The 57,671-nt window shown below is 39.1% G+C and carries 65 protein-coding genes and 1 pseudogene (2 of these 66 cut by a window edge); 61 read left to right on the top strand and 5 right to left on the bottom strand.

Annotated features, from left to right (window positions below; translation table 11 throughout):
* The 21 genes and pseudogenes from EV203_RS03600 to EV203_RS03500 form a co-directional block, all read left to right on the top strand.
* Positions 1-101, top strand: the 3' end of a protein-coding gene (locus EV203_RS03600) for a Chromate resistance protein ChrB (protein ID WP_022588946.1). Its footprint begins 439 nt before the window's first position; the window shows 101 of its 540 coding nt (coding positions 440-540); its start codon lies beyond the left edge, outside the window; it ends in the stop codon at positions 99-101.
* On the top strand, positions 101-1,231 hold the full coding sequence (locus EV203_RS03595) for an MFS transporter (RefSeq protein WP_011025771.1): 1,131 nt from the start codon (positions 101-103) through the stop codon (positions 1,229-1,231). The genes EV203_RS03600 and EV203_RS03595 overlap by 1 nt, the downstream gene beginning before the upstream one ends.
* Positions 1,232-1,321: 90 nt before the next feature.
* Positions 1,322-2,146 (top strand): diaminopimelate epimerase, encoded by an 825-nt coding sequence (gene dapF / locus EV203_RS03590; protein WP_022587627.1) that lies wholly within the window; start codon positions 1,322-1,324, stop codon positions 2,144-2,146.
* A 48-nt stretch (positions 2,147-2,194) separates the two neighbouring features.
* Positions 2,195-3,067, top strand: coding sequence for a YicC/YloC family endoribonuclease (locus EV203_RS03585; protein WP_011025769.1), 873 nt, complete (start codon positions 2,195-2,197; stop codon positions 3,065-3,067).
* Between the two features lie 12 nt (positions 3,068-3,079).
* On the top strand, positions 3,080-3,376 hold the full coding sequence (gene remA / locus EV203_RS03580; protein ID WP_022587628.1) for an extracellular matrix/biofilm regulator RemA: 297 nt from the start codon (positions 3,080-3,082) through the stop codon (positions 3,374-3,376).
* A gap of 12 nt (positions 3,377-3,388) precedes the next feature.
* Positions 3,389-4,009, top strand: coding sequence for a guanylate kinase (gene gmk / locus EV203_RS03575; RefSeq protein WP_011025768.1), 621 nt, complete (start codon positions 3,389-3,391; stop codon positions 4,007-4,009).
* Positions 4,006-4,218 (top strand): annotated as a pseudogene (gene rpoZ / locus EV203_RS03570) (DNA-directed RNA polymerase subunit omega). The gene gmk and the pseudogene rpoZ overlap by 4 nt, the downstream one beginning before the upstream one ends.
* A gap of 7 nt (positions 4,219-4,225) precedes the next feature.
* On the top strand, positions 4,226-5,425 hold the full coding sequence (coaBC, locus tag EV203_RS03565; protein ID WP_035175032.1) for a bifunctional phosphopantothenoylcysteine decarboxylase/phosphopantothenate--cysteine ligase CoaBC: 1,200 nt from the start codon (positions 4,226-4,228) through the stop codon (positions 5,423-5,425).
* A 52-nt stretch (positions 5,426-5,477) separates the two neighbouring features.
* Positions 5,478-7,676, top strand: a complete 2,199-nt coding sequence (gene priA / locus EV203_RS03560; protein WP_022587630.1) for a primosomal protein N' — start codon at positions 5,478-5,480, stop codon at positions 7,674-7,676.
* 24 nt (positions 7,677-7,700) lie between these two features.
* A complete protein-coding gene (gene def / locus EV203_RS03555; protein ID WP_011025764.1) occupies positions 7,701-8,180 on the top strand; it encodes a peptide deformylase in 480 nt (159 codons plus the stop codon).
* A 4-nt stretch (positions 8,181-8,184) separates the two neighbouring features.
* Positions 8,185-9,114 (top strand): methionyl-tRNA formyltransferase, encoded by a 930-nt coding sequence (fmt, locus tag EV203_RS03550; protein WP_011025763.1) that lies wholly within the window; start codon positions 8,185-8,187, stop codon positions 9,112-9,114.
* An 18-nt stretch (positions 9,115-9,132) separates the two neighbouring features.
* Positions 9,133-9,885, top strand: a complete 753-nt coding sequence (locus EV203_RS03545; RefSeq protein WP_009611134.1) for a DUF116 domain-containing protein — start codon at positions 9,133-9,135, stop codon at positions 9,883-9,885.
* 4 nt (positions 9,886-9,889) lie between these two features.
* Positions 9,890-10,573, top strand: coding sequence for a zinc metallopeptidase (locus tag EV203_RS03540; protein ID WP_009611136.1), 684 nt, complete (start codon positions 9,890-9,892; stop codon positions 10,571-10,573).
* An 18-nt stretch (positions 10,574-10,591) separates the two neighbouring features.
* Positions 10,592-11,923: a 16S rRNA (cytosine(967)-C(5))-methyltransferase RsmB gene (rsmB, locus tag EV203_RS03535; protein ID WP_009611137.1), complete on the top strand. Its 1,332-nt coding sequence runs from the start codon at positions 10,592-10,594 to the stop codon at positions 11,921-11,923.
* 17 nt (positions 11,924-11,940) lie between these two features.
* Positions 11,941-12,969 carry a dual-specificity RNA methyltransferase RlmN gene (rlmN, locus tag EV203_RS03530; protein ID WP_011025761.1) on the top strand — a complete coding sequence of 343 codons (1,029 nt, stop codon included), beginning with the start codon at positions 11,941-11,943 and terminating at the stop codon, positions 12,967-12,969.
* Between the two features lie 6 nt (positions 12,970-12,975).
* A complete protein-coding gene (locus EV203_RS03525) occupies positions 12,976-13,719 on the top strand; it encodes a Stp1/IreP family PP2C-type Ser/Thr phosphatase (protein ID WP_132039161.1) in 744 nt (247 codons plus the stop codon).
* Positions 13,716-15,593 carry a Stk1 family PASTA domain-containing Ser/Thr kinase gene (gene pknB, locus EV203_RS03520; RefSeq protein WP_009611132.1) on the top strand — a complete coding sequence of 626 codons (1,878 nt, stop codon included), beginning with the start codon at positions 13,716-13,718 and terminating at the stop codon, positions 15,591-15,593. Before EV203_RS03525 ends, pknB begins: the two co-directional genes overlap by 4 nt.
* Positions 15,594-16,481: a ribosome small subunit-dependent GTPase A gene (rsgA, locus tag EV203_RS03515; protein WP_046159905.1), complete on the top strand. Its 888-nt coding sequence runs from the start codon at positions 15,594-15,596 to the stop codon at positions 16,479-16,481. It begins immediately after the preceding gene.
* A complete protein-coding gene (gene rpe / locus EV203_RS03510) occupies positions 16,478-17,128 on the top strand; it encodes a ribulose-phosphate 3-epimerase (RefSeq protein ID WP_132039160.1) in 651 nt (216 codons plus the stop codon). The genes rsgA and rpe overlap by 4 nt, the downstream gene beginning before the upstream one ends.
* Entirely contained in the window at positions 17,125-17,760 is a 636-nt protein-coding gene (locus EV203_RS03505; protein ID WP_011025757.1) for a thiamine diphosphokinase, read from the top strand. Before rpe ends, EV203_RS03505 begins: the two co-directional genes overlap by 4 nt.
* Positions 17,761-17,820: 60 nt before the next feature.
* Positions 17,821-18,003: a hypothetical protein gene (locus EV203_RS03500; RefSeq protein ID WP_011025756.1), complete on the top strand. Its 183-nt coding sequence runs from the start codon at positions 17,821-17,823 to the stop codon at positions 18,001-18,003.
* 34 nt (positions 18,004-18,037) lie between these two features.
* On the opposite strand, the gene rpmB is transcribed toward EV203_RS03500, so the two are convergent.
* Positions 18,038-18,226: a 50S ribosomal protein L28 gene (rpmB, locus tag EV203_RS03495; RefSeq protein WP_011025755.1), complete on the bottom strand. Its 189-nt coding sequence runs from the start codon at positions 18,224-18,226 to the stop codon at positions 18,038-18,040.
* 151 nt (positions 18,227-18,377) lie between these two features.
* Between rpmB and EV203_RS03490 the strand changes: the two genes are divergently transcribed.
* From EV203_RS03490 to EV203_RS03450, 9 genes are all read left to right on the top strand, one after another.
* Positions 18,378-18,728: an Asp23/Gls24 family envelope stress response protein gene (locus tag EV203_RS03490; protein ID WP_011025754.1), complete on the top strand. Its 351-nt coding sequence runs from the start codon at positions 18,378-18,380 to the stop codon at positions 18,726-18,728.
* 46 nt (positions 18,729-18,774) lie between these two features.
* Complete coding sequence (locus EV203_RS03485) at positions 18,775-20,319, top strand: DAK2 domain-containing protein (protein WP_132039164.1); 1,545 nt, start codon at positions 18,775-18,777, stop codon at positions 20,317-20,319.
* 13 nt (positions 20,320-20,332) lie between these two features.
* Positions 20,333-22,381: an ATP-dependent DNA helicase RecG gene (gene recG / locus EV203_RS03480; protein ID WP_011025752.1), complete on the top strand. Its 2,049-nt coding sequence runs from the start codon at positions 20,333-20,335 to the stop codon at positions 22,379-22,381.
* Positions 22,382-22,401: 20 nt separating this feature from the next.
* Entirely contained in the window at positions 22,402-23,244 is an 843-nt protein-coding gene (locus EV203_RS03475; RefSeq protein ID WP_011025751.1) for a DegV family protein, read from the top strand.
* A 115-nt stretch (positions 23,245-23,359) separates the two neighbouring features.
* The gene (locus tag EV203_RS03470) at positions 23,360-23,587 is read left to right on the top strand and encodes an alpha/beta-type small acid-soluble spore protein (protein WP_011025750.1); all 228 of its coding nucleotides are present in this window, start codon (positions 23,360-23,362) and stop codon (positions 23,585-23,587) included.
* A gap of 136 nt (positions 23,588-23,723) precedes the next feature.
* On the top strand, positions 23,724-23,951 hold the full coding sequence (locus EV203_RS03465; RefSeq protein WP_011025749.1) for an alpha/beta-type small acid-soluble spore protein: 228 nt from the start codon (positions 23,724-23,726) through the stop codon (positions 23,949-23,951).
* A gap of 210 nt (positions 23,952-24,161) precedes the next feature.
* Positions 24,162-24,716 (top strand): 16S rRNA (guanine(966)-N(2))-methyltransferase RsmD, encoded by a 555-nt coding sequence (rsmD, locus tag EV203_RS03460; protein ID WP_041587323.1) that lies wholly within the window; start codon positions 24,162-24,164, stop codon positions 24,714-24,716.
* The gene (gene coaD, locus EV203_RS03455; protein WP_011025748.1) at positions 24,713-25,195 is read left to right on the top strand and encodes a pantetheine-phosphate adenylyltransferase; all 483 of its coding nucleotides are present in this window, start codon (positions 24,713-24,715) and stop codon (positions 25,193-25,195) included. Before rsmD ends, coaD begins: the two co-directional genes overlap by 4 nt.
* A gap of 14 nt (positions 25,196-25,209) precedes the next feature.
* Complete coding sequence (locus EV203_RS03450) at positions 25,210-25,674, top strand: hypothetical protein (RefSeq protein WP_011025747.1); 465 nt, start codon at positions 25,210-25,212, stop codon at positions 25,672-25,674.
* A gap of 1 nt (position 25,675) precedes the next feature.
* On the opposite strand, the gene ylbJ is transcribed toward EV203_RS03450, so the two are convergent.
* Both ylbJ and EV203_RS03440 read right to left on the bottom strand, forming a co-directional pair.
* Positions 25,676-26,836 carry a sporulation integral membrane protein YlbJ gene (gene ylbJ, locus EV203_RS03445; protein WP_011025746.1) on the bottom strand — a complete coding sequence of 387 codons (1,161 nt, stop codon included), beginning with the start codon at positions 26,834-26,836 and terminating at the stop codon, positions 25,676-25,678.
* Between the two features lie 47 nt (positions 26,837-26,883).
* On the bottom strand, positions 26,884-28,089 hold the full coding sequence (locus EV203_RS03440; protein ID WP_011025745.1) for a nucleotidyltransferase: 1,206 nt from the start codon (positions 28,087-28,089) through the stop codon (positions 26,884-26,886).
* 122 nt (positions 28,090-28,211) lie between these two features.
* On the opposite strand from EV203_RS03440, the gene pta reads away from it, so the two are divergent.
* The 29 genes from pta (at position 28,212) to trpS (ending at position 53,309) form a co-directional block, all read left to right on the top strand.
* On the top strand, positions 28,212-29,207 hold the full coding sequence (gene pta / locus EV203_RS03435; protein ID WP_009611063.1) for a phosphate acetyltransferase: 996 nt from the start codon (positions 28,212-28,214) through the stop codon (positions 29,205-29,207).
* Positions 29,208-29,225: 18 nt separating this feature from the next.
* Entirely contained in the window at positions 29,226-30,431 is a 1,206-nt protein-coding gene (locus EV203_RS03430) for an acetate kinase (RefSeq protein WP_022587643.1), read from the top strand.
* 68 nt (positions 30,432-30,499) lie between these two features.
* A complete protein-coding gene (locus EV203_RS03425) occupies positions 30,500-30,985 on the top strand; it encodes a YceD family protein (protein WP_022587644.1) in 486 nt (161 codons plus the stop codon).
* A gap of 18 nt (positions 30,986-31,003) precedes the next feature.
* Positions 31,004-31,189: a 50S ribosomal protein L32 gene (gene rpmF / locus EV203_RS03420; RefSeq protein ID WP_022587645.1), complete on the top strand. Its 186-nt coding sequence runs from the start codon at positions 31,004-31,006 to the stop codon at positions 31,187-31,189.
* Positions 31,190-31,352: 163 nt separating this feature from the next.
* On the top strand, positions 31,353-31,955 hold the full coding sequence (gene fapR / locus EV203_RS03415) for a transcription factor FapR (RefSeq protein ID WP_009611352.1): 603 nt from the start codon (positions 31,353-31,355) through the stop codon (positions 31,953-31,955).
* A complete protein-coding gene (gene plsX, locus EV203_RS03410) occupies positions 31,939-32,937 on the top strand; it encodes a phosphate acyltransferase PlsX (protein WP_132039159.1) in 999 nt (332 codons plus the stop codon). The genes fapR and plsX overlap by 17 nt, the downstream gene beginning before the upstream one ends.
* On the top strand, positions 32,930-33,925 hold the full coding sequence (locus EV203_RS03405) for a beta-ketoacyl-ACP synthase III (RefSeq protein ID WP_011025742.1): 996 nt from the start codon (positions 32,930-32,932) through the stop codon (positions 33,923-33,925). Before plsX ends, EV203_RS03405 begins: the two co-directional genes overlap by 8 nt.
* Before the next feature lie 13 nt (positions 33,926-33,938).
* The gene (gene fabK, locus EV203_RS03400; RefSeq protein ID WP_011025741.1) at positions 33,939-34,880 is read left to right on the top strand and encodes an enoyl-[acyl-carrier-protein] reductase FabK; all 942 of its coding nucleotides are present in this window, start codon (positions 33,939-33,941) and stop codon (positions 34,878-34,880) included.
* Between the two features lie 4 nt (positions 34,881-34,884).
* Entirely contained in the window at positions 34,885-35,814 is a 930-nt protein-coding gene (gene fabD, locus EV203_RS03395; protein WP_011025740.1) for an ACP S-malonyltransferase, read from the top strand.
* Positions 35,815-35,817: 3 nt separating this feature from the next.
* Positions 35,818-36,561, top strand: coding sequence for a 3-oxoacyl-[acyl-carrier-protein] reductase (gene fabG / locus EV203_RS03390; RefSeq protein ID WP_011025739.1), 744 nt, complete (start codon positions 35,818-35,820; stop codon positions 36,559-36,561).
* A gap of 43 nt (positions 36,562-36,604) precedes the next feature.
* Positions 36,605-36,835: an acyl carrier protein gene (acpP, locus tag EV203_RS03385; protein ID WP_022587649.1), complete on the top strand. Its 231-nt coding sequence runs from the start codon at positions 36,605-36,607 to the stop codon at positions 36,833-36,835.
* A 54-nt stretch (positions 36,836-36,889) separates the two neighbouring features.
* Complete coding sequence (fabF, locus tag EV203_RS03380; protein WP_011025737.1) at positions 36,890-38,119, top strand: beta-ketoacyl-ACP synthase II; 1,230 nt, start codon at positions 36,890-36,892, stop codon at positions 38,117-38,119.
* Positions 38,091-38,831, top strand: coding sequence for a ribonuclease III (gene rnc / locus EV203_RS03375; RefSeq protein WP_022587650.1), 741 nt, complete (start codon positions 38,091-38,093; stop codon positions 38,829-38,831). The genes fabF and rnc overlap by 29 nt, the downstream gene beginning before the upstream one ends.
* Complete coding sequence (locus tag EV203_RS03370) at positions 38,828-39,892, top strand: elongator complex protein 3 (protein WP_011025735.1); 1,065 nt, start codon at positions 38,828-38,830, stop codon at positions 39,890-39,892. The genes rnc and EV203_RS03370 overlap by 4 nt, the downstream gene beginning before the upstream one ends.
* A 106-nt stretch (positions 39,893-39,998) precedes the next feature.
* Positions 39,999-40,259 (top strand): stage V sporulation protein S, encoded by a 261-nt coding sequence (locus EV203_RS03365; protein ID WP_011025734.1) that lies wholly within the window; start codon positions 39,999-40,001, stop codon positions 40,257-40,259.
* Positions 40,260-40,310: 51 nt separating this feature from the next.
* Entirely contained in the window at positions 40,311-40,544 is a 234-nt protein-coding gene (locus tag EV203_RS03360) for a hypothetical protein (protein ID WP_011025733.1), read from the top strand.
* Positions 40,545-40,586: 42 nt separating this feature from the next.
* Positions 40,587-44,156 carry a chromosome segregation protein SMC gene (smc, locus tag EV203_RS03355; RefSeq protein ID WP_132039158.1) on the top strand — a complete coding sequence of 1,190 codons (3,570 nt, stop codon included), beginning with the start codon at positions 40,587-40,589 and terminating at the stop codon, positions 44,154-44,156.
* On the top strand, positions 44,149-45,036 hold the full coding sequence (ftsY, locus tag EV203_RS03350; RefSeq protein WP_132039157.1) for a signal recognition particle-docking protein FtsY: 888 nt from the start codon (positions 44,149-44,151) through the stop codon (positions 45,034-45,036). Before smc ends, ftsY begins: the two co-directional genes overlap by 8 nt.
* Positions 45,037-45,135: 99 nt before the next feature.
* A complete protein-coding gene (locus EV203_RS03345) occupies positions 45,136-45,489 on the top strand; it encodes a putative DNA-binding protein (RefSeq protein WP_011025730.1) in 354 nt (117 codons plus the stop codon).
* A 13-nt stretch (positions 45,490-45,502) separates the two neighbouring features.
* A complete protein-coding gene (ffh, locus tag EV203_RS03340) occupies positions 45,503-46,843 on the top strand; it encodes a signal recognition particle protein (RefSeq protein WP_031314007.1) in 1,341 nt (446 codons plus the stop codon).
* Between the two features lie 34 nt (positions 46,844-46,877).
* Positions 46,878-47,126, top strand: coding sequence for a 30S ribosomal protein S16 (gene rpsP / locus EV203_RS03335; protein WP_011025728.1), 249 nt, complete (start codon positions 46,878-46,880; stop codon positions 47,124-47,126).
* Positions 47,127-47,151: 25 nt separating this feature from the next.
* Complete coding sequence (locus EV203_RS03330) at positions 47,152-47,379, top strand: KH domain-containing protein (RefSeq protein WP_011025727.1); 228 nt, start codon at positions 47,152-47,154, stop codon at positions 47,377-47,379.
* A gap of 8 nt (positions 47,380-47,387) precedes the next feature.
* Positions 47,388-47,894: a ribosome maturation factor RimM gene (rimM, locus tag EV203_RS03325; RefSeq protein WP_022587651.1), complete on the top strand. Its 507-nt coding sequence runs from the start codon at positions 47,388-47,390 to the stop codon at positions 47,892-47,894.
* On the top strand, positions 47,895-48,620 hold the full coding sequence (gene trmD, locus EV203_RS03320) for a tRNA (guanosine(37)-N1)-methyltransferase TrmD (RefSeq protein WP_009611055.1): 726 nt from the start codon (positions 47,895-47,897) through the stop codon (positions 48,618-48,620). It begins immediately after the preceding gene.
* 22 nt (positions 48,621-48,642) lie between these two features.
* Positions 48,643-48,990 (top strand): 50S ribosomal protein L19, encoded by a 348-nt coding sequence (gene rplS, locus EV203_RS03315; RefSeq protein WP_011025724.1) that lies wholly within the window; start codon positions 48,643-48,645, stop codon positions 48,988-48,990.
* Between the two features lie 46 nt (positions 48,991-49,036).
* Entirely contained in the window at positions 49,037-49,870 is an 834-nt protein-coding gene (gene ylqF / locus EV203_RS03310; RefSeq protein WP_011025723.1) for a ribosome biogenesis GTPase YlqF, read from the top strand.
* Positions 49,871-49,885: 15 nt separating this feature from the next.
* Entirely contained in the window at positions 49,886-51,418 is a 1,533-nt protein-coding gene (locus EV203_RS03305; protein WP_009611053.1) for a YifB family Mg chelatase-like AAA ATPase, read from the top strand.
* Positions 51,415-52,299 carry a YitT family protein gene (locus tag EV203_RS03300; RefSeq protein WP_009611052.1) on the top strand — a complete coding sequence of 295 codons (885 nt, stop codon included), beginning with the start codon at positions 51,415-51,417 and terminating at the stop codon, positions 52,297-52,299. The genes EV203_RS03305 and EV203_RS03300 overlap by 4 nt, the downstream gene beginning before the upstream one ends.
* A gap of 26 nt (positions 52,300-52,325) precedes the next feature.
* Entirely contained in the window at positions 52,326-53,309 is a 984-nt protein-coding gene (gene trpS, locus EV203_RS03295) for a tryptophan--tRNA ligase (protein WP_011025722.1), read from the top strand.
* Here the strand turns inward: trpS and EV203_RS03290 are convergent.
* Positions 53,306-53,665: a YraN family protein gene (locus tag EV203_RS03290; protein WP_031314020.1), complete on the bottom strand. Its 360-nt coding sequence runs from the start codon at positions 53,663-53,665 to the stop codon at positions 53,306-53,308. The genes trpS and EV203_RS03290 overlap by 4 nt on opposite strands.
* Positions 53,666-53,670: 5 nt before the next feature.
* Positions 53,671-54,396: a ribonuclease HII gene (locus tag EV203_RS03285; RefSeq protein WP_011025720.1), complete on the bottom strand. Its 726-nt coding sequence runs from the start codon at positions 54,394-54,396 to the stop codon at positions 53,671-53,673.
* Positions 54,397-54,498: 102 nt separating this feature from the next.
* Here EV203_RS03285 and dprA point away from each other — a divergent pair, with 102 nt between their 5' ends.
* Complete coding sequence (gene dprA, locus EV203_RS03280) at positions 54,499-55,587, top strand: DNA-processing protein DprA (protein ID WP_009611056.1); 1,089 nt, start codon at positions 54,499-54,501, stop codon at positions 55,585-55,587.
* Positions 55,588-55,637: 50 nt separating this feature from the next.
* On the top strand, positions 55,638-57,671 hold the 5' portion of the coding sequence (gene topA, locus EV203_RS03275; protein WP_011025719.1) for a type I DNA topoisomerase. The gene runs 51 nt beyond the window's last position; only the first 2,034 of its 2,085 coding nucleotides appear in the window; it begins with the start codon at positions 55,638-55,640; its stop codon lies beyond the right edge, outside the window.

Here is a 57,671-nt window from a genome sequence, read left to right as displayed (position 1 = left end):
TGAGAGCAAAAGCAGAAGAGCTTTTAAAAAAGGCAAGTGAGGAGTTCGAAAAGTTTTCTGCAATGGTATATGAAAAGAACAAAGAAGAGGAGGAATTTTAATGTTTAATGTGATAATCCTTGGACTGACAAGCCTTTTAACGGATATTTCTACAGAGATGGTGTATCCGTTGATTCCTCTTTATTTGACCTCAAAACTTGGAGCAAGTCCTGCTATAGTGGGTTTTATAGAAGGGGTTGCAGAAAGCGTCGCCAGTCTTCTCAAAGTGTTTTCGGGGTACATATCTGACAGGGTAGGAAAAAGAAAGCCTCTTGCTATAATGGGCTACTCTTTTTCTACTGTTGGAAAAGCTTTTTTGTATTTTGCTTCTTCTTGGGGATGGGTGTTTTGGGGAAGGACTTTAGACAGGTTTGGTAAAGGAATAAGAACTGCCCCAAGGGATGCGTTGATCGCAGAGACTGTGGATAACAAAAATATAGGGAGAGCTTATGGCCTTCACAGGGCACTGGACACTCTAGGAGCTACCATAGGGATTATACTAGCGTACTATTTTATTACCACCTACAAAGGAGATTATAAATTGGTATTCTTATTGTCTATTATTCCTGCTCTTTTAGGAGTTATGGTTTTATTCTTTGCAAGAGAGAGTTCAAAAAGGAAAGAAACTTCAAAGAGGATATCCTTTTCGTGGGGAGTTTTAGATAAGAGGTTACAACTTTTTCTTATAGTGATATTTATCTTTGCTTTAGGGAATTCTTCAAATCAGTTTTTGCTCTTGAGGGCTAAAAATGTAGGGTTTAACGATGCTGATGTGATTCTTTTGTATCTTCTGTATAATGTAGTTTACATGGTTTTTTCCTACCCTGCGGGGAGGCTTTCGGATAGGATAGGCAGAAAAAAACTTCTTATACTCGGATATTTATTTTACGGTTTGGTATACCTAGGATTTGGATGGTTTGGGTTTAAATCTGCCATGTGGTGGTTGTTTTCTGTCTACGGGCTCTATATGGCCTTAACAGAAGGAGTTGAAAAAGCTCTGGTGGCAGAAATTTCTCCAGATCATTTGAGGGGAACTGTAATAGGGCTTCATGCCACTTTAACAGGTATTGGCCTTTTGCCTGCATCTTTTATCGCGGGATTACTGTGGGATACCTTTGGAGCCAGTGCACCTTTCTATTTCGGCGGAATTTTAGGAATTTTGGCTTCTATCGGTCTTTTAATTGTTTTATGACCGCTTTCCTCAATTTTTCTTAAAATATCTAACCAAATTGACCTTTTTTATGTTATAATATCTTTGAAGATTAGAAGGAGTGGTATTAAAGTGAGATTTACTAAAATGCACGGTTTGGGCAATGACTTCATAGTGATTGAAGCAGTAGAGGGGGTTGATTACAGCGAACTAGCTGTTAAACTCTGTGACAGGCACTTTGGCATAGGGGCAGATGGGCTTTTAGTGGTGGAGCCTTCACATATTGCTGATATCAAAATGAGGATTTTTAATGCGGATGGAAGCGAAGCTGAAATGTGCGGAAATGGTTCTAGATGTTTTGCGAAGTACGTCTACGAGAAAGGCATAGTCTCTAAACAGAAAATGACTGTAGAAACTCTGGCAGGCGTAATAATGCCAGAACTGTTTGTAGAAAATGGCAAAGTAAAGAGTGTGAAAGTCTACATGGGAAGTCCTATTTTTGAAAGCAGTAAAATACCCGTAAAGAGCGAAAAACAGAAATTCATAGATGAGCCAGTTAAGATAGATGGCAAAACCTATAGATTGTCATCTGTCAGAGTAGGAGTGCCTCACACAATTTTGTTTGTCAGCTCTTTTGAGGAAAGTTTTATGAAAGAGCTGGGACCCAAAATTGAAAAAAGCTCCCTTTTCCCCGAGGGGACGAATGTGGACTTTGTCAAGGTAGAGGATGAGGAAAATATATCTGTAAGGACTTGGGAGAGGGGAGTAGGGCTCACTCTGGCGTGTGGAAGCGGGGCTTCGGCTTCTGCTGTTGTCTCATCTTTATTAGGAAGGACAAGAAGAAGTGTAAATGTGCATTTTAAGGCAGGAGTGCTGCTTGTTGAATGGAAAGAGGACAACAGCATCTATTTAAGCGGAGAAGTAGAAGAAGTCTTCAGGGGAGAAATTGAAATTTGAGTTTTACGTTGTTTGAAATTTGACTATAATAAGAAAAAGGTGGTTTTGATGATAAAGAGCATGACGGGGTATGGACGAAGCGACATTCGAGATAGAGGATATGAAATTTCAGTCGAGATAAGGTCATTAAACCACAGGTTTTTAGACGTAAACATAAAGCTTAATAGACTGTTGAGCGGTTTGGAGGAAAGAGTGAGAGAGTTTGTATCAGAAAAGATAAAAAGGGGGAGGGTAGATTTAAGTATAAGTTTTGACGTATACGATAAGACTTTAAGCTTTATAAAAATTGACGAGCCATTATTAGAAGAATATTTAAAGACTTTTTCTGAAGTAAAAGCAAAATTTGATTTGGAAGGTTCTATAACTGTAAGCGATTTGATTGACCTTCCAGAGGTAATAAAATTAGAAAATGAAGAAGTTAATTTGGAGGAAGTCTGGGAAATTTTAAGGATTGCTTTAGATGATGCTATAGGTAAACTGATTGACATGAGGTTAAAAGAAGGTATAAAATTATACGATGATGTGACGAAGAGGATAGAAAAAGTCTCAGAAATTGTAGGTGAAATAGAAGGTTTAAGTCTGGTGATGGTGGAAGACTACAGAAAAAAGCTTGAACAGAGGATAAAGGAGTTGGGAGTGGAGGTGGACCCAGTAAGAATCTCTATGGAAGTGGCGTTAATTGCCGATAAGTCCTGTATTGCGGAAGAGATTACGAGGTTGAAAAGCCATATTAGTCAGTTTAGGTCATCCCTTAATGAGGAGGGACCTATCGGTAAAAAATTAGATTTTATACTGCAGGAGATGAACAGGGAAGCTAACACAATAGCTTCCAAGGCAATAGACTACAGGATTTCCAGCAAAGTTATCGATTTGAAAGATGAGATTGAAAAAATTAGAGAACAAGTTCAAAATATAGAGTAGGGAGGAAGGAGTATGTCGATTAAATTGATAAATATAGGATTTGGCAACATAATATCGGCTAACCGATTAGTAGCAATTGTAAGCCCAGAATCTGCTCCTATAAAGAGAATAATACAGGAGGCAAAAAATAGGGGAATGTTAATCGATGCTACATACGGAAGAAGGACCAGGGCAGTCATTATAACCGACAGCGACCACATTATCCTTTCAGCAGTTCAGCCAGAGACTGTTGCAAATAGGCTGACTTCTAAGGAAATTATAGAAGACGAGTTTGAAGAAGAAGAGGAAGAAGAAGAGGGAGAAGAGTAGGGGGAATTGAATTTGTCAATAAAAAAGCAAGGGCTTTTAATAGTAATATCTGGTCCTTCTGGGGCAGGAAAAGGCACCATCTGCAAAGCCTTAATAGAAAAAGAAAAAGATTTAAAATTGAGCATATCTGCTACTACGCGTCAGCCGCGGGCAGGAGAAGTTGATGGTAAAAACTACTTTTTCAAGTCAGAAGAAGAGTTCAAAAGGATGATTGAAGAGGACGCCTTTTTGGAATGGGCAAAAGTTTATGACCATTACTACGGCACTCCGAAAGAATTTGTTTTAAAGAATTTAGAAGAAGGAAATGATGTTGTTTTAGAAATTGACATTCAAGGGGCGCTTAAGGTAAAGGAAAAATTTCCTGAAGGAGTCTTTATCTTCATTCTCCCTCCTTCTATGGAAGAATTGAGGAACAGGATAAAGAAAAGAGGCACTGAAAGTGAAGAGGAAATAATAAAGAGATTTAAAAGTGCCTATGAAGAACTTAATTACGTGTCCAAGTACAATTATGTAGTGATAAATGACGATGTGGATAGAGCAGTAGAAAAAATTCGTGCTATAATTATAGCGGAGAAGTGCCGTGTGGACAGAAATAAAGACCTGTACCTAAAGATAAGGGAGGAATCCGTATGATTTTGTATCCGTCCATTGTGGATTTAATGGAAAAAGTGGATAGCAAGTACACTTTGTGCGCTCTGGTTGCAAAAAGGGCAAGGTAGCTGGTGGCCGGGGACAAGAAGCTGGTAGATATAGACTCTGATAAACCTGTCACAATTGCTACGGAGGAAGTGTACAGGGGACTCATCACTTATGAAAGACCTCAAAAGTATGGAATAAAATAGAGGTGTTATGATGAATAACAAGAAAAATGTGGTGCTAGGTGTTACAGGAGGTATAGCAGCATATAAAGCTGCGGACCTCACCTCGAGGCTTGTAAAAAAGGATATAAATGTAGATGTCATTATGACTAAAGAAGCTACAAATTTTATAAATCCTTTGACTTTTGAAGCCTTAACCCACAATAAAGTAACTGTAGATATGTTTACAGATAGGAAGTATTGGGAGATTGAGCATATCTCTCTTGCAGAAAAAGCGGACCTTTTCGCTATAGTTCCAGCAACTGCTAATATAATTGCAAAGATTGCTCATGGAATTGCAGATGACATGCTGACCACCACTTTACTTGCAACAAAAAGCCCAGTTCTAATTGCTCCGGCTATGAATACCAACATGTACACAAATCCTTTAACTCAAAGGAATATTAAGACTTTAAAAGAGATCGGGTTTATTTTTGTTGAACCAGCAGCAGGCAGACTTGCCTGTGGGACATACGGGGCAGGGAAACTGGCTGATGTGGAAGAAATTGAAAAAGCCATACTAGACCTTTTGTACAGAGAAAAAGAGAAAGACTTTGAAGGTAAGAAAGTTTTGATAACAGCGGGTCCTACGAGAGAGCCCCTCGATCCGGTTAGATACATTACAAACCGCTCCTCGGGGAAAATGGGGTATGAGATTGCCAAGGCTTTTGTGGAAAGAGGAGCTCGTGTAGTGCTCGTGTCTGGACCTACTCACATAGATATTCCTAAGGGAGTTACATTTATTCCTGTTGAAACAGCTGCTGATATGTACAACGCTGTGATGATGCACCTTGAGGAAGCTGACATAATAGTTGGAGCAGCTGCTGTTGCTGACTATAGGCCTAAAGAGGTAAAAAAGGAAAAAATAAAAAAAGATGAAGAAACTATGGTGATTGAGCTTGTAAAAAATCCAGACATAATGTATGAAGTAGGACAAAAGAAGGGAAATAAAATTTCAGTCGGCTTTGCAGCTGAAACTGAAAATCTGATAGACTATGCTAAGAAGAAGTTAAAAGAGAAAAATATGGATTTAATAGTGGCAAATAACGTTTCTCAAGAAGGAGCAGGCTTTGAAGTGGACACGAACATAATAAAAGTTATCAACAAAGACCTTGAAGTGAAGGAGTATCCGATGATGACGAAAAGGGAAGCAGCTCATGTCATTTTAGATGAGATAGCAAAGTTGTTGTGAGCCTTTTTCGGCTTTTTTTATTTATCTAAAATTTTATCGGGCGGAGGTTGCCATGTTCGCCGAAGTCATAGTGGAAATAAAAGCTTCGAATACTGACAGGCTTTATACTTACAAAGTGCCAGAAGGAATGGACCTTGAAGTAGGTATGAGGGTTTTAGTGCCTTTCAAAAATAGGCTTGTTGAGGGCTATGTGGTAAGCCTTACGGATAAGCCTTCTTATTCGCTAGAAAAGATAAAGAGCGTGTACAAAATTTTAGATAAATATCCTATTTTTAACGATAAAATGATAAAGTTGGCAAAATGGATGAGAGATTATTATAAATGCTATTTTTCTGAAGTTTTTCAGACGATAATGCCGGCAGGAATAGACAGAGGAGAAAAAAAGGTAAAGCTGGTCAGATTGAAGATAGAAGATGTTTTTGAGGAGGATTTTAAAAAGGCTCCAAGGCAGTATGAAGTCTTGCGGTATCTTAAAAAGAGAAGTCCTATAAAGCTTTCCGAACTTGTAAAGATATTAAATACGGATTATGGTACTATAAGGGCTCTTGAGAAAAAGGGTTATATAGAGGTTTATGAAGAGGAAATATCGAGATTTCAGGTGAGAGATGTAGAAAAGACCTTTCCACCAATTTTGACAGAAGAACAGAAAAGAGCAGTTGAGGAGGTAAAAAAATCTATTTTCTCAGGACAGCCTGATGCATACTTGCTTTTTGGAGTTACTGGCAGTGGAAAGACAGAGGTTTACTTAAAGCTCATAGAAGAAACTGTGAAGATAGGAAAGAGCGCAATAGTCCTTGTGCCAGAAATAGCTTTAACGCCTCAGACAATTGAGAGGTTTGTAAGCCGCTTTGGCAATAGAGTTGCTGTGATTCACAGCGGGCTTTCTCCGGGAGAAAGGTTTGATGAATGGCGAAAAGTAAAAAATAAAGAAGTGGACGTAGTAGTAGGGGTAAGGAGTGCAGTTTTTGCGCCTTTTGACAACCTTGGACTTATAATTATTGATGAGGAACATGAAGCTACTTACAAGCAGTCAGATACAAGGCCCCGGTACAACGCAAAAGAAGTAGCAGAAAAGAGATGTGAAATAGAAAAAGCTGTATTGGTCATGGCAAGCGCTACTCCTTCTTTGGAAACCTATTACAAAGCCATAAAGGGCGATTACAAGCTTTTGAAGCTTACCAGAAGAATAAAAGCCTCTATGCCTGAGATAGAAGTTGTCAATATGAGCGATGAGTTAGCAAAAGGCAACAATTCTATCTTTAGCAGAAAGTTGTTTTCCTATATCAAAGAAAATTTGAAAAAAGGTGAGCAGACAATTTTGTTTTTAAACAGAAGAGGGTATTCCTCTTTTGTGGCTTGCAGAGACTGCGGTTACGTTCCAAAATGCCCTAACTGCGACATATCTTTGACATATCACTTTGAGGATAAGAAACTGGTGTGTCATTACTGCGGCTATGAGGAGCCTATGAGGGAGACATGTCCTAAGTGCGGTAGCAAAAGGATACGGTATATGGGTATCGGCACGGAAAGGGTAGAGATGGATATAAAGAAATTCTTTCCAGAAGCTAGAGTTTTAAGGATGGATGTAGATACTACCAGGAGAAAGGGGTCCCATGAGAAGATATTTTACGAGTTTAAAAATGGGAAAGCAGATATTTTGATAGGGACACAGATGATATCAAAAGGATTTGACATACCTAATGTGACTTTAGTAGGAGTGATACTCGCTGATATAACATTGAACTTGCCAGATTTTAGGTCTAGTGAGAGGACTTTTCAACTGCTAACGCAGGTGGCAGGAAGAGCAGGAAGGGGAGAAAAGCCCGGAAGAGTGGTGATACAGACATATGAGGATAATCATTACAGCATCCTCACGGCAAAAGAACAGGACTATGTAAAATTTTTCAGGGAAGAGATAAAATATAGAGAAATTTTTAAGTACCCTCCTTTTGCACACCTTATGAATATTGTAGTATCAGGGGAAGACGAAGAAAAAGTGAAAAATGCCTCTGCAAACACATATTTAGCATGTCAGAAAGTTATTAACAAACTGCAAGTTAAGAGTTATAATAAAATACTAGGGCCTGCCCCTGCTCCTATAAGCAAGATTAACAACCGATACAGGTGGCAGGTGATTGTTAAAAGTGAGGAGAGAGAGGTGCTAGAAGAAATTGCAGAGTATGTCCAGAATATGAAATATCCAAAAGACATAAGGGTTGCTGTAGACATTGACCCACTTAATATAATGTAATTTAAATTTAAGGAGGTATTTGTTTTGGCAATAAGGTATATTAGAAAAATTGGGGACCCCGTGCTCAGGAAAAAAGCTAAACCCGTTACTGAAATAAATTCTCACATCATTACTATTTTAGAAGATATGGCTGAGACCATGTATTTAAACGATGGGGTGGGCTTGGCAGCCAACCAGGTGGGGATTTTGAGAAGACTAGTCGTGATAGATGTGGGAGAAGGGCTTTTGGAGCTTATAAATCCTGAAATTGTGTACGAAGAGGGAGAGCAGATCGGCCCTGAAGGATGTCTTAGCATTCCCGGAGTATTTGGGGAGGTAAAAAGGCCTCAAAAGGTTAAAGTAAGGTATTTAGATAGAGAAGGAAATGTAAAAGAGATAGTAGGAGAAGACCTTCTGGCAAGGGCTTTATGCCACGAAATAGACCACCTAGAAGGCGTGCTATTTGTTGACAAAGTGATAAGATTCCTAGACAAAGAAGAGTTAGAAGGGGTCAAGGAGGTATGAGGTATTGAGGATTGTGTTCATGGGGACGCCAGAATTTGCCGTCCCCTCTTTAAAAAGGCTTTTTGAAGAAGGTTATGATGTTCTGGCTGTGGTGACTCAGCCGGACAAACAAAGAGGAAGAGGCATGAAAGTGAGTTTTTCTCCTGTAAAGGAATTAGCACTTCAAAAAGGAGTGAAAGTGCTCCAACCTGAAAGCGTAAAAAATAATCCCGAGTTTTTGCAGGAATTAAAGGAATTAAATCCAGAGGTTATTGTAGTAGCGGCTTATGGAAAAATTTTGCCTGAGGAGATTTTGACACTTCCTGAATACGGATGTATAAACGTCCATGCATCGCTTTTGCCCAAGTACAGAGGAGCTGCTCCTATAAACTGGGCGATAATAAACGGAGAAAAAGAAACAGGAATTACCACTATGCTGATGGACAAAGGATTGGACACCGGAGACATGCTTTTAAAAAGGTCTATTGCCATTGAAGAGGATGATGATGCACAAACTTTACACGACAAGCTGGCCAATTTGGGGGCAGAAGTTTTGAGTGAGACCCTAAAGAAGCTAAAAGAAGGGAAGTTGATTCCTGAAAAGCAAAAGGACGAAGAGGCAACTTACGCTCCGATTATAACTAAAGAGATGGGACACATTGACTGGAAGAGCCCTGCTTGTAGGATTCGGAATTTGATAAGAGGGTTAAAACCTTGGCCTGGCTGCTATACTTTTTACGATGGCAAGATGCTAAAAATCTGGAAGGCAGAAGTAGTAGAACATTTTGGGAATGAGCCTCCGGGAAGTGTGTTGAAGTCAAAAGATGAGCTTATTGTAAAGTGCGGGGAAAATGCTCTTAGAATCTTGGAAATCCAGCAAGAAGGTTCGAGAAAAATGGGTATTAGAGAGTATTTAATAGGTCACAATATACCAGAAGGGACAATTTTAAAATAAAAAAGAGGAGAATTTTTCTTGAAGGGGAAGAAGAGGGTTTTTCTGGGGATTTTAAGCTTTAGCTTTGTTTTTTTCGCGGTGTTGCTAATAGCTTTTGTTTACTCTTTAAACAGCGGAAAAACAGAGTTTTACAGATATTTTATGATTGCCACAGCCTTTTTTCTTCTCACTGTTACAGTTTTGGTAGGAATAGCACTAGCCGTGTCCTTCTATGTAATATTAAGCCGTAGAAGTAGTAAATCGGCAATTTCTTTTATATCGAGCTTTGTGGACCTTTTTTATCCGATCGTACTGTTTGCCTCAAGAGTGTTGAGAATTAAGGAAGAAAAAATAGAGCAGTCCTACATAGCTATAAAGGACTTCTTCTTCAATAAGGATTTAAAAAGATACGAGCCAAAAGATATTCTCATATTAGCTCCTCACTGCATACAGTACAGCGGCTGTAAATTCAAAGTCACGTACGATATAGATAACTGCAGGAAGTGCGGAAAATGTCAGATAAATGACCTGGTAAATTTGAAAGAAAAATACGGGATTAATGTGGCTGTGGCTACAGGCGGGACTTTGGCGAGAAAGATAGTGAAGGATTTAAGGCCCAAAGTGATAATAGCTATTGCCTGTGAAAGGGACCTTACAAGCGGGATGCAGGATGTAAAACACATCCCTGTCTATGGTATAATAAATGATAGACCGAACGGTCCCTGTTTTAACACAAGAGTAGATGTTTCTGAGGTTGAGAATATGGTCAAAAAATTGTTGAATGGGGGTTGATATTATGTTCTGGGATAGCACTATAATTCTCCTAATACCTGCTCTGCTTTTTGCCATGTACGCTCAAGCACAAGTTCAGACTACTTTTGGCAGGTATTCTCATGTGAGAAACATGTACGGGTATACTGCTGAACAGGTGGCAAGGAGAATACTTGACAGTATGGGACTTTATGATGTAAGGATTGAAAGGATTCCAGGGAACTTAACGGACCACTATGATCCAAGGGTGAAAGTGTTGAGACTCTCAGATGCAGTGTATGGAAATGACTCCATAGCTGCAATAGGCGTAGCTGCTCATGAGGCAGGTCACGCAGTGCAACACGCTAAAGGCTATATACCGCTTTTACTGAGAAATAGCCTTGTGCCAGTAGCTAATTTAGGAGCAAATTTGGCGTGGCCAATGGTGATCTTGGGCCTTTTCATGGGGTCTGCTGGGATTCACTTTATAAACTTAGGGATAATACTTTTTAGCGCAGCTGTCCTTTTTCAAGTTATAACTTTACCTGTTGAGATAGATGCCAGCAGAAGGGCAATAGCATTACTGCAAGCAAACGGGCTTTTCACGAGAGAAGATTTAGAGCCGGCGAAGAAGGTATTACAGGCTGCGGCTTTAACTTATGTGGCTGCCGCGCTAGTTTCTATAATGCAGCTTTTGAGGCTTTTCATCATAAGGGATAGCAGAGAGTAAAGGAGATAAGAGGGTTAAATGAATGCTAGGGAATTGGCTTACAGAATACTCTACGACGTAGTAGTGAAAAAAGCTTATATAAACATCTCTTTTGCCAAACATTTAAGGAATGATGAGGTAAAAGAGGTTGATGCTGCTTTTGTCAAAGAACTGGTTTACGGGGTTATTGAGAGAAAGTACACCCTGGATTTTATACTTTCTTTTTTTATAAAGAAATCTGCTGACACAAAAGCCCTTTTGCTTTTGGAGATGGGCTTATACCAGCTTTTATACATGGACAAAGTACCGGATTATGCGGCCATAAATGAGACAGTAGAGATAGCAAAGAAATTCCTTAGCAAGAAGGGGGCCAGCTTTTTAAATGCAGTCTTGAGAAGCTACCTCAGGGAGAAGGAAAAGGTTAAGTTCCCTGATAAACAAAATTTTCCATATTATTTAAAGGTTACTTACTCTTATCCTGACTGGATAATTGAACGATTTTTGAAGAATTTTGACGCTGATAAAGCAGAAAAATTGCTTGCGAGCCTCAATGAAAAGCCGGAAATTTCTTATAGAGTTAATACTTTAAAAATTTCTGCAGAGGAACTTCAAGAAAAACTTAAAAGAGAGGACATCTCTTATAAAAAAGGTTATTATCTTGAGGAGGCTCTGTACATCGATTTGAAAAACCCTGAAAGCCATCCCATTTATAAAGATGGATTGATACACCCTCAGGATGAGGCTTCAATGCTGGTTTCAAGGATTTTATCACCTCAAAAAGGGGAAAGGATACTTGATGTGTGCGCTGCTCCGGGAGGAAAGACAACTCATATAAGCCAGATTATGGAAAATACTGGAGAGGTTGTTGCTTTTGATTTACATCCCCACAGGTTGAAGCTTATAGAAGAAAACTGCAGAAGACTAGGGGTTACAAATGTTAAGACAGAAGTGTTTGACGCGACCTTTGTAAATGAAAGCTATCTAGAAAAGGCTGACAGGGTTTTGGCAGATGTTCCCTGTACAGGTATAGGGATAATAAGAAAAAAACCTGACATAAAGCTAAAAAGTTATGATAAAGAAGAGTTGAGAGGTCTCATTGAGAGGCAGTACAGGATTTTAAAGTCAAGCTCTCTCTATGTAAAAAAAGGTGGAGTTTTAGTCTATAGCACCTGCACTATTGGCAGAGAAGAGAATCAGGAAGTCATAGAGAGATTTTTAAAGGAGCATAAGAATTTCGAGCCTGCGGATATTTCAGAAGACCTCCCTTTAAACCTTAAAGTAAAGACTTCTGATTTAGGATATATACAGACGACTCCCTTAGAACACAAGATTGATGGGTTTTTCATAGCTAAATTAAAAAGAATATATTAAACTGGAGGTAATAGAAGTTGTACAACCTGAAGGATATGACTTTGGAGGAGATGGAAGAGTTTTTTGTCAACTTAGGTGAGAGCAAATTTAGGGCAAAACAACTTTACAAGTGGATTTACGACAAAAGGGTCACAGATTTTGATTTGATGACAGACATTTCCAAGAATTTGAGGGCAAAACTTAAAGAAATTGCCTATATTTCAGAGTTAAAGATAATAGAAAGAAGAGTCTCGCAAATAGACGATACAGTAAAATACTTATTTTTGCTTGAAGATAAAAACATAATAGAAGGAGTTGCCATAAAATATAAGTTTGGAAATACAGCTTGTGTATCCACACAGGTTGGCTGTAATATGAAGTGCAAGTTTTGTGCCTCTGCAATAGGAGGAAAAGTCAGAGACCTTAAAGCTTCAGAAATGGTAGATCAGGTAATGGCAATAGATAGCGACTATGGCAAAATCTCTAATATAGTCCTTATGGGGAGTGGAGAGCCTTTTGACAATTACGACGAGGTTATGAAGTTCATAAAAATAGTGAACAATCCTTATGGATTAAAAATTGGGAAAAGGCATATCACTATTTCCACAGTAGGAATTGTCCCCAAAATTTATCAATTTGCTGATGAAGAGCTTCAAGTGAATCTCTCTATATCACTACATGCTCCCAACAACGAGTTGAGGAATGAGCTTATGCCAATAAACAGAGCATATCCCTTAGAAGAGCTAATGAAAGCCTGCAGATATTATATAGAAAAGACTAACAGAAGAATTACTTTTGAATATGCTTTAATTGACGGGGTAAATGACAAAAAGGAACATGCTTATCAGCTGGTGGACCTCTTAAAAGGTATGCTCTGTCATGTAAACTTAATACCAATAAATTACGTTAAGGAGATAGGTTTTAGAAAATCCAACAATGAAAAAGTGATGATGTTTAAGAAAATTATTGAAAACGCCGGCATAACCTGTACTGTGAGAAGAGAGCTGGGAAGCGATATTGAGGCTGCTTGCGGGCAGTTGAGAAGAAAGTATTTGAAAGAGGGGTAAAGTTTTATGATTGTAGCTGCCCTTACTGATATAGGCAATTTTAGGGAGAAAAATGAAGATTACTATTACGCTTCTTTTGACGAAAACTTTCCTCTGTTTATAGTGGCAGATGGAATGGGAGGACATAACGGGGGAGAAATTGCCAGCAAATTAGCTGTCGAATCAGTTGTAGCATATTTTAAAGACAATTATCCCAAGTTAAAAAATAAAGAAGTCAGCACTATAAGGGAATTTATAGAAAGTTCAGTAAAATTTGCTAACAAAGTCGTGTATCAACACGCCTGTGCTGAATGTGACCTGGTAGGCATGGGAACAACGCTTACACTCCTATTTTTTGAGAAAAATCACTTCTTTATAGGCCACATTGGAGACAGCCGGGCTTATCTCATAAGAGACAGCAAAATCGTGCAAATTACTGAGGACCACTCTTTTGTGGAAGAACTGGTAAAGATGGGTAAAATTACTCACGAAGAGGCGAGGATTCATCCACAGAAAAACATTATCACAAGGGCCTTGGGTGTAGACGAAGATGTGGAAGTAGACACTTTCTACGGGGATGTGCTGCCACAGGACATACTGTGCTTGTGCACAGATGGACTTACTAACTTAGTAGCGGATGAAGAAATATTAAAAGAGTTTAGCAAAAACCACGATATAAACAAAGCTTGTGAGAACCTTGTAAACATGGCAAAAGAAAATGGGGGGTATGACAACATAACTATAGTCGCTGTTAAGGAGGTGACATTATGATAGGGCGAATGCTGGGAAATAGATACGAGATACTCGAGAAAATAGGAGAAGGAGGAATGGCAAAAGTATATAAAGCTAAATGTCACCTCCTTAATAGGATTGTCGCTATAAAAATTTTAAGGCCAGAGTTTGCAGCAGATGAAAATTTCGTGAAAAAATTTAAAAGAGAGTCCCAGGCGGCAGCCAGTCTTTCCCACCCGAATATTGTGGGCATATACGATGTAGGGCAGGAAGGGGATATATATTATATAGTTATGGAATATGTGAAAGGTCGCACTTTGAAAGAGCTCATCAGAGAAAATGGGGGGCCTTTGGAAGTAAAAAGGGCTGTTGAAATAGCGAGCCAAGTTTGCAGAGCCTTAGATCATGCTCACAAGAACAAGATAATCCACAGAGATATAAAGCCACAAAACATCTTAGTTACAGATGAGGACGTGGTTAAAGTTACAGATTTTGGAATAGCCAGGGCAGCTAATGGGGCTACCATAACTTATACTGGAGATGTCATTGGAACTGCTTACTATTTTTCTCCTGAACAGGCAAAAGGTAGCATAGTAGATGAGAGGACCGACATATATTCTTTAGGGATTGTGCTCTTTGAGATGCTAACAGGGAAAGTTCCTTTTGAAGGAGATAGCCCTATTTCTGTTGCTTTAAAGCACATACAGGAGGATATACTTCCGCCTTCACGCTTAAATGAAAAGGTTCCGGAAGAACTCGATAAGATAGTGTTAAAAGCTACGCAAAAAGACCCTAACTTGAGATATCAGACGGCATCTGAGTTTTTGAAGGATTTAGATACTTTTCTGAAAAATCCTAAAGACCTCAAATTTGAAGAAAAAGATTTTGAAAAGACGAAAGTGATGCCTTCGAGAGAGGCGGAGGAGTTAAAGAGGGCTGCTTTAAAAAGAGAAAGGGAGAAAAAGAGAAAAGAGATAAGGAAGAAAGTTGGAATTGTTTTGCTTGTTTTGCTATTGTTAGCTTCTCTTTCTTACGGGACGGTGTACGTCCTCAACAACTTCTTTAAAGTCAATGATGTGGTAGTTCCAAATGTTGTAGGGCTTTCACTGAGCCAGGCAAGTAAAGTTTTGTCCGAACATAATTTAAAAATGGAAATAAGCGAAGAGAGGTACAGTGACAAACCAGAAAACACTATACTGGAACAAGACCCGCCTCAAGGGGCTTTGGTAAAACCGGGTACTACAGTTTATGTTGTGATAAGCAAAGGCAGGCAAATGGTCATAGTTCCCAATGTAATAGGGCGGGACTACCTTGAGGCCAAAAATGTTCTGGAAAATGCCGGACTTAAAGTTAACATAATTGAAAACTACAATGAGCAGTATCAAAAGGGCTATGTTTTTGACCAAAATCCTCGATACGGAGTTCAAGTAGAGTACGGGACTACAATTGACGTATATGTAAGCAAAGGGCCTAAACCTTCAATAGTGCCAAATGTCGTAAATATGAACCTCGATGAGGCAAAGGCTTCTCTTGAGAGTGCAGGTCTTACATTGGGAAAAGTGATTTACAAAGAGGCTGACAATGTGCCAGAAAATACTGTGCTGGAACAGAGTGTGCCGCCTGATACTGAAGTGCAAAAAGGAAGCCCGATAGATTTGATTGTCAGCAAATTGCCCCAGAATTCTTTACAACAGCAGACGAAAAATGTTATTATTAATTTGCCGAATAAAGATGGCCCCATGAAAGTGGAAGTTTATGTAATACAAGATGGGCAAAAGAACTTGGTCTATTCCGGCGAGCACACTTCTAGCGATAGCCCTTTGACTGTGCCTGTTACGGCTCATAAAGGGAAAGCTGTCATTGAAGTGGATATTGATGGACAAGTATACAGCAGAGTGGAGGCGAGATTTTAATTGGAGAGGATACAGGGAAGGATTGTAAGAGGGATTGCTGGATTTTATTATGTTGCTACCGAGCGCGGCATTATAGAATGCCGTGCTCGTGGAAAATTTAGAAAAGACAATATAATTCCATTAGTAGGAGATATTGCAGAGGTCCAGCTGGTGAATGAGAAGGAAGGCTATATACTGGAAATTTTACCCAGGAAAAATCAACTGGTAAGGCCGCCTGTTGCCAATGTAGACCAGGCCATAATAGTCTTTGCCATATCTAAGCCAGAGATAAACAGAGTTCTTTTGGACAAGATGATTGTGGTTGCTGAAATTAACAAGATAGAGCCTGTGGTCTGCATAAACAAAGTAGATATGGAAAAAAGAGAGGAAGTAGAAAATTTGATCAATGTTTACAGAAAAATAGGCTATAAAGCTGTCGGTACTTCTGCAGTAACTGGAGAAGGCATGGAAGAATTGAAGAGCTATTTAAAAGATAAAATTTCTTTTTTTGCTGGTCCTTCCGGGGTAGGTAAGTCTTCTCTCATAAATCTCATACAGTCCAACATAAGGTTGAAAACCGGGGAATTGAGTGAAAAGCTCGGGAGAGGAAGGCACACCACAAGAAGTGTAGAATTTTTACCCCTTGATTTTGGAGGATATGTTTTAGATACTCCTGGTTTTACGGCTTTGGAAATTGACATTCCCAAAAAAGAGTTGAGGAATTATTTTAGAGAATTTATAGAATTTCAAGAAAATTGCAGGTTTAATTCCTGTCTCCATGTGAATGAACCTGATTGTGCAGTTACTGAAGCAGTGGATGAGGGCATTATAGACAGGCAAAGGTATATAAGTTATTTGACTCTTTTAAGGGAGGTAAAAGAGAAGGAGAAGAGGAGGTATAAAAATTGAAGATCGCACCTTCTATACTTTCAGCCGATTTTGCAAACCTTTTACAGGATGTAAAGGAAATAGAAGAAGATGCTGACCTTTTGCACATAGATGTGATGGACGGACATTTTGTGCCAAATATAACTATTGGCCCTGTGGTAGTAAAAGCGCTGAGGCAGTACACCTCTTTGCCCTTTGATGTGCATCTGATGATTGAAAATCCAGACTTGTACATAGAGGATTTTGTAAAGGCCGGAGCAGACATAATCACGGTCCATCAAGAGGCTTGTGTGCATTTGCACAGGACAATACAGAGGATAAAAGGCCATGAAGTAAAAGCAGGTGTTGCACTAAATCCTGCCACACCTCTTGAGACTTTGAAGTACATTCTTGAATACGTGGACCTGGTGCTTGTGATGACTGTAAACCCTGGATTTGGGGGTCAAAAGTTTATAGATTCAATGCTTAAAAAGATTAAAGAGTTGGACGAGATGAGAAAAGAAATGAATTTAAGTTTTGAAATTGAGGTTGACGGAGGGATAAATATAAAAAACATAAAACAAGTCGTGGAAGCAGGTGCAGATATAATTGTTGCAGGGTCCGCCATTTTTGAGTCACCAGACCCTTCTTCTACTATAAAAGAGTTCAGAGAGGCTGTAGGAACATGAAAGTGCTGATCATTTCTAATGGAGAAATAAAAGATTATGGATTTTACAAAAACATTGTAGAAGAAGTAGATATGGTCATATGCGCTGACGGAGGAGCTAATCACGCTTATAAGATGAAGATAAGGCCTTTTCTTATAATCGGGGATTTTGATTCTGTAGACAGAGAAGTCCTTGAATTTTATCAAAAGGAAGGAGTTAAAGTAGAGAAGTTTCCTACAATGAAGGATGAGACAGATACACAGCTTGCCTTGAAAAAAGCTATAGAGTTAGGAGCCAAAGACATAACTTTTATAGGAGTTATTGGCGACAGATTTGACCACTCCTATGCTAATCTTTCTCTTCTCCTCTATTCTTTAAAAAGAGGGGTAAAGAGCAGAATTATAAATGAAAAAAATGAAATACACTTAATAGATGATTACATAGAGATTGAAGGGAAAAAAGGGGAATTGCTGTCTTTGCTTCCTTACTCGGGAGAAGTGAAAGGAATATACACAAAAGGGCTTTTTTATCCTCTTTCCGGGCAGAGCATGAGCATGGAAAACCCTTACGGCATAAGCAATGTTTTTACGGAGGAAAAAGCCAGCATAAAAATAGAAGAGGGGTTTTTGCTGGTCATAAAGCCTAAAGATTAGTGTCTTTATCCCCTTCCTGTGAATAGTATGTATTAACTTCGAAAAGGAAGGGGCGTTTTTATGGGAAAACTCTTTCAAAAATTGAAAAAGTTAAACCGACAGACAAATTATTTGTTAGGATATCTTTTGATGGGGCTTGGAATTTTTATTTTTGTCATGTACATTCCTCCGTGGCTGTGGATGGTTTTATTGGGGATTTTTCTTGTAATAGCAGGTTACTATGTGAACATATATTTTAAGTAAAAAAATAAAAGCGTGCAAAAATGCACGTCTTTCTTTATAAAGCCCTTTGAACTTTTCCTGCCTTCAGGCATTTTGCGCAAACATTTAATGTCACATGGGTGCCATCCACAATAGCTCTTACTTTTCTTATGTTGGGCTTCCACCTTCTTATAGTCCTTCTGTTGGAGTGACTGTATTGAAATCCCCTTATAGAGCCTTTGCCGCAGATATCGCATTTGGGCATTGTCGACTACCTCCTTTTAAGATGCGTATTTTTTCGCAACAATACCATTTTATCATCATCTTGCTCAAATGTAAATACCTTCTTTGATAATTTGGTTGATGACAGAGTGAGTTTCAGGTAAAATATAAATTAAGAATCGGAGGGATAGAGAATGGTTCAAATAAAAAACAATTATGGCAGCATCACTATTTCAAATGACGCCATTGCTGCAGTAACCAGCAGGGCTGTGTCGGAATGCTATGGCATAGTGGGATTGGGGAGAAAAGGAGCAAACGGGCTCGTGGAAATATTCAAAACAGAGAACTCTGGCAAAGGCGTCAAGGTTTCTTCTTCAGAAGAGGGGCTTATCTTGGAGGTTTATATAGTGGTACTTTACGGAGTGAATATAAGGACTGTTTCTTTGAATGCAATTGAGAGAGTGAAATACGCTGTTGAAAAATTTACAGGATTGAAAGTGTCAAATGTTACGATAAACGTTCAGGGAATCAAGGTTGACAATTAAGGAGGAAGGTACGTTGAAATATATAGATGGAAAGACGTTAAAAGATATGATAGTAGCGAGTGCCAATTACCTTTATAACAACAGAGGTGAAGTGGATAAATTAAACGTGTTCCCTGTGCCTGACGGGGATACTGGCACAAACATGGCATACACGCTTCTTTATGCAGCAAAAGAGCTGGAAAAAGTACAGGATACTGTAAAAGAGGTACTAGAAGCTACTTCCAAAGGCACTTTGATGGGAGCAAAGGGAAACTCGGGAGTAATTCTGTCGCAGATTTTTAAAGGGTTTGCAAAGCATCTTAAGAACTTGAAGAAAATATCTACCTGTGATTTTGCATTGGGATTAAAAGCCGGTGTAGAAGCTGCTTACAAAGCAGTTATGAGGCCGGTTGAAGGAACTATTCTCACTGTGTCAAGAGAAACAGCGGAAGAAGCTCTGAGGATATGCCGCGAAGTTCAGGAATTTGAAGATTTTCTTGAGAGGTTGATTGGCAAGGCGGAACAATCTTTAGAAAATACTCCTAATCTGCTTCCCATTTTAAAAGAAGCTGGCGTTGTGGATTCAGGTGGAATGGGTTTTGTGTATGTGCTTCGTGGAATGCTCCAGGGGCTTAAGGGGAATAAGATAGAAATCGTGGAAGACTTAGAAGAGAAAAAGGAGTTACAGCTACACAAAGAAGAGCTAAAGTACCTCTACTGCACGGAGATACTGGTAAAGACGAATAAGAAATACTCAGAAGCACTTTTTAAAGAGCGCTTTAAGAATTTTGGTGACAGCCTAGTGGTGGTTGCAGAAGACGACCTCTTGAAGGTACATGTTCACACAAACAATCCGGGGTTGGTGCTGGAAGAAGGAGTAAAAATAGGAGAGCTCATAAAGGTTAAGATTGACAATATGAAGCTTCAGCATGAGACTATAATAGGAGAAAATAAAAAGCCAAAGAAAAAATATGGAATTCTTGTGGTAGCAACGGGAGAAGGGGTAAAAGAGATTTTTGAGAATTTAGGCTGTGATGTCATAGTAGATGGCGGGCAAACGATGAATCCCAGCACCAATGAAATTTTGCAGGGAATAGAAAAAATTAATGCAGAATACATTTTTGTATTTCCAAATAATAAAAACATAGTAATGGCATGTGAGCAAGCGAAAAAACTCACTGATAAAAAAGTAAAAGTAATTTCCACCCGTAACTTTAACGAGGCGGTAACTGCAATTTTAGCTTTGGATTTAGAAAAAGAGTTCGATGAAAATGTAAGAATAATTGAAGAAGTTCTAAAAAATGTAAAAACCATTGAAGTGACCTTTGCTGTCAGGGAGTCTAAAGTCAACGGTTTTGATATCAAAGAAGGAGATGTTTTAGGTTTTATAGATGAAAAACTTGAATTAGTGGGAAAGGACTACAATGAGGTGGCAGAAAAGTTAATCGCCAAAGCTATAAGCCCCGATACCTCACTTATTACTATATACTACGGAAAAGATGTTACGAGAGAAAGAGCTGAAGGCCTTAGAAATTTGATTTCTAAAGATGTAGAAGTAGAAATCCATTACGGGGGTCAGCCTCTTTATTACTATGTCATATCGATTGAATAAAAGGTGAAAAGGCATGTCCTTGGATTTAGATATACAGTACGTCAAAGGTGTGGGACCTAAAAGGGCAAAACTTTTTAAGAAACTGGGCATAGATATGGTAAAGGACTTAATATTTTACTTTCCTAGGGACTATGAAGACAGAAGTGAGATAGTGAAAATTGAAGATTTGATAGTGGGGGAAAAGCAGACTTTTAAGGCCTATATTGCGGGAAGTGCAAGAGAAGTAAAAACTTCCCGCGTTGTCATTACAAAAATTCCCGTAAAAGATGGAACAGGGGCTGTAGAGCTTGTGTGGTACAATCAGCCCTATATGAAAAATAACTTCAAAATCGGGGAAGAGTATATCATAAGCGGAAAATTGCAGTTTAAATACGGCCAGCTTGTAGTGGAAAACCCTGTATTAGAAAAGTCAGAAGAGGATTTGAATTTAAATACTGGGAGAATTGTGCCTGTCTACGGGTTAACTGAGGGTCTTACACAGAACATTTTGAGAAAAGTTATATTTAACGCATTAAGCGAATACCTTGATGAGGTAGAAGAATTTTTTGAGGAAGAGTTTTTACGTGAAAAAGGGCTCATGAATTTGAAAGAGGCTTTATTGAACATTCACTTTCCGAAGGATGAGGAAAAGCTTGCAAGGGCAAAATACAGGTTGAAGTATCAGGAATTGTTCTTATTGCAGTTGGCACTATTTTTGGTGAAAAAGTCAGTTAAAGAAAAGAGAGGGATAAGGTTTAGAAAGGTAGACATAAAGCCTTTTGTTTCAAACCTCCCGTTTAAGCTTACTTCTGCTCAAATGAAGGTTTTGAAAGAGATAATACTGGACATGGCCTCTGACAAAGTGATGAATAGACTTATACAGGGAGATGTGGGGTCAGGTAAGACAATAGTGGCTGCTTTTGCCATGTACATTGCAGCAAAAAACGGGTATCAGGTAGCCATGATGGCTCCAACAGAAATACTAGCAAAGCAGCATTACAAGACTCTCGAAGAAATTTTTAAAGGAACAGATATCCGCATAGGCCTTTTGTCAGGCAGTCTTTCTCCTTCTGGGAGGAAAGAGGTGCTGGAGAAGATTGAAAAGGGAGAGTACGATGTAGTAGTAGGTACTCATGCCCTCATAGAAGAAGACGTTTCTTTTAAAAATTTAGGCCTTTGCATAACAGATGAACAGCACCGATTTGGAGTGAGGCAGAGGGCGCTTTTGGCTCAAAAGGGAGAAAATCCAGACGTTTTAGTTATGACGGCTACTCCTATTCCACGAACTTTAGCTTTAATCTTATACGGAGATTTAGATATATCAATAATTGACCAGTTGCCACCTGGCAGAAAAAGAGTAAAAACTTACGTAATACCTTCGTCCATGAGAAAGAAGGCCTATGAATTTGCGATTAAAGAAGTAAAAAAAGGGAGACAAGTTTACGTTGTATGCCCTTTGATTGAAGAATCGGATAAAATAAAAGCGGCTTCTGCCGAAATAGTATATAGAGAAATTTACAAAGACGCTTTTAAAGAAGCAAGAGTTGGACTTTTACACGGAAAAATGTCGGACAGCGACAAAGAGAGGATTATGGAGGCATTTGTCAGAGGAGAGATTGACATACTTGTTTCAACGACAGTCATAGAAGTAGGGGTGAATGTGCCTAATGCTACGGTGATGATTGTGGAAAATGCAGAGAGATTTGGACTTGCTCAGCTTCATCAGTTGAGAGGAAGGGTTGGGAGGTCTGAATTTCAGTCCTATTGCATTTTGATAAACTATTCTCCCTCTGAAACTGCGAAAAAAAGGCTGGAGGTCTTAGCTAGGACTTCTGATGGATTTAAAATCGCAGAAAGGGACCTGGAGATAAGGGGGCCAGGTGAATTTTTAGGCGAAAAGCAACACGGCCTTCCTGAGTTTAAAATCGCTAACCTTTTTGAGGATATCGATATACTAAAAAGGGTACAAAAGGATGTGGAAAGCCTTCTTGAAGAAGACCCTAAACTTGAAAGGCATCCTAAATTGAGGCAAGTTCTCATATCAGAATTTTATGACAAAGTAAAGGATATAATATTAAATTAACAGAAAAGGAGAATAGTGGTATGGAAAAGATAGCAATTGTCACTGACAGCTTATCCGATATACCTGAAGATTTAATAAAAACTTACGGGATCTTCGTGGTTCCTCTTACAATAAACATCGATGGAAAAAGCTACAAAGATGGAGTGGACATAAAAAAGGAGGAATTTTATAAGCTCTTAAGAGAAGGCAAAATGCCTACTACTACACAGGCTTCGCCAGTGGAATTTATGGAGGTTTTTGAAGATTTATTAAAGAGCTTTGACTATGTGATTGCAATTATTCTCACTTCCAAATTCAGCGGTACATATCAATCTGCTGTCATAGCAAGGGATATGGTGGACAAAAATAGGATTGAAGTGATAGACTCAAGGCACTTTACTCTTGGAAATGGAATGCTCGTTTTAAAAGCGGCTAGAATGGCTGTGGAAGGAGCTTCTAAGGAAGAAATCGTATCTACAGTATATGAGACAATTCCTAGAATAAGAGGTATAATGGTTTTTGATTCTTTAGACTATTTATATAGAGGCGGAAGGCTTTCAAGAACCCAGTCAATCATAGGAGGGATTTTAAACGTAAAGCCCATTTTGACCAATGAGGACGGAGAGTTAAAAGTGATAGACAAGGTAAGGGGGCAGAAAAAGGCTATTCGCTGGATAATTGATTATATGAAAAACACAGGTATAGATTTTGCTGAGAGGGAAGTAGGGTTAATTCATACTGACAAAGAAGAATTTTTAAATGAAATAGAGGCAGCTTTACGAAGTGAATTGGAAATTACTAGGTTTATAAGGTCTCAGGCAGGATGTGGAATAGGCACCCATGCCGGACCTGATGCGGCGGGAGTGTTTTTTGAAGAAAAATAAATTTTTATTATTTGCCATTTCAATCACTTTTATACATTTTTGAAAACAAATTTATAGTTTAGATTGCGTTATTTCGGTTAAATTAATAATACAAACATAGATGGAGGTGATTGAAATGGCAGTAGGTTCAGAAAACAGAAATCCTCTTGTGGTTAAAGAAGCAAAGCAGATAATGAATCAGTGGAAGTATGAAGTTGCAAGAGAATTAGGAATTAATCCTCCCGCTGACGGTTATTGGGGAAATTTAACATCAAGAGACTGCGGTGCTGTAGGTGGCCATATGGTGAGAAAGATGATACAGATGGCAGAAAGCCAGTTGGCCAGCAAAGGTACCTGGAAATAGATTAAATAAAAGAGGGATATCTTCCGAGATATCCCTCTTTTATTTCACTCTGTTATATATAGCAATAGTTTACAGGTATATTACCGAAAGAGGGTGGTTAAATTAATAATGAAACAGATTGCAGGAGGTGAGAAAAGTGGCAGTAGGCTCAGAAAACAAAAACCCCCTTGTGGTAAAGGAAGCAAGGCAGGTTATGAATCAGTGGAAATATGAAATAGCTAATGAGTTAGGAATTACTCCTCCAGCTGATGGATACTGGGGGTACCTCACATCAAGAGATTGTGGAGCAGTTGGTGGGCACATGGTGAGAAAAATGATACAGATGGCAGAAAGCCAGATGGCTAGCAAAGGGACTTGGAAATAAGGGAGGCCTAAAAAGGCTTCCCTTTTTAAATTTTTAATCCAGGCAGGAGTTCGCCTGCCTGGACTGGGAGAGGAGAAATTGAAGGAAGAATTGGGGAAATTTCTATTCCCGTTAATATTATTTGCCAACTCAAAAAAGTTTTATACATGTTTTTTTGTAAGATTTTAAAAAAATATGTTAAAATAATAGGGGAAAGTGAGGGAAAAGAGCTTGAGGGTTATAGGAGGTACTTTAAAAGGGAGAAAAATAAAATCTTTGGAAGGGGAGGAAGTGCGGCCTACCTCAGACAGAGTCAAAGAAGCTCTTTTTAACATACTTATGAATAGGATTGAGGGAAGTGTTTTTTTAGACCTTTTTGCTGGCACGGGAAATGTAGGAATTGAAGCTTTGAGCAGGGGAGCAGAGTTTTGCTACTTTGTGGATAAGAGCACAAATAGCGTGAAGTGTATAAGAGAAAACGTGGAAGGGCTTGAGCTACAGCCTTTTTGCAAGATATTCCACAAAGATGCTTTTACAGCTTTAGAAATATTCCACAAAAAAAGTGTAAAATTTGATATAATATTCTTGGACCCTCCTTACTATCAAAATCTTGCAGAGAAAGCTCTGCGAAGGATAGGCTCTTTAGAGGTTTTGAAAGAGGGCGGAATAGTGATAGCAGAAGTTCATAAAAGAGATGAGTTAAAAGAAAGATATGGAAAGCTTAAAAAAGTAAGAGAAAATAAATACGGAGAGACAATACTGATGTTTTATGAGGAGGTAGTATGAGAGTAGCGATTTATCCAGGAAGTTTTGATCCGGTAACTTATGGGCATATTGACATAATAAAAAGAGGTGCAAATCTTTTTGACAAGCTGATTGTAGCTGTTTTATTAAATCCTGCTAAAAGACCTTTATTTTCTATTCAAGAAAGAATAGAGCTTCTGAAAGAAGTGACCAAGGATATTCCCAATGTTGAAGTAGATTATTTTGACGGATTGCTGGTAGAATACGCTAAAAAAGTTAATGCCAGTGCAATAATAAAGGGGCTCAGAATGGTTTCTGATTTTGAATACGAGTTTCAAATGGCTCTTGTAAATAAAAAGCTAAATCCGTCAGTTGAGACAATCTTCTTAATGACCAGTCCAAAATACGGGTATCTAAGTTCTAGCCTTGTCAAGGAAATTGCTCAATTTGGCGGATGCCTTTCCGAGTTTGTACCTGATATTGTGGCAGAAAGGCTCATGGAAAAGTTTAAGAAAAGTTAAAGGGGGTTTTATTTTTGTCAAATTTTGAAGGACTGGAAGTGCTGAGCCTTTTAGAAGAACTGGAGGATATCATAGAGAACAGTTCTTCAATACCGCTTTCTAACAAGGTTTTGATAAATAAGGAAGAGGTCCTGGAATTAATAAGGCAGATAAGAATAAAGCTGCCCGATGAGTTCAAAAGAGCCGAGTGGATAAAACAGGAAAGACAGAGAATTTTGCTTGAAGCCCAGCAAGAGGCAGAGATGATATTGAAAGAGGCAGAGCAGAAGATAAAAGAGATGGTGAGTGAAAGTGAAATAGTGAAAAAGGCAGAGAAGAGGGCTTCAGAGATAATTTCTGCTGCTCAGGCAAATGCCAAAGAAATAAGGCTGGGAAGCAGGGAATATGCGGATGAACTTCTTGCCAAGCTTGAAAACCAAGTAGCAGAAATCCTGGACACAATAAGAAAAAACAGAGAAGAGCTTAAGGGTACTAAATAATCTAGCGCTTTTTTGAGCAAAAGGCCAGTGTTAAGCTCAAAAATATTAAAAACAGCAAAGTAGCTATAAATAAAAAGCTTGAAAGTTGAAGTAGGTTGAGAGGATTTTTGGAAGAATACATATTAAAGGCTGGTAAAGTTAAAGCTTGTTCTTCAAGAGGCGTTAGAATTGTCATAAGATATGAGTAAGCCCCTGCAAGAAAAAATTGAATGGATTTTGCTATAAAATAGGGGAAATAGCCTATTTTTGTTTTTGAGATTACCCCTAGTACTTGGCCGTGTATAGATATTCCTCCCCAAGCGATTATGCTGCTTATGAGAACTACTTTCTGAGAGATAGGAATTGGCAGTTGGCTTATCATACTTGAGCCAACTGTTATTTCTAATATGCCGCTTAAAAAAGAGGGTATGACAATTTCCTCAATTCCTAAAAGGGAAAAAAAGGGCTTAAAGATGGATGAAAAAAGGCTTAATATATTGTAAAGTTTTAGAAATTCTATCACTACAGAGAAAAATACTACATATCCGCCAATTAGAAGAATAGTGTTTACAGATTTTGTAACTGCCTCCGAGAGCAGTATACTGAAGTTTTTTTTATTTTGCACTACAATTGAATAAAAACCGGTCTTTTTCGAATATGTCACCTTTCTAGTGCTTTTTTTGTAAAATCTAAATAAAAGTCCTGTGGTGATAGCAGCCAAGTAATTAGAGGCCATTATGATATATCCTGCTTTTGGGCTGTTCATCATTCCTATGGCTACTGCTCCTAACATAAAAAGGGGCCCTGAATTATTGCAAAAGGCCATCAACCTCTCTGCTTCCTCTGTTGTGCAAAGTTTCTCTTCCCACAGCCTGGTTATGATTTGTGCTCCTACTGGGTATCCAGAAGTGTATCCTATTGCCATTGCGAAAGAACCGCTTCCAGGCACGTTGAACAAAGGCCTCATGAAGGGCTCCAGCAGATTCCCTAAAAAGTGCACTACTCCTAATTGAAGCAAAAGCTCAGAACCTATAAAAAAAGGAAAAAGAGAAGGGGCTATAGTGAAAAGCCAAAGGTTTATGCCACCTTTGGCAGCCTCTAACGCCTCTTTAGGGAAAATTACGAGAGAGATAACCATCAATATGATAAGGGAAATCAAGATGTTGTAAAGTGCCTTTTTCAAATTTTATCCCCACCTCAAGGTTTTGTCATTAATATTATATGGTGGGGTTAGAGTTTTATGATGGGATGGAAAAAATCTAGCTTTGAAATAGCGAAATTTTTGTAGGCGAGGGTGTATACATCCGTCGCAAATAAGTCCCTTTCAAACATCCTGCTATCTTCAATTTTGCTTTTATACTGGGCAACCTTTGTGATGATTGGAAGTTCTGTTTTCTTCTTTATCTCTTTTAAAATTGTTTTGCCTTTTTCGCTAAAGCCCAGCACTCTTATGTAATTTGGCCCGTCAAATTCCTTAAAGAGTTTTTTATCTATCTTGAGGAGAAGGTGTAAGAGTATGTGCCTTATTCGGCTTTCTGTATATCTCTTTGATTTTGTAAGTTTTATCAGGTCTTTTATATTATTTGTCATACTAGCTGCTTTGTAAATTTTGTTATCTATCCCCTCTGCTACATCAAAAATATTTTCTAAAGGATGACCGCTTCGCAAGAGGTAGAGGATGATAGGAGAGAAATCCTGTAAGTATACAGGACCCTGACCTTCTTTAAAGGCTCTTTCCAGTATTTTTAGAGTGAAATCTGGCACATAATTTTTAACTGCTTTTATTCCCTTCTCCTCTATGGCCTTTCTTATAGAAGTAGCACTGGCAAATTCTCCCTCTAATTTCAAGGAGGTGTACAGAGCTCCCCTCCTTTTTATGGTAAAAGGGACGATGGAGCTTTTTATTTTTTTCAAGGCCTTTAAATATTCTATCCCCAATATGTTGTTAGAAGTTTGAAGAGTTTTTGAGATGCTTTCATCTCCCGTGACTTTTACCAATGCTAATTCTCTCGCTTTAGCAAAAGTTAATCCCTTTCCTAGGTTTTCTTTTAAAGCCCTTTTGTAATCTGGCGGTTCTTCTAGAAGTATGTCTGCAATTTTAGAAAGTTTTTCTAAATCTCCTTCTTCGCTTCCAAAAGCTATGCAGTCTATTACCTTCAAAGAGTCTAAAAGCTTGACCGCGCCGTAGGCAAAATTTTCTGCAGTGGAAGTTGCGTACACAACAGGGAGCTCAATTACTAGGTCTACCCCTGCTTTTAAGGCCATTTCTGCCCTCTTCCACTTGTCTACGATTGCAGGTTCACCTCTTTGCACAAAATTCCCACTCATCACCGCTACCACGTATTGACATTTTGTGAGCTTTATCGATTCTTCAAGATGGTAAAGATGGCCATTGTGCAAGGGATTGTATTCGACAATAATTCCTAACGCTTCCATACTATTTGTTTTTCCCTTCAAAAAAATTTTTAATAACGTACTTATTATTTTACACGAAATATGGTAAAATGTAAAAGGGAAACCGTGTATACAATATTACGAAGAGGAGGAGAGATTTTAAAATGTCTGTGATGGACAATATTATACAAAAGGCAAAGGCAAACAAAAAGAAAATAGTTCTTCCAGAAGGTACTGAACCAAGGACTTTAAAAGCTGCCGAAATAGTGTTAAAAGAAGGAATTGCAGATTTAGTATTATTGGGAAAAGAAGAAGAGATAAGAGAAAAGGCAAAAGGACTTGATATTTCAAAGGCAGAAATTGTAGATCCGGAGAAATCACCTAACCTTGAAAGATATGCAAAGGAATACTACGAGCTAAGGAAAAATAAAGGGATGACAGAGGAAGAAGCAGAAAGGCTTATGAGGGACCCAATGTATTACGGGTGCATGATGGTTAAATTAGGGGATGTAGATGGAATGGTTTCAGGAGCAATACACGCAACAGCCGATGTCTTCAGGCCAGCTTTTCAGATCATAAAAACTGCTCCTAATGTGAAGGTGGTTTCTAGTGCCTTCATAATGGAAGTGCCTGAGTGCAAGTATGGCAGCGATGGGGTGTTCATTTTTGCTGACTGCGCCATAAACCCAAACCCGACTGCCGAAGAATTGGCCGCAATTGCCATTGCCTCGGCTCATACCGCTAAAGTTCTGGCAGGAATTGAACCTAAGGTAGCCATGCTTTCTTTCTCTACAAAGGGCAGCGCTAGCCATGAATTAGTAGATAAGGTGAAAAGAGCGACAGAGATCGCGAAAGAGTTGGCACCTGATTTGCTAATTGATGGTGAGTTGCAAGTGGATGCTGCAATTGTAAAAGAAGTAGGCGAGTTAAAAGCGCCGGGCAGTCCTGTTGCTGGACAGGCCAATGTGCTGATATTCCCTGACTTGCAGGCGGGTAATATAGGTTATAAGCTGGTTCAAAGGCTTGCAAAGGCGAATGCGATTGGACCTATCTCTCAAGGACTGGCAAAGCCTGTTAATGATTTGTCAAGGGGATGCAGCGTAGAAGATATTGTAAATGTTATAGCGATAACGAGTGTACAAGCTCAAGGAATAGTGTAAAAAGGGGAGGCAATAATTATGAAAATTTTGGTTATGAATTGTGGCAGTTCTTCTTTAAAATATCAACTACTTGATATGGAAAACAACAAGGTTTTGGCAAAGGGGTTGGCGGAAAGAATAGGAATAAATGACTCTTTATTGACCCATCAGGCGGAAGGCAAGGAAAAAGTGAAGATACAGAGGGATATGAAAAATCACAAGGAAGCTATACAGTTAGTTTTGGAAGTTTTAGTGGATAAAGAAATAGGTGTTATAAAGGACATGAAGGAAATAGATGCGGTGGGACACAGGGTTGTCCACGGAGGAGAATATTTTACAGATTCTGTATTGATTGATGATGAAGTGATAAAGAAATTAGAAGACTGTATTGACCTTGCACCTTTACACAATCCTGCCAACATTGAAGGGATAAAAGCGTGTCAGCAGATAATGCCAGGAGTACCCATGGTGGCAGTTTTTGATACGGCTTTCCATCAGACAATGCCGGATTATGCCTACATATATCCAATTCCCTATGAGTATTACGAAAAGCACAGAATAAGAAGGTATGGCTTCCACGGGACTTCCCACAAGTACGTCTCAATGAGAGCAGCAGAGATTCTCGGAAGGCCAATTGAAGAATTGAAAATTGTCACCTGCCATCTGGGGAATGGGGCAAGCATTACAGCGGTTAAAAACGGCAAATCGATTGACACCAGCATGGGATTTACCCCTTTAGAAGGATTGGCAATGGGTACCAGGTCAGGAAGCATTGACCCCTCAATTGTGACATTTTTAATGGAAAAAGAAGGCCTTACCGCTCATCAGGTAGTTGATATCTTGAACAAAAAATCAGGTGTTTACGGGATTTCAGGCATCAGTAATGATTTTAGAGATATAGAAAATGCAGCATTTAATGAGGGAAATAAGAGGGCAATGCTGGCACTAAAGGTATTTGCCTACATTGCTAAAAAGACCATAGGAGCCTATGCCGCTGCTATGGGAGGAGTGGATGCCATTGTATTTACTGCTGGAGTTGGAGAAAATGGACCTGAGATGAGAGAATTTATTCTGGAAGGCCTGGAGTTTTTAGGATTTACGCTTGACAAGGAGAAAAACACGGTGAGAGGGAAAGAGGCAATAATATCTACAGAAGATTCCAGAGTAAAAGTCATGGTAATTCCTACAAATGAGGAGTACATGATAGCGAAAGATACTGAGAAATTGGTGAAGGGGATTAAGTAGATATTGACAATTGGTATAGGGGTTAGTATAATAGGTGTTGTCAATTACGTTAAGGTGTGTGAAGAAAAATGAAAATTGACCTTTTGAAAATCAAAGGGCAGCTTGGGCGCAGCATATATGTAGACTACGTGGAGGATTTGAAGAGCTTTGATTTTAAGGGAGAAGAGTTTGAAATCGTAGACCCTTGGAGGGTAAAGGGTAAAATTACTGCCCAGAAGGAAGGGCTATTTGCAGAGCTTGATATTAAAGGAAGTATAAGGGCAACTTGTGACAGGTGTTTAGAGGAGTTCATCTATCCTCTGGACTTGAAGTTGAGGGAGTATGTAGAAGAATGTGTGGATGAGGAAGTAGACGACAGTTTCTATGAAAATTTTGATATGACGATTTTTGTGCTGCACTTTGTGATACTTTCTCTCCCTATGAAATTTTTGTGCAGAGAGGACTGCAAGGGATTGTGTCCTATCTGCGGTACCAATCTGAATTACGGAAGCTGCAGCTGTAAGAGAGAGGAAATTGACCCTCGCTTGGAAGTCCTTTCTAAATTGTTGCAGTAAATGTAGGAGGTGTTGAGAATGGGCGGAGTGCCAAAAAGGAGAACATCTAAAGCAAGAAGGGATACGAGAAGGAATAATAGCTTTAAAATTGCCCCACCGGCGTATGTGCTGTGTCCGAGATGTCATCAGCCAAAGCTTCCCCACAGAGTTTGTCCAAATTGCGGTTATTACAAGGACAAAGAAGTAATTAAAGTAGAGGAGTAGCAAAAAAGTAGTAATAGGGTTTCCTATTACTACTTTTTTGTTTTATATAGAAAAATGAGAGTTGTAGAAACTACAAGGTGCCACTTTTTTGTTGATTTTGAGGAAAAAATAATTTATAATTTTGGGTAGGTCATAAAAACAACTAATATTTGGAGCTGGTAATATGGCTGTGAGAGTGAGCAAGGCGGAAAGACAGAGACTTTTAAGAGAGAAAATTAACGAAAACCCCTTTTATACGGACGATGAGCTGGCTGACATGTTTGGAGTAAGTGTGCAGACTATAAGGCTTGACAGGATGGAGTTGGGCATCCCTGAGGTCAGAGAGAGGATAAAAAATGTTGCAGAAGAAAATTATAGAAAAGTAAAAACTATTCTCGGAGCAGAAGTTGTAGGGGAACTCATAGATCTGGAATTGGGGAAAAGGGGCATATCAATATTTGAGCCGACTGAAGACATGGTCTTTGTGAAGACAAAAATCGTAAAGGGCCAGTACATTTACTCTCAGGCAGAGTCCCTGGCTTTGTCTTTGATTGACGCTCCTGCAGCTTTGATTGGAGTCGCAAATATAAAGTACAAATATCCGGTTAAAGTTGGAGATAGGCTTGTGGCTAAGGCTGAAGTGATAAGGCAAAGAGGAAACAAGTATTTTGTGTGGGTAAAGATAAAGGTTAAAGAAAAAGAAGTATTCAGAGGTAAGTTTATACTAGTAGCATTGGAGGAAGATTTCTTGAAAAAAAGGAGTGACACAGTTGAAGTTGGCAATTGATGCGATGGGGGGCGACTACGCGCCAGAAGAAATAATAAAAGGAAGTTTAAAAGCATTAGATCACTTTAAAGATATAGAAATTTTTTTAATTGGCAAAGAAGAGGCTTTAAAGGGGCTTGAAGGTAAGAGTGAAAGGCTAAAACTCATATATGCCAGTGAAGTTATTGAAAATAACGAGGCTTCTGTAGCAGCGATAAAGAAAAAGAAAAACTCTTCGATGGTAGTAGGTTTGGAACTTCTCAAAAAGGGGGAAGTAGAGGCTTTTCTATCAGCAGGCAATACTGGCGCTTTGATGGCAGGCTCTCTTCTTATTCTTGGAAGGATAAAAGGGATAAAAAGACCTGCTTTAGCTCCTATTCTTCCCACTTTAAATGGAGCCACGGTTCTGCTGGATGCAGGTTCTAATACCGACTGCGATGAAGAAAATTTATTTCAGTTTGCGGTAATGGGGCATGTTTACGCTCAGAAGATGTTTGGAATTGAAAAACCCAGGATTGGCCTCTTTAACGTGGGGACAGAAGAAGAAAAAGGGAATGAAGTAGTAAAAAAGGCTTTTGAAAGGTTAAAAAACTCTAGATTGAATTTTATAGGAAATGTAGAGGGAAGAGACATACCCTATGGAGTCTGTGAAGTTGTCGTATGCGATGGATTTGTTGGAAATGCGATATTAAAGTCAATGGAAGGAATTGCTTTTGTGATTTCACAGCTTTTGAAAGAGGAACTTTCTAGAAATATTTTTACGAAAATGGGTGCTCTTCTTATAATGGGAGGCCTTAAAAGGATAACTCAAAAGATGGATTACACTGAATACGGAGGAGCTCCTCTTTTGGGAATCAGCAAACCTGTCATAAAGGCGCATGGCAATTCAAAGGCAAAGGCTATTTTTAATGCCATTAAACAGGCTAAAAACCTTGTGGGAAATGACGTATTGCGTCATATAAAAGAAGAAATTGAGCTTACGGGAGATGAGATAAGTGTGTGAAAAGATTGCAGCAGGAATATTGGGAACTGGCAGCTATCTGCCAGAGAAAATTTTGACAAATTTTGATTTAGAGAAAATGGTGGACACTTCTGATGAATGGATCACTACTAGAACAGGCATAAAAGAAAGAAGGATAGCAGACCCTTCTCAGGCTACATCTGATCTGGCTACTGAAGCTTCTAAAAGAGCTTTAGAGGATGCGAATTTGAAACCAGAGGATTTAGATATGATAATTGTTGCAACTGTCACACCAGACATGAACTTTCCTTCTACCGCCTGCATAGTTCAGGCAAATCTAGGAGCTTTAAATGCGGCTGCTTTTGACATTTCTGTAGGATGCTCTGGTTTCATATATGGCCTTGCTATTGCTCAGCAGTTTGTAGAAACTGGCATGTACAGGAATGTGCTTGTAATAGGAGCAGAGACTCTTTCAAAAATAATTAATTGGAAGGACAGGAATACTTGTGTCCTCTTTGGCGACGGTGCGGGAGCAGCAGTAGTTGGAAGAGTTGAGAGCGGGTATGGCATACTTGGGAGCTACTTGGGGGCTGATGGGACAGGAGGAAAGTATCTGTACATGCCTGCTGGTGGATCGAGAATGCCAGCAAGCCATGAGACTGTAGAAAAAAATCTGCACACCATTTTTATGGAAGGGCAGGAAGTGTTTAAATTTGCAGTGAAGGTGATGGACAGCGCCACAATAGAGGTTTTGGAAAGATGTGGCCTTACGCCAGAAGACATAGACATGTTAATTCCTCACCAGGCAAATACCAGGATAATTGAAGCAGCTAGGAAGAGACTTAAACTAACGAATGACAAAGTCTATATAAATTTAGACAAATACGGGAACACATCAGCGGCTTCTGTTGCAATCGCTCTTGATGAGGCTTATAGAAAAGGTTTGATAAAAAAAGGAGATATAATACTGACAGTGGCCTTTGGGGCTGGTTTGACTTGGGCTTCAAGTGTAATAAAATGGAGCAAATGAAGGAGTGAAGATGATGTTCAAGACAAAGATAACTGAAATGCTCAACATAAAATATCCCATATTTCAAGGAGGAATGGCTTGGGTAGCTACTGCAGAACTGGCAGCGGCAGTTTCTAACGCAGGAGGGCTTGGAATTATAGGAGCAGGGAATGCCCCTGCGAGCTTTGTGAGAGAACAGATAAGAAAGGCAAGAGAGCTTACAGACAAGCCTTTTGGAGTCAATGTCATGCTTTTGTCTCCCTATGTGGATGAAGTAATGGAGGTGATATTGGAAGAAAGAGTGGACGTGATAACTACAGGGGCTGGCAATCCTGGAAAGTACATACCTCGGCTTAAGGAAAGAGGTATAAAGGTCATACCGGTTGTCGCATCTGTCGCTTTAGCTAAGAGGATGGAGGATATAGGAGTTGATGCAGTAATTGCAGAAGGAACAGAATCAGGTGGGCATGTGGGAGAGCTTACTACTTTTGCTCTTGTGCCTCAGGTGGTTGACGCTGTTAATATTCCTGTAATCGCAGCAGGCGGTATTGCAGATGGGAGGGGCTTTGCTGCTGCTTTCTGCCTTGGTGCTTCAGGTGTGCAGATGGGCACGAGATTTGTCTGCTCTACGGAATGTACTGCCCACCCTCGATACAAAGAGTACATATTGAAGGCGAAGGACAGGGATACAGTGGTGACAGGCAGGAGCACTGGTCATCCTGTGAGAGCTTTGAGAAACAGGCTGACGAGAGAGTTTGAAAAATTAGAGCAAATGGGAGCTCCTAAAGAACAGTTGGAAAAGCTGGGTGAAGGGAAATTGAGGGCTGCCGTTGTAGACGGAGACGTGGAGTATGGCTCTGTAATGGCAGGACAGATCGCAGGACTCATTAAAGACATAAAGCCAGTTAAAGAGATAATTGAAGACATCATAAAACAAGCTGCTGAAGTTATTGAAAACTTGAATAAAATGAGGTGAAAGGATGAAAATAGCTTTTATATACCCGGGCCAAGGTGCCCAGTACGCAGGGATGGGAAAGGAAATATACGAAAAATACGAAGAAGCGAAAGAAATTTTTGAAAGAGCAGATGAGGCTTTAGGTTTTAACATATCTAAACTGTGCTTTGAAGGGCCTGAAGAAGAGCTTATGAAGACGGAGAACACACAGCCGGCCATTTTGACAGTTTCAGTGGCCTTGACAAGGGTTTTGCAGAAAAGAGGTGTAAAACCTGATGTGACAGCAGGTTTAAGTTTAGGAGAGTATTCATCTCTTGTACTGGCAGAAGCTTTAGATTTTGAGGATGCAGTGAGACTTGTCAAAAAGAGAGGAAAGTACATGCAGGAAGTGGTCCCAGAAGGAGTCGGCACAATGGCAGCAATACTTGGACTTCCCAATGAGGAAGTTGAGGAAATATGCCGGATTGCATCAGAGGTCGGTGTGGTAGAACCTGCTAACTACAACTGTCCGGGTCAATTAGTGGTCTCTGGGGAAGTTAAGGCTGTAGAAAGAGCTGTGGAACTAGCGAAGGAGAGAGGAGCTAAGAAAGCAGTAGTGCTTGCAGTAAGTGCGCCTTTCCACTGCAGCATGTTGAAAGAAGCTGGAGAACTTCTAGCAAAGGAATTGGATAAAGTAGAGATAAAGGACTTGAAGGTTCCTGTGATATCAAATGTTACTGCCGATTACGTGCAAAAAGATAAGGTTAAAGAATTACTCATAAAACAGGTGAGTCATCCCGTCCTCTGGGAGCAGTCTGTGAGAAAAATGATAGAAGACGGTGTGGATACTTTCATAGAAATAGGACCTGGAAAGACTTTGAGCGGATTTGTCAAGAAAATTGATAGAAGCAGGACTGTTTTGAATTTTGAGGATGAGGAGTCTCTCATGAAGGCTCTCTCAGCTTTGGGGGTATAGTTTATGGTAGATGAAAAGAGGGTGGCATTTGTCACAGGAGGTTCTAGAGGTATAGGCAGAGCTATTGCTGTAAGACTTGCTAAAGATGGCTTTAATATTGCTATAACTTATGTAAAGGACGATAAGAGTGCAGAAGAAGTTGTTGAAGAGGTAAAAAAACACGGAGTTGATGCTCTAGCAATAAAATGCGATGTTTCCAAATACCATGAGGTTGAAAAAGCTGTAGAAAAGGTTATAGAGGAGTTTGGAAGCATAGATGTGGTAGTTAACAATGCAGGAATTACAAAGGACAATTTGATTTTAAAAATGGAAGAAGAAGAGTGGGACCAAGTAATAGATGTAAATCTCAAAGGAGCCTTTAATGTAATAAAATTTGCTTCAAAGTATATGATAAAAAAGAGAAAGGGGAAAATAATAAACATAAGTTCTGTGGTGGGGCTTATGGGAAATGTAGGACAGGCTAATTATGCTGCTTCTAAAGCAGGAATCATAGGACTTACAAAGTCAGTAGCTAAAGAGCTTGCTAGCAGAGGAATAACTGTAAATGCTGTAGCTCCTGGTTTTATTGAAACTGACATGACCAACGTATTGAAAGAAGACATAAAAGAAGCAATGCTAAAAAGCATTCCCTTAAAAAGGGCAGGAAAACCTGAAGAAGTTGCAGAAGTTGTGGCTTTTTTGGCAAGCTCAGCCTCAGATTACATTACTGGGCAAGTAATAAATGTTGACGGAGGAATGGTTATGTAATATTATCATAAGTGTACAATTTTTGAGAGGAGGTGAAAAGGGTATGATTTTTGAAAAAGTGAGAAACATCATTGCTGAACAGCTTGGCATTGATCCAGAGGAAATAACAATGGAGTCCTCATTCATAGATGATTTAGGAGCAGACTCCTTGGACATAGTAGAGCTTATAATGGCTTTGGAAGAAGAGTTTGACATTGAAATTCCTGACGAAGACGCCGAAAAAATAAAGACGGTAGGTGATGTCGTAGAGTACTTAAGCAATATTGTTGAGTAAATAAGGTCCCGCGCTGCGGGACTTTATGCAAATAAAGATTTGGAGGTTAAGTTTATGAACAGAGTAGTTGTAACAGGATTGGGAGTAATCAGCCCTTTAGGCAACACTGTTGAAAAGTTCTGGAATTCACTGATAAATGGAGAAAATGGAATAGGACTTGTCACCAAATTTGATACCTCTGAATTTCCCACAAAAGTGGCTGCTGAAGTGAAAGACTTTGACCCTACTTTATACATAGACAAAAAAGAAGCCAGAAGAATGGATAGGTTTATACAGTTTGCTGTGGCAAGCACAAAACTTGCACTGGAGGATGCGGGGATTGAACTTGACAAAGTAGACTTAAATAGATTTGGAGTGATTTACGGGACAGGCATAGGGGGAATTGAGACCTTTGAAAATCAGATGAAAGTGATGTACGAAAAAGGCCCCAGCAAAGTAAGTCCCTTTTTCATCCCTATGATGATAGCCAATATGGCAGCTGGGCAGATAGCCATAACCTTTGGCCTTAAGGGAATCAATGAGACTATAGTAAATGCATGTGCTTCCAGCACTAACGCCATAGGAGAAGCTTTTAAAGCCATTCAAAGAGGAGATGCAGATTTAATAGTGACTGGAGGTACAGAAGCTGCGATAACTCCCATGTCCTTTGCAGGTTTTTGCGCTATGAAAGCTATGTCCACAAATCCTGACCCTTCCACTGCTTCAAGGCCCTTTGATTTGAATAGAGATGGATTTGTTATGGGAGAAGGGTCTGCTACGTTGATTCTGGAGTCATTGGAACATGCTCAAAAAAGAGGGGCGAAGATATACGCAGAGATAATAGGGTATGGCGCTACAGATGATGCTTACCACATAACAGCTCCAGCTCCAGAAGGGGAAGGGGCAGCGAGAGCGATGGAAGCAGCCCTTAAAGACGGAAAAGTAAGTTATGATATGGTAGACTACATCAATGCCCATGGAACCTCTACAGAGTACAACGATAAGTTCGAAACTATGGCAATAAAGAAAGTTTTCAAAGACCACGCTTATAAGCTCTGCGTAAGCTCTAATAAGTCCATGTTGGGACATTTGTTAGGAGCAGCAGGGGCAGTAGAAGCTGTAGCTACGGTGCTGACCATAACTCACGGGATAGTGCCTCCAACCATTAATTACCAGACTCCCGATCCAGAGTGCGATTTAAACTACGTTCCAAACAAGGCAATAGAAAGGGAAGTGAATTACGCCATTTCTAACTCTTTTGGTTTTGGCGGACACAATGCTACTTTGCTCTTTAAAAAATTTTGAAAGAGGTATAAAGGTGAGTAAGAAGGTGTTGACTTATCTGGAACAGAAGATAAATTATGAGTTTAAAGATAAAACTCTGCTTTTAGAAGCCCTGACCCACAGTTCATGGGCTCACGAAGGCAAAAATGAAAAAGTGAGCAATGAGAGATTGGAATTTTTGGGCGACTCTGTTTTAAGCCTTGTGATAAGCGAATACCTGTATAAAAATAGAAAAGACTTAGAAGAGGGTTCTCTTTCCAAGTACAGGGCAGAGATAGTCTGCGAGCCATCTCTTGCTAGATGTGCTCGAAAGATTGAGTTGGGCAGCTTTTTGAGAATGGGAAAAGGCGAAGAAATATCAGGAGGCAGGGACAGGGATTCAATACTTGCGGATGCGATGGAGGCATTATTAGCTGCCGTATATTTGGATGGTGGTTTGGAAGCTGTCAGAAGGGTGATTTTAGACCTCTTTAAGGAAATCATAGATGAAGTTTTAAAAGGGATAATTTACAGAGACTATAAGACGAGGTTGCAGGAAGTGGTACAGAGCATGGAAGTTGGGAAGATAACCTATGAGCTTGTAGAAGAAATAGGACCTGACCACAACAAGACTTTCGTAACTCAAGTAAAAATTGGAGATGTAGTTTTAGGCATAGGACAAGGAAAGAGCAAAAAAGAATCTGAACAGGCAGCTGCTATGGAAGCATTGAGCAAGCTGGGGATATTGAAATGAAGAGGAAAATGTATATAATTCCAATTTTCATCCCCCACTGGGGATGTTCTTTCAAATGTGTTTTTTGCAATCAGAACTTAATAACCGGTCAGAAAAAAGATGTAACTGTGGAGGAAGTGATTGAGACAATAGAAAGCCATTTAAAAACCATTCCTGAAGGTTCTGAAGTGGAAGTATCCTTCTTTGGCGGGAGTTTCACTGGTATACCGATTGAAAAGCAAAACTTGTACTTAAGTATTGCAAGGGAATACCTTAAGAGAGGGCAAATACAAGGTATACGCTTATCCACTCGTCCTGACTATATAACTGAGGAGATTTTGGAAAATTTAAAAAAACACGATGTTTCAGTTATCGAACTTGGAGTTCAGTCCATGGAAGATGATGTGCTTGAAAAGAGCAGGAGAGGTCATACCAGTGAAGATGTGGTGAATGCAGTAAACCTTATAAGAAGATATGATTTTAAACTTGGACTGCAGCTTATGATAGGTCTTCCAGGGGATACTGAAGAGAAGTCTTTGAATACCGCCCATAAGATTGTCAGTTTAAAACCAGATTTTGTTAGGATATATCCCACTCTTGTCATTAGAAATACCTACCTTGAGAAAATGTATAAAGAGGGGAAGTATACTCCCCTCTCACTGGAACAGGCTATCAATATTTCGAAGAAAATGTATATAATTTTTGTCAAAGCAGGTATAGATGTGATTAGGATAGGGCTTCAGACCACAGACAACATAAACTTCAACAAAGATGTAGTGGCAGGACCTTTTCATCCTGCTATGGGCCAGCTGGTGGAATCTAGTATAATGCTTGATGTGCTAAAAGAAGTAATAGAGAAAGAAGGTATAAAAGGCAAGAAAATATCAATTTTTTGCAATGAGAGAAAGCTTTCTACGGTCATTGGACAGAAGAAATACAACAAAAGATTTTTGGAAGACAAGTACGGATTACAGGTACAAGTCAAACTTTTAGAGAAGATAGAAGAAGATAAAATTGTCTTATCTTATGACAAAAAGCTCTATCCGATTTCAATTACTGACTTCATAAAGGACAATTTTTAAAAAAATTTTTGTGAAAAAGAAGGAAATGTTGATTTTTTAGCGAATATATAATAATATATCACATGTATTCATTTTCACAATAATAAATGAAGGAGGTCATCTAACAGTGGAGGTTCTCAAAGTATCAGCTAAATCTAAACCCAAATCTGTAGCAGGTGCGTTGGCTGCTGTCCTAAGAGAAAAATCTTCTGCAGAGATTCAGGCAGTAGGGGCGGGAGCAGTCAATCAGGCGGTGAAAGCAATCGCCATTGCGAGAGGATTTGTGGCACCGAATGGGATTGACTTAATTGCAATTCCCGCTTTCTCAGAGATCGAGATAGACGGAGAAACGAGGACAGCCATAAAGTTCATTGTAGAGCCAAGATAATTTGAACCTGCTTTTTAGCAGGTTTTATTTTTATGCATGGGGTGGTTTGATATGGAAAATTTTGAGAGAATTATAAAATTGGAGAACGAAATAGAGGCTCAGCTTGTGGGCAGCATATTGGAAGAAAGGGGTATTCCCCACTTCATAAGGACCTTTCACGACACTGCGTATGACGGTCTCATTCAGGTGGTTGAAGGGTGGGGAGAAGTTCTTGCACCTTCTGAGTATAAAGATACCATCATCTCCATCGTAGAAGATGTCAGGCAAAATAGGGATGAAAATTAAGAGAGCTTGTGGTAAAATGGAAGGTGCATGAGGAGTGATCGTATGTACCTTAAGAAGCTGGAACTATATGGATTTAAATCTTTCGCAGACAAAGTCAGTTTAAATTTTGAAAAAGGTATTACCGCAATAGTGGGTCCTAACGGAAGTGGCAAAAGCAACATCTCTGACGCTATAAGATTGGTGTTAGGAGAACAGAGCATAAAGAGTTTGAGAGGTTCAAAACTCGAGGATGTAATTTTTGCTGGCAGTGAAACTAGAAAGCCTCTAGGATTTTGTGAGATAAACCTTACGCTTGACAATTCTGACGGTTTACTCCCCTTTGATTACAATGAAGTCGTCATAACTAGAAAAATTTTCCGGTCAGGGGAAAGCGAATTCTTTATAAACAAAACTCCCTGCAGGCTAAAGGACGTCCATGAACTTTTTTTGGACACGGGAATAGGTAAAGAGGGATATTCTGTCATTGGTCAAGGGAAGATAGATGAAATCTTGTCCGCAAAGCCGGAAGAAAGAAGGTTAATTCTAGAAGAGGCGATTGGGATATCGAAATATCGCTATAAAAAAGAAGAGGCCGAGAGAAAACTAGTTTCAGCGGAAGAAAATCTCATCAGGTTAAATGACATAGTTGTGGAATTAGAAAAACAGCTTGAGACTTTGAAAGCACAGAAGGAAAAGGCAGAGAAATACCTTTTCTTAAAGGAACAGAAAAAAGAGGCTGACATAAGTCTTTACGCGCAGCTAGCAAAAAGAGCTATAAAAAGATATGATGAATTTAGAATGCAGTATGATGTTCTGGTGAAAAAATTAGAAGAAAAGACAAGAGAGAAACAGGAAGAAGAGAAAAAATTTCTATTTCTTGAAGGAGAAGTGGGAAAATTAAAGAGAAGAATAGAAGAAGAAAAGGATAGGTATCACAACCTTCTAAGGGAAATAGAAATTGTCTCAGGGCAGAAGGAACTTCTAGTAGAGAGAGTTAAAAATTTAGAAGAAAATATCAAATACTATAGCGAAGAGTTAGAAAAACTGGAAAAAAAGAAACTCCTTCTAAAAGAAGAGCTGAAAAAGTCGGGGGACAGGATCTTCAGACTGCAGGAAGAAAAAAATGGACTTCAGAGTAAATTGAAAGAGATGGAAGAAAAGCAAAAAAACTTGCACAGGCTTTACAGAGAAAGGGAAGAGGAGATTGAAAAGGCTAAAGCAGACATAATTGAGATACTAAACCAGATGGCAGAAGCAACTAGCAAGATTTCTTTGAGTAAATCTCTAAAAGAGGAGTCAGAAAGCAAAAGAGAAAACCTTATTTCAACTAAAAAAGCTCTCGAACAAAAGTTAAAAGCACTGCTTTTGGACAAGAAAGAAAGCGAAGGTAAGTTAACTGAGCTACAAAAAGGCCTTTTTAAACTAGAAAAGGCAAAAGAGGATTTGGAGGAAAAACTTAAAAGGCTAGAAGAAGCTTTTAAGTTAAAAGAGAGGCTTCTGAAAGAGCTCGGGGAGGAACTTGAGAAGAAGAAGTCCCGTCTTTTTATTCTGGAAGATATGGAAAGAAATTATGAAGGGTATAGCGATACCGTGAAAAAACTGTTTAAGGTGGCGGATAAAAGAGGAATAGTAGGAGTTGTCGGAGAGCTTATTGAAGTGGAGGAAAGCTACAGGCAAGCTATAGAGGTGGCTTTGGGCTCTAACATCCAAAACGTAGTTGTAGAAAATTCTCAAAAAGCTGCTGAATTGATAGAAATTTTAAAGAAGCATAATTTAGGAAGACTAACTTTTTTGCCTCTTGACTTGGTGAAAGGGAAAAAGCTTGAAGGAGAAGCTGCTTTGACTGAAGAAGGGGTCATGGGGATAGCATCTTCCCTTGTAAAGTATGCCCCTTCCCTTGAGAGAGTTTTTAATTTTTTGCTTGGAAGAACCCTGGTAGTAGATACAATTGAGACTGCGATACATCTCGCTAGGAAGTACGATCAGGCCTTTAGAATTGTCACATTAGACGGAGAGCTCATCAACATAGGTGGGGCTATCACAGGAGGAAGTTTAAAGTCAACTAATACAAGCATTCTTTCAAGGAGAAACGAAATAAAGAGGCTGAGAAAAGATATAGAAGAACTATTGGATAGTGAAAGAGATATAAAAGCAGAAGTAGAAGTGGTTGCAAGTGAGAAGGAATCTGTAAAATCAGAGTTGAAAAAGTTAGAAGAGCAGATTTATATCAATGAAAGGGAATTGGAAGCTACAAAGCAGGGCAAGGATTTTGTTGAAAAAGAAATACAAAATTTAGAAGAAAAGATGCAGGACATTTCTGTTGAAATAAAAGAGCTCGATGAAATCATCTCTATCTACAGAAAAGAAATTGAAGAGGAGTCTCTCAAGTTAAAAGCTTTGGAAGTAGAAAAAGACAAACTTGAGGAATTAGTCAAAGGTTTCAGCGGGCAAAATAGCAAAAATAGAGATGAATTATCTATTTTTGAAAAACAGCTCACAGAGTTAAAAATAGAGATTGCTAAAGTAGGGGAAAAGCTTCAGAATGAGGTAAATAACTTAAAAGAAAAAGAAAGAGAATTCAAAGAAGTGCTGAAAGCCATAAAAGAAAAGGAAGTTCAAATTGAAAGCATGAAAAGGTCAATTGAGAAGCTGCAAATTGAAATGGAAGAATCAGAAAAGGCACTTAAAAGTTTGACTGTGGAGGTTGAAAAGTCTAGAGAATACCTCTCTTCTCTAGAAGAGAAACTCTTTGAAGAAGAAAAAGGTGCGCAGAAAGACAGAGAAAAGTTTTTGGCACTTCAGGAGGAATACACCAGCTTGAAAGAAAAAGTTCATCATGTGGAGATGAACATGCAGAAATTTCAGATGGAGATTGACAATATAAAGCAAAGGCTGTGGGAAGAGTACAACCTTGCATTGGAAGAAATTATAAAAGAAGAGAAAGAAGAAGAAATTACAAACCTAAGGATCGAAGTGGAAAGATTAAATGAAGAGATAAAGAACTTGGGAAATGTTAATCTAGACTCCATAGAGGAGTTTAGGCAGGTGAAGGAAAGGTACGACTTTTTAAAAAATCAGATGGAGGATATCATAAGAGCAAGAGAATCTCTGCTTTCAGTAATTGAGGAAGCCAGTAAAATAATAAAGATAAGATTTCAGGATGGTTTTGAGGTGTTGAGGGCGCAGTTTAAGGAGACTTTTAAAAAATTGTTTGGTGGGGGCAATGCCGAGCTTGTATTGACAGACGAAAAGAATCTGCTTACAACAGGGATAGAAATAAAGGCACAGCCTCCTGGGAAGAAATTGCAAAACCTTTCTCTCCTCTCTGGCGGAGAAAAGGCTCTTGTCGCTATTTCTCTTTTGTTTGCCATGCTTACAATGAAACCTACGCCTTTTTGCGTTTTGGATGAGATAGATGCTGCTTTGGACGACGCTAATGTGGACAGATTTGCCAAGGCTTTGAAAGAACTTTCTAAGGATACGCAGTTTATAGTAGTTACTCACAGAAGGGGAACTATGATGGCAGCAGATGCTATATACGGCGTCACCATGCAGGAAAAGGGAGTTTCAAAGCTTTTATCTATCAAGCTAAATACTGAAGATAGGTCAGGAGGGTTGCTCACACATGCTTAATTTTCTGCAAAAATTTAAAGAAAATTTAACTGCGAAGTTAAATGAGGTATTAAGCTTTGGCAAAAAAGTAGATGAGGAATTGTTTGAAGAACTGGAAGAAGCACTTATACTAGCTGATGTAGGGGTTGATACAACTTACAAGATTATTCAATCGCTTAAGCAGAAGACAAAGGAGGAAAAGATCTTTGAAGCAAGCAAAGTAAGGAAACTTTTGGCACAAGAGATATATGAGATTTTACAGAAAGATGTAGAGCCTTTTGTTTTGACTTCGCCAATGGTGATTTTGATAGTAGGGGTAAATGGGGTAGGAAAAACTACTACTATTGGAAAATTAGCTCATTTGTATAAAAAGCAGGGTAAGAGCGTAATGATGGTGGCAGCTGATACCTTCAGAGCCGCTGCCATTGACCAGCTAGAGGTGTGGGCGAAAAGAGTAAATTGCCCTATAATAAAGCATCAGGAAGGTTCTGATCCGGCATCAGTGGTGTTTGACGGTCTTCAGTCAGCAAAAGCTAGAGGTATAGACGTAGTTATTTGCGACACTGCTGGAAGGCTTCACAACAAGAAAAATTTAATGGAAGAACTTAGAAAAATACGAAAAGTTATAGACAGGGAGTACAGCGAGGCTAGAGTGGAAACTTTTCTAGTTTTAGATGCTACTACTGGTCAGAATGCTCTACAGCAGGCTAAGATATTTAAGGAAGTCGCTGACATAACAGGAATAATACTTACTAAACTAGATGGAACTGCCAAAGGTGGTATTGTCATAGCTATAAAAGAAGAACTTAACTTGCCTATAAGATATATAGGAATTGGGGAAGGAATGGAGGATTTGCAAGCTTTTGACGCAAAATCCTTTGTTTCTGCTATTTTTCAGTGAATAAAACTGCAAAAAAATGAAAAAACAGAGTTGACAAAAATGAGGGCTTCATATAAAATCTTAATGTAAAGGTCAAAACCTTAACGGGTGGGATTCCTTGTGGAAGATGATTTTTTGTTTATGACCCTTTTATATGACTTTTACGGGGCCTTGCTCACTGATAAGCAGAGAGAAATTTTCGAAATGTATTATCTGAATGACTACTCTCTCGGAGAGATATCTGAAATTCTCGATATATCCCGTCAGGGAGTGTATGACGCCTTAAAAAGGGCAGAGGATTCCCTGGAATTTTATGAAGAAAAGTTGGGATTAGTAAAAAAGCACCAGGAAATGATGAAAAAAATTGAAAAGATTAAAGAGTGCATAAAATTAATAAAGGAAAGGGAAAAGGACGAAGAGATTCTAAAAATTATTGAGGATATGGCTCGAGAGTTGGAAGAGTTAAATCCTTAGGAGGTATTTTTTGATGGCTTTTGAAAGCCTTTCTGAAAGGCTGCAGGGAGTTTTTAAAAAGCTAAGGGGTAAGGGGAAACTGACGGAAAAAGACATAAAAGAGGCGATGAGGGAAGTAAAAGTTGCCCTTTTGGAAGCTGATGTAAATTTCAAGGTAGTCAAGGACTTCATAAATTCTGTCACTGAAAAGGCTCTGGGGCAGGAAGTAATGGAGAGCCTTACTCCTGCCCAGCAGGTGATAAAGATTGTGCATGAAGAGCTCATAAAGCTTATGGGCTCTGTAGAGAGCCGATTGAATCTGGGCAGTAAAGTGCCTGCTGTTATAATGATGGTGGGTTTACAAGGCTCCGGAAAAACTACTGCCTGCGGCAAACTGGCTAACCTTTTAAAAAAACAGGGCAAGAATCCGTTGCTGGTGGCCTGCGATACCGTAAGGCCAGCGGCTATCAAACAGCTGCAGGTTTTGGGAGCAAACATAAATGTACCCGTTTTTACCATGGGAGATAAGGTGGACACTGCTGACATAGCAAAAGCCTCCATCGACTATGCCAAGTCCCATAATGTGGATGTGGTTATAATTGATACAGCAGGAAGACTTCACATTGATGATGAATTGATGGAGGAGCTTGTGAGGATTAAGGAAGCAGTCCATCCCGATGAGATACTGCTTGTGGCTGATGCCATGACAGGACAAGATGCAGTAAATGTGGCTTCTTCCTTTAATGAAAGGCTTGATATAACTGGTGTTATACTGACAAAGCTTGATGGGGATACAAGAGGTGGAGCTGCTCTTTCCATTAAAGCTGTGACTCAAAAACCTATAAAATACGTGGGGATTGGAGAAAAGCTTGGAGATATAGAGCCTTTTTACCCTGATAGAATGGCTTCCCGCATTTTAGGGATGGGTGATGTCTTAACCCTTATAGAAAAAGCTCAAGCTGCAATAGATGAGAAAAAGGCCCTTGAGATGGGGCAAAAAATACTGTCAAAGCAGTTTACTCTTGAGGACTTTTTAGAGCAGTTGAGAAGTCTTAAAAATATGGGGCCACTTGATCAGCTGCTTGCCATGATTCCCGGTGTAAACAAGAGTGTTTTGAAAAATGTAGAAGTTTCTGAGAAGGATTTAAAGCGAATTGAAGCTATAATACTTTCTATGACAAAAGAAGAGAGACAAAACCCTTCCATTATAAATGGAAGTAGAAAGAGAAGAATAGCAAGGGGCAGCGGCACTACAATCCAGGAGGTGAACAACCTCTTGAAGCAGTTTGAAGAAACCAAAAAGATGATGAAGAGATTTGCTGATATAGATAAAGACCTCAAAAGAGGCAAACTGAGGTTGCCTTTCTTGCAGTAGGGGAAGGCGGGCGACTTTTAAAGGAGGTGAGAAAGTGGCAGTTAGAATAAGACTTAAAAGGTTCGGAGCTAAAAAGAGACCTTTTTACAGAATAGTAGTTGCAGACTCAAGGTCTCCGAGAGATGGAAGATTTATCGACGAGATAGGCTACTACAACCCTATAGCCGAACCTGCAGAGATAAAAATAGACGTAGAGAAGGCAAAGAAATGGTTAAGTGTTGGTGCCCAGCCTTCGGATACAGTTAAGTCTCTATTTAGAAAAGAAGGTATAATCAATAATTAATCCTCGTCAATGAGGAGGTGTAAAAATGGGAGAACTGGTTAAAACTATAGCTAAAGCATTAGTCGACAACCCGGATGCAGTAGAAGTCAACGAAATTCATGGGCATCAGTCTATAATAATAGAACTTAAAGTTGCTCCAGAAGACATGGGCAAAGTCATTGGAAAACAGGGAAGAATTGCACAGGCTATAAGGACTTTGGTTAAAGCTGCTGCCCTAAAGGAGAAAAAGCGTGTGATTGTTGAGATAATCTAGGTGATAGTATGGCTGACTACTACAATGTGGGGAAAGTTACTTCTCCCCACGGAATAAGAGGGGAAATAAAAGTATATCCCCTTACCAATGTGCCTGAGAGATTTTACGACATCCCCTATGTATGGGTCTTTGATGAAAAAGACATACCTTGCAAATATGAGATTGAAAATGTAAAAATTACATCAAAAGGAATGGTGCTTTTAAAACTCAAAGGAATTGATAGCAGAAATGACGCAGAAAAACTAAAAGGCTTATTTCTTAAGGTTGATGCAGAAAATGCACTTAAGCTCGAGGAAGACGAATATTTTATAACTGACCTGATAGGGATGAAGGTTTACACAGAGGAAGGAGAATTAATAGGCACATTGGAGGAGGTTTTGCAGACAGGGGCAAATGATGTGTACGTCGTAAAAGCAAAAGAAAGAGAAGTGCTGTTGCCTGCAATAAAAGAAGTGATAAAGAAAGTTGATGTAGAAGGCAAAGTGATGATTGTGCGCCTCTTGGAGGGGCTATAAATGATTTTTGATGTTTTAACGCTGTTTCCTGAGATGTTTGAATGCGTTCTTTCTCACAGCATTTTGAAAAGGGCTGTTGAAAAAGGTAAGCTAAAAGTGAATTTAATCAACATAAGGGATTTTTCAAAAGATAAACATAAAAGAGTAGATGACTATCCTTATGGCGGGGGACCGGGGATGGTCATGATGCCCCAGCCCCTTTTTGATGCCATCGAATTTGTGAAAAGTCAGGGGAACATTCCTGTCTACTACTTAAGTCCAAAGGGCAAAATTTTTACTCAGGAAATGGCAAGAGAACTTTCAAAGATGGAAAGAATTGCTCTTTTATGCGGCCATTACGAGGGAATTGATGAAAGAGTATATGCAGTGATAGACGGTGAAATCTCAATAGGAGATTTTATACTGACAGGTGGAGAATTGGCCGCAATGGTGGTCATAGATGCAGTGACAAGGCTAATTGATGGGGTTTTGTCTCATCCTCAGAGCGCTTTAGAGGAATCCTTTTCTGACTATCTTCTCGAATACCCTCAGTACACGAGACCAGAAGTATTCAGAGGAATGAGAGTGCCTGAGGTGCTTTTAAGTGGCAATCACGCTGAAATTGCCAGATGGAGAAGGCAGAAGTCTTTGGAGATAACCCTTTTAAAAAGACCTGATTTATTGAAAAAAGCCAATTTGACTGAGGAAGATAAAAAATTTCTTAGAGAAAAAGGATATGAGATATAGAAAAGGAAGGAGGGAATGTAGCATGGACTTGATAAAGGCTGTGGAAAGCGAGCAGCTTAAGAAAGACATTACGCCTTTTAATGTAGGTGACACTGTAAGAGTGTACTACAAGGTCATAGAAGGAGATAGGGAGAGAATTCAGCCTTTTGAAGGGATAGTCATAAAGAGAAGCGGAAGTGGTCTCAGGGAAACTTTCACTGTGAGAAGAGTTTCCTATGGCGTAGGCGTAGAGAGAACTTTTCCTCTTCACTCTCCAAGGCTTGAAAAAATAGAAGTGATAAGGAGAGGAAAAGTTAGGAGAGCAAAGCTTTATTACCTGAGGAAGAGAGTAGGAAAAGCTGCAACAAAGATAAAAGAATTGATGGAGTAAAAAGGGGGTTTTACCCCTTTTTTGACTATAGCGGAGGAATTAAGAGATGATACAGTGGTATCCAGGTCACATGGCAAAAGCCAAAAAGGAGATTATCTCCAACTTAAAATTGGTGGATGTGGTATATGAGATTGTCGATGCTAGAATTCCTAGAAGCAGCAGAAACCCTGATTTTGATGAAATAACCAAGAGAAAAAAGAAGATAATGCTTCTTAACAAAGAAGATTTGGCGGATGAAAGGATAACAGACCTTTGGATAAAGCACTTTAAAGAAAAAGGCATAGAAGCTGTAAAAGTAAATGCTATAACGGGAAAGGGTTTTAAGGAATTAGAAGAAAAGACTAAAGAAGTTTGCAAAGATATTCTAGAGGCAAAGGTCAAAAAAGGCCTTACTCCCCGCTTAAGGGGTATGATTTTGGGAATACCAAATGTAGGCAAATCTACTTTTATTAATACGCTGATAGGGAGAAAAAAAGCAAAAACTGGCGATAAACCTGGAGTTACTAAAAGCCTTCACTGGATAAGGACGCCCTACCTTGACCTTTTAGATACTCCAGGGGTGCTGTGGCCAAAATTTGAAGATAAAACTACCGGATTCATGCTTGCAATAACAGGGGCCATAAAGGATGAGATACTAGAGATGGAAGAAGTAGCTCTTTTTCTTGTTTCTATTTTAAAAAATCGCTATCCTGACTATTTGATAAATCGCTATAAACTTGATAAAATATGGGAAGAAGAAATAAAAATCATAGAAGATATAGGTAAAAAAAGGGGTTGCTTAGTATCAGGAGGAGAAGTAGACTTTGTAAAAGCTTCAACTGTATTGCTAGAAGATTTTAGAAAGGGGAACTTGGGGAGAATTTCGCTTGAAGAACCTTAAGGGGGAAATATTGTCATGCTCTCTAAAGTAAAAACCATGGCCATTTTAGGAATAGACGCATATGTAGTAGATGTAGAAATAGATTTAGGGACAGGGATACCTTCTTTTGACATAGTGGGATTAGGGGATACAGAGGTAAAGGAGGCAAGAGATAGGGTAAGGGCAGCTATAAAAAACAGCGGATTTGACTTTCCTTTAAAGAAGATAACGGTAAATCTCGCCCCTGCCGACATTAAAAAAGAGGGCACCGCTTTTGATTTGCCTCTAGCAGTAGGGATTCTGAAAGGAACTGAGGTAGTGAAAAATGACCTAGAGAACATTGCTTTTATTGGAGAGCTTTCTTTAGACGGTAGCTTAAGGGGAGTAAATGGCGTTCTTCCAATGGTGATGGGGGCAAAAGAAAGTGGAATCTTATCTGTAGTAGTGCCTTATGAAAATGCCCAAGAGGCCTCTGTAGTTAAAGGAATAAATGTGTATGCAATGAAGAGTTTAAAGGAAGTAGTAGAGTTTTTAAATGAGGAAAAGACCTTTAATCCTTTTTCTTTAGATATAGAAAATTTCTTTAAAAGCCCGGACTATGGGGTAGACTTTTCAGAAGTTAAAGGACAAGAAAACGCAAAAAGAGTTTTAGAAATAGCTGCGGCGGGTTCCCATAACGTGCTCATGATAGGACCGCCAGGTTCTGGCAAGACAATGTTGGCAAGGCGTTTTCCCACCATTCTTCCTCCTTTGTCCTTTGAAGAAGCATTAGAAGTAACAAAGATATACAGCATCGCAGGGCTTTTGCCCAAAGGGACGCCTCTTATGACAGCAAGGCCTTTTAGGTCTCCTCATCACACTGTTTCTACAGTTGCCTTGGTAGGTGGTGGTAAATATCCAAAGCCTGGAGAAGTATCTTTAGCTCACCACGGAGTTTTGTTTTTGGACGAGATTCCTGAGTTTAAAAAAGATGCCATTGAAGTTTTAAGGCAACCTTTAGAGGACGAGTTTGTAACTATCACTAGGGTCAACGGAAGCTTTACATATCCCAGCAAGTTCATATTGATCCTCGCGATGAATCCTTGTCCTTGTGGTTATTACGGTGATGATACTCATGAATGTCACTGCAGTGTAAATGAGATAAGGCGATATCAGAACAAGATTTCTGGCCCTTTGCTGGACAGAATAGATTTGCACGTGGAGGTAAGACCTCTTAAAAAAGGGCACTATTTTGAAGAGGGTGAAGAGACAGAAACTTCTGCCACTATTAGGGAAAGGGTTGAAAAAGCGAGGAAAATTCAGCTTGAGAGGTACAAGAATATAGGCATATTTTCAAATTCCCAGTTAAAAGGAAATTTGCTTAAAAAATACTGCAGACTTGACACTAGAACAAAAAAATTTTTAGAAGAGGCCTTTGACAAACTTTCTTTAAGTGCCAGAGGGTATAACAAAGTTTTAAAAGTGGCTCGCACAATCGCAGATTTGGAAGGGGAAGAAAATATTAAGTTAGAACACGTGGCAGAGGCACTGCAGTACAGAATTGCTGACAGTAAATACTGGTATAAATGAGAAGGTGTGATGCTGTGAATGTAAAGGACATATTCAATAAAGAGGGCATTAAGAATATTTTTTTCATATTGGTCGGGACTTTTATATCCTCTATAGGGATCAACATGTTCCTCGTACACGCTAGGCTTCTAAGCGGTGGAGTTTCAGGTATAGCTCTCATAATACAGTATTTCACAAAATTTCCAGCGGGGTACACTATATTTTTACTTAATATTCCTCTTTTAATATTAAGCTACAAAAAAGTTAATTTGCGCTTTACAATTTTTACTATTATAGGCACTGCTGCTCTGTCTTTCTTTCTAGTCCTCACTTATTCCGTGAGAAATGTTTTGCTCATAAACGATCCTTTGCTTCTAAGCCTTTATGGCGGCGTATTGAATGGGCTTGGAATGGGAATAGTATTTAGCAACCACGGTTCTACAGGAGGACTGGATATAATTTCAGTTATTGTCAAGAAAAAATATGATAATTTTGAGATTGGCCGCATATCCTTTACAGTCAATTTCATAATTGTAGCTTTAGGAGCTATATTTTTCGGACTTACAAGTGCTCTTTATACGCTTGTTTCTATGTACATCACCTCTTATATGGTAGATAAAACTATAAAAGGATTTAATAGGCAGAAGATGGTCTTAATTGTAACTGACAAAGTAGAGGAAGTGAGTAAAGAGATAATGGACACTCTCCACAGAGGAGTTACGCTGCTTCACGGAGAAGGTGCCTATACTGGAGTTAGCAAAAAAGTCCTTTACTCAATTGTATCTTTGACTCAGCTTCCTCAGCTGAAGCTCATCGTGCATCAGATAGACCCCAATGCTTTTCTTTCCATACTTGATGTGTCAGAGGTTCACGGAAAGGGTTTCGTCAGAGAACTTTTTTAAATTCTTCGCAAAGGAGGCGTTTGAGATTGAAAAGAGTATTTTCTGGAGTACAGCCGTCAGGGGATATTCACATAGGAAATTACTTAGGTGCAATGAGACAGTTCGTTGCCCTGCAGGATGACTACGATTGTTTCTTTTGTGTCGTGGATTTACACGCTCTTACAGTCCCTCAGGACCCGGTGGAACTTAAGAAAAATACCATTGAACTGGCAGCTTTATATATGGCAATAGGGCTTGACCCCAAAAAAGTCACTCTTTTTGTACAATCCCACGTTTCAGCTCATGCAGAACTGGCATGGCTGCTTCAATGCATCACTTATTTTGGAGAGCTTAGCAGAATGACTCAGTTTAAAGAAAAGAGTAAGGGCAAAGAGTCGGTTTCTGTAGGACTTTTTACATACCCTGACTTGATGGCGGCCGACATACTTTTGTATAAGACCCATTATGTGCCTGTGGGAGAAGACCAAAAGCAGCATCTGGAGCTTACAAGAGATGTGGCACAGAGGTTTAACAACAGGTTTGGGGAAACCTTTGTCATTCCAGAGCCCATGATCTTAAAGTTTGGCGCTAGAATTATGAGTTTGACAAACCCGACTAAAAAGATGAGCAAGAGCGACGCTGACCCCAATAACAGGGTAAATCTTTTGGATGACCCAGACACAATTTACAGGAAAATAATGAAAGCTGTGACAGATTCCGAAAGTGAAATAAGGCTTGATTGGGAGAAAAAACCGGGGATTAGCAACCTCCTCACAATATACAGCCTTTTCACTGGCATGGAAGTAGATGAAGTTGTGAATAAGTTTAAAGGGCAGGGTTACGGTACTTTGAAGAAGGAGCTAGCGGAGGTTGTCATTGATAAGCTTTCGGTTATACAGAAAAATTACAGGGATATAAGCGAAGAAGAAGTTTTAAGGGTATTAAAAGAAGGGGCTGAAAGGGCAGAAGCTGTAGCAGTTGAGACCTTGAAAGAAGTAAAGGAAAAGATGGGGCTTATACTAAGAGATTAAAAGGCATTTAAAATGTGATTTACTTTTTCTAAAGTCAATTTTTCGGGATTGAGGTACACTTCAATTATGTCAAATCGCGGTTGGTATTGTTTGAAGTTTGAGCTAGCTATGTAAACTTGAGCTATTTTTACAATTTTCTGCTGCTTGTGAAAGTCTACGGCTTCGCTGGGGAGTCCAAAATTCACAGAAGTTCGCGTTTTTACTTCTACAAAGACTATTTGGTTTTTGTAAAGGGCTATTAAGTCTATTTCTCCAATTTTGCACTTGAAGTTTTTTTCTAAAATTTTATACCCCTTTTTAGAGAGATACTGGGCAGCTATTTTTTCACCTACGCTGCCTACTGTTTTTTTGTTCACTTTTTTCATCCTTTCAGAATTTTTTCTACATAAGTCCGCCTGTGAATAGGACATGGTCCGTACTTTTTTAAAGCTTCGATGTGTTCCTTTGTGCCATATCCTTTGTTTTTTGCAAAGTTGTATTGAGGGTAAAGTTTGTGGTATTCCCTCATAATCCTGTCCCTTTCTACTTTTGCAAGAATTGAAGCAGCGGCAATTGATATGCTTTTTGAATCGCCTTTTACTATGGGAAGCTGCTTTATAGGCATGTCGGGGATTGAGATGGCGTCCACCAGAAGGTATTCTATTTTTTCTTTTACTTCAAAGATAGCCTTCTTCATCGCTTTCAATGTTGCATTTAGTATGTTTATCTCATCAATTTCTCTGCAGTCTACTATACCTATTCCATAGGAAATCGCTTCTTTTTTTATCACTTCTGCCAATTTTTCTCTTTTTTCCTCAGGAAGTTTTTTTGAGTCGTTTATCTCCGGTATAAATATCTCTTTGGGGAGTATTACGCAAGCAGCTACTACAGGACCCACTAGTGGTCCTCTTCCTGCTTCATCAACTCCTGCTATAAAATTTAGCCCTTCTTCGTAAAGCTTCTTTTCATAAAATTTCATTTCTTCTATTCTCTTTATTTCCCTTTCAAGCCATGCTTTTGCTGAAGAAGTGAGATTTGAAAAGTCCAAATCTTGAAGAGAACCATGATAAAGGTGTTCTTTTAACTGGCGCAAATTAAGCTTTTTCACGGCTTCCTCACCTTTTTAATATTTTGTTCTCCTTTATTTTATCACAGTTTTTGTATTATAATAAAGGTAAATTGAAGAAAGAATTTACAAAAGGTGATACAAGTGAACAGAGAAAAAGTTTTTAAGATATGGCTTAGTAGTGTAGTGGGGATAGGATACAAGTCCTATTTTCAATTGATGGAGTTTTTTAAAAAGGCCGAGGAAATCTACAGGGCAAAAGAAATTGATATATTTAAGGCAACAGGAAAGAAAAATCTAACGGAGAAAATAGTGGAGGCACAAAAATTAAACCCGTTTGAATATGTAGAAAGGTTGCAAAAATTAAAAGTAAGTGTATATACATTAGAAGAGGAGGAGTATCCTTCTATTCTTAGGGAAATTCACAACCCTCCTGTTGTCCTTTATTTGAAAGGCAGGTTAAATTTAAAAGACAAATTTTCAATTGCCATGGTAGGATCAAGAAAAGCTACGTACTATGGAAAGCAAATGGCTCAAAAACTCTCTTACGACCTTTCAGAAAGAGGTATAACGGTTGTGAGCGGACTGGCAAGGGGTATAGATACATATTCCCATTTAGGTGCTTTAAAAGGAAGGGGGAGCACTATAGCCGTTTTAGGATGTGGAATAAATGTGGTATATCCTACAGAGAATAAAAAGTTGATGGAGCAAATTGGAGAGGAAGGACTTTTGGTGTCTGAATATCCTCTTGACTATCCGCCCCTCTCTCAGAATTTTCCGCTGAGGAACAGGATAATAAGCGGCCTTTCTCAGGGAGTAGTAGTGGTAGAGGCTGGGGCCAAAAGCGGTGCCTTGATAACTGCACAATTTGCTTTAGAACAGGGCAGGGAAGTTTTCGCGGTGCCCGGAAATGTCACAAGTGCATATAGTGCTGGAACGAATGACCTCATAAAACAAGGAGCAAAAATTGTAACACAGGTGGAGGATATTTTAGAAGAGTTTAGCTTCAGAGAAGACCTCAGAATGGCATTAACTGAAAATGAGGAACTATCTTTGACGGAGGATGAGAAGGTGGTGTACGAGTTTATTAAAGAGGCTCCTAGGGATGTGGAAGAAATTTCTTATACTTTGAACATGAAAATGTCGAAATTGAACAGCATTTTGACCTCTCTCATGCTCAAAGGTTTGATTGACAGGCTCCCTGGCAACAAATATACTAAAAAAATTTTTTGATAATTACAAAAAACTTTGATATAATTATTAGTTGTTTTGGAGGTGTACTCATGGCAAAGTCTCTAGTTATTGTGGAATCTCCTGCGAAGGCTAAAACTATTTCAAAATTTCTTGGAAAAAATTTTAAAGTTGCTGCATCTCAAGGGCATGTCAGGGATTTGCCTAAAAGCCAGCTGGGCGTTGACATTGAAAATAACTTTGCTCCCAAGTACATAACAATAAGGGGCAAAGGCGAGATAATTGAAAAATTAAAAAAAGAGGCAAAAGATGCTGAGAAAATTTTCCTCGCTACAGACCCTGATAGAGAAGGAGAGGCAATTTCATGGCACATTGCCCAGCTTTTAGATTTGGATATTGACAAACCCTGTCGCATAGAATTTCATGAAATTACAAAAAACGCAGTCCAAGCTGCTATAAAAAATCCGAGGAAAATAGACCTCAATTTAGTAAATGCTCAACAAGCGAGGAGAATCTTAGATAGGCTGGTAGGATATAAAATTAGCCCTATTCTATGGAAAAAGATAAAAAGGGGGTTAAGTGCTGGAAGAGTTCAGTCAGTTGCTGCAAGACTGGTCTGTGACAGAGAAAGGGAGATAGAGGCCTTTGTGCCTGAAGAATACTGGAATATAACTGCAGTTCTTTTTGACGAAAAAACTTCTAGCAAATTTGAGGCGAAGTTCTACGGAAGAGAAGAAGAAAAGATTGAGCTAAAAAATAGAGAAGAAGTAGATAAGATAATAAATTCTCTATCTGAAGAATATGTCGTATATAAAGTAAAGACAGGGACAAAAAAGAGAAATCCGCCGCCTCCTTTCATCACTAGCACCTTACAACAAGAGGCATCGCGCAAACTGGGCTTTACTGCAAAGAAAACCATGTTAATTGCTCAGCAGCTTTACGAAGGAATTGAAATAAAAGGGGAAGGCAGTGTAGGACTTGTCACTTATATAAGGACAGATTCTACAAGGGTAGCGAAAGAGGCAAAGGAAGAGGCATACAGGTATATCACAGAGAAGTTTGGAAAAGAGTATGCAAATCCTGATGCAGAGTATTCTTCAAAAAAGGCCAATGTGCAGGATGCCCATGAGGCTATAAGGCCTACTTCTGTGTTCAGAGAACCAGAGATTATAAAGGACTCTTTGACACCTGACCAGTACAAACTGTACAAATTGATATGGGATAGATTTATTGCAAGTCAAATGATGCCAGCAATTTATGACACAGTGGCTATGGACATTAAAAATAACGGCTATATCTTCAAAGCTTCAGGGTCAAGCGTTAAATTCTTGGGGTTTATGACTGTCTATGTGGAAGGCAGTGACTTTCAGGAAGAAGAGGAAGAAAAGACACTACCTGTATTAAAAGAAGGCACAAAAGTCAGATTGGAAGAGCTGAAGCCGACACAGCACTTTACACAGCCGCCTCCCAGATACACTGAAGCCTCTCTCATTAAAGAACTAGAAGAAAAAGGAATAGGAAGACCTAGCACTTATGCTCCAACTATCGCTACTCTTTTAGAGAGAGGATATGTAGTGAAGGACAAAAAAGTTTTAAAACCTACAGAGCTGGGGTTTATCGTCACAGATGCCTTAAAAGAATTCTTCTCAGAAATTGTAGATGTGGGATTTACTGCTGAGATGGAGGAACAGCTGGACAAGATAGAAGAAGGAAAAGTAGAATGGTATGAGGTGGTAGGAGACTTCTACAGAGATTTTTATAAGACTTTGAAGGTTGCCGAAGAACAGATGGAGAAAGTGGAACTAGAAGAGGAAGTGGAAGTAACTGATATAAAGTGTGAAGTTTGCGGAAGGCCGATGGTAGTCAGAAAGGGTAGATACGGCAAATTCTTGGCCTGTTCAGGGTTTCCAGAGTGCAAAAACACAAAACCCCTTCTTGAAAAAGTGGGTGTAAAATGCCCTAAATGTGGAGGGGAAATTGTAAAGAGAAGGAGCAAAAAAGGAAGGGTTTATTATTCATGTGAAAATGCGCCTCAGTGCGATTTTGTGCTTTGGGATAAGCCGGTCAATGAAAAGTGTCCGGTTTGTGGCAGCCTAATGGTAGAAAAAAATACGAAAAACGGCATT

This window comes from Caldanaerobacter subterraneus (assembly GCF_004345675.1).
Lineage (GTDB): Bacteria > Bacillota > Thermoanaerobacteria > Thermoanaerobacterales > Thermoanaerobacteraceae > Thermoanaerobacter > Thermoanaerobacter subterraneus.
Note: the sequence above shows the minus strand (reverse complement) of the source record. Positions and strands in the feature narration are given on the sequence as shown.

Coding starts and splice junctions, on each gene's coding strand:
- EV203_RS03305 (WP_009611053.1), top strand. CDS start 49,886: ATGCTCTCTAAAGTAAAAACCATGGCCATTTTAGGAATAGACGCATAT.
- EV203_RS03440 (WP_011025745.1), bottom strand. CDS start 28,089: ATGGAAGCGTTAGGAATTATTGTCGAATACAATCCCTTGCACAATGGC.
- rplS (WP_011025724.1), top strand. CDS start 48,643: ATGGACTTGATAAAGGCTGTGGAAAGCGAGCAGCTTAAGAAAGACATT.
- rsmB (WP_009611137.1), top strand. CDS start 10,592: ATGAATGCTAGGGAATTGGCTTACAGAATACTCTACGACGTAGTAGTG.
- fabD (WP_011025740.1), top strand. CDS start 34,885: ATGAAAATAGCTTTTATATACCCGGGCCAAGGTGCCCAGTACGCAGGG.
- EV203_RS03370 (WP_011025735.1), top strand. CDS start 38,828: ATGAAGAGGAAAATGTATATAATTCCAATTTTCATCCCCCACTGGGGA.
- EV203_RS03500 (WP_011025756.1), top strand. CDS start 17,821: ATGGGAAAACTCTTTCAAAAATTGAAAAAGTTAAACCGACAGACAAAT.
- coaD (WP_011025748.1), top strand. CDS start 24,713: ATGAGAGTAGCGATTTATCCAGGAAGTTTTGATCCGGTAACTTATGGG.
- EV203_RS03430 (WP_022587643.1), top strand. CDS start 29,226: ATGAAAATTTTGGTTATGAATTGTGGCAGTTCTTCTTTAAAATATCAA.
- EV203_RS03330 (WP_011025727.1), top strand. CDS start 47,152: ATGGGAGAACTGGTTAAAACTATAGCTAAAGCATTAGTCGACAACCCG.
- EV203_RS03425 (WP_022587644.1), top strand. CDS start 30,500: ATGAAAATTGACCTTTTGAAAATCAAAGGGCAGCTTGGGCGCAGCATA.
- EV203_RS03585 (WP_011025769.1), top strand. CDS start 2,195: ATGATAAAGAGCATGACGGGGTATGGACGAAGCGACATTCGAGATAGA.
- trmD (WP_009611055.1), top strand. CDS start 47,895: ATGATTTTTGATGTTTTAACGCTGTTTCCTGAGATGTTTGAATGCGTT.
- EV203_RS03505 (WP_011025757.1), top strand. CDS start 17,125: ATGAAAGTGCTGATCATTTCTAATGGAGAAATAAAAGATTATGGATTT.
- recG (WP_011025752.1), top strand. CDS start 20,333: ATGTCCTTGGATTTAGATATACAGTACGTCAAAGGTGTGGGACCTAAA.
- pta (WP_009611063.1), top strand. CDS start 28,212: ATGTCTGTGATGGACAATATTATACAAAAGGCAAAGGCAAACAAAAAG.
- smc (WP_132039158.1), top strand. CDS start 40,587: ATGTACCTTAAGAAGCTGGAACTATATGGATTTAAATCTTTCGCAGAC.
- rpmB (WP_011025755.1), bottom strand. CDS start 18,226: ATGCCCAAATGCGATATCTGCGGCAAAGGCTCTATAAGGGGATTTCAA.
- priA (WP_022587630.1), top strand. CDS start 5,478: ATGTTCGCCGAAGTCATAGTGGAAATAAAAGCTTCGAATACTGACAGG.
- fabK (WP_011025741.1), top strand. CDS start 33,939: ATGTTCAAGACAAAGATAACTGAAATGCTCAACATAAAATATCCCATA.
- EV203_RS03525 (WP_132039161.1), top strand. CDS start 12,976: ATGATTGTAGCTGCCCTTACTGATATAGGCAATTTTAGGGAGAAAAAT.
- EV203_RS03360 (WP_011025733.1), top strand. CDS start 40,311: ATGGAAAATTTTGAGAGAATTATAAAATTGGAGAACGAAATAGAGGCT.
- EV203_RS03540 (WP_009611136.1), top strand. CDS start 9,890: ATGTTCTGGGATAGCACTATAATTCTCCTAATACCTGCTCTGCTTTTT.
- pknB (WP_009611132.1), top strand. CDS start 13,716: ATGATAGGGCGAATGCTGGGAAATAGATACGAGATACTCGAGAAAATA.
- fabG (WP_011025739.1), top strand. CDS start 35,818: ATGGTAGATGAAAAGAGGGTGGCATTTGTCACAGGAGGTTCTAGAGGT.
- ftsY (WP_132039157.1), top strand. CDS start 44,149: ATGCTTAATTTTCTGCAAAAATTTAAAGAAAATTTAACTGCGAAGTTA.
- fabF (WP_011025737.1), top strand. CDS start 36,890: ATGAACAGAGTAGTTGTAACAGGATTGGGAGTAATCAGCCCTTTAGGC.
- EV203_RS03490 (WP_011025754.1), top strand. CDS start 18,378: ATGGTTCAAATAAAAAACAATTATGGCAGCATCACTATTTCAAATGAC.
- coaBC (WP_035175032.1), top strand. CDS start 4,226: ATGATGAATAACAAGAAAAATGTGGTGCTAGGTGTTACAGGAGGTATA.
- rnc (WP_022587650.1), top strand. CDS start 38,091: ATGCTACTTTGCTCTTTAAAAAATTTTGAAAGAGGTATAAAGGTGAGT.
- rimM (WP_022587651.1), top strand. CDS start 47,388: ATGGCTGACTACTACAATGTGGGGAAAGTTACTTCTCCCCACGGAATA.
- remA (WP_022587628.1), top strand. CDS start 3,080: ATGTCGATTAAATTGATAAATATAGGATTTGGCAACATAATATCGGCT.
- EV203_RS03300 (WP_009611052.1), top strand. CDS start 51,415: ATGAGAAGGTGTGATGCTGTGAATGTAAAGGACATATTCAATAAAGAG.
- ylqF (WP_011025723.1), top strand. CDS start 49,037: ATGATACAGTGGTATCCAGGTCACATGGCAAAAGCCAAAAAGGAGATT.
- EV203_RS03485 (WP_132039164.1), top strand. CDS start 18,775: ATGATAGTAGCGAGTGCCAATTACCTTTATAACAACAGAGGTGAAGTG.
- acpP (WP_022587649.1), top strand. CDS start 36,605: ATGATTTTTGAAAAAGTGAGAAACATCATTGCTGAACAGCTTGGCATT.
- fapR (WP_009611352.1), top strand. CDS start 31,353: ATGGCTGTGAGAGTGAGCAAGGCGGAAAGACAGAGACTTTTAAGAGAG.
- rpmF (WP_022587645.1), top strand. CDS start 31,004: ATGGGCGGAGTGCCAAAAAGGAGAACATCTAAAGCAAGAAGGGATACG.
- EV203_RS03470 (WP_011025750.1), top strand. CDS start 23,360: ATGGCAGTAGGTTCAGAAAACAGAAATCCTCTTGTGGTTAAAGAAGCA.
- EV203_RS03475 (WP_011025751.1), top strand. CDS start 22,402: ATGGAAAAGATAGCAATTGTCACTGACAGCTTATCCGATATACCTGAA.
- ffh (WP_031314007.1), top strand. CDS start 45,503: ATGGCTTTTGAAAGCCTTTCTGAAAGGCTGCAGGGAGTTTTTAAAAAG.
- EV203_RS03595 (WP_011025771.1), top strand. CDS start 101: ATGTTTAATGTGATAATCCTTGGACTGACAAGCCTTTTAACGGATATT.